Below are 56,599 nucleotides of genomic sequence, written 5' to 3' on the forward strand. Positions count from 1 at the left end.
TCGCGCCGCGACCCGGCCGCCTCCAGGCTCTTCGCCATGGAAATGCTGCGCGGCGCGCCGCTGCTCAAACCCCTGCTCGACGGCGCACTGCGCGATCTGGTGGAGGAGAAGAGCCAGATCATCCGGGGCTGGATCACAGCCGGCCGCCTGGCCCCGGTCGACCCGCGCCACCTGATCTTCGCGATCTGGGCCACCACCCAGCACTACGCCGATTTCGCGGTTCAGGTCGAGGCGGTCGCAGGCCACACCCTCGACGACCCCGCATTCGCCACCACCACCGCCGACGCCCTCACCCGGCTTCTGCTCGACGGGCTGCGGCCGCGGGCGTAAGGCTGCCGCTTCAGACCACCGGGCTGATCACCCCCACCGCGCGCCGGAGCATGGCCAGCACCGGTTCGGGCTTTTCGTGCAGCATCATGTGGCCGACGCCATCCAGGGCGGTGACCTCGGCATGGCGGAAGGCGGCGGCGAGGGCGCGGCCCTGCTTTGCCCGGGTCATCCTGTCGGCCTCGCCCACCACAACATCGACCGGTACCGAGATTGCGGCGGCAAGGTCGAGCGCGCTGCCGAAGGCGTTGCAGGCGGTGAGGTCGGCATGGAGCACGCCCGCCGGCGCATCGGCGGCATTGGCGCGGGCCTCGGCGCAATGCGGGCCGTCGGGGATGCCGTAGGACCATTTGTCCATCATCGCCTGGGCGGCCGCCGGGTCGTTCAGGGTCTGCTGGAGCAGCGCATCGTTCACCGCCATCACGTCGGCCGGCGCCAGAAGAACCAGGCGGTCCACCGTCACCGCGTCATCGCCGCGGTGCAGCAGCGCCGTCTCCATCGCGATCAGCGTGCCCATGCTGTGGCCGACCAGCACGGCGCGGCGCACGCCCGCCGCCTTCAGTGCCGCCGCGATCCAGGCGGCACTGTCGGAGATGCGGGTGAAGGCCGTCCCCTCGCTGCCCTGGCGGCCCGGCAGGTCGAAGGCGATCACCGGCGTGGTGATCGCGGCATCGTCGAAAACCGGGCGCCAGAAGCGGCGGTCGAGACCGGCGCCATGCAGCAGCACCAGCACCGGTGCATCACCAGCGGCCGGATCGCCCTTCACCCTGGCGGTGGCCGGCTGGCCGTGCACCATATAGACGCGCGGATCGGTGGCGGATGGGGTTTCGGTCATCGGGGGGCGTTTCCTCGGCTGGTTCTTGTTGGTGATGATGAAGACGGGATCAGCGGGCGGTCCAGGCACCATCGACCGGCAGCGAAATGCCGGTGATGTTGTCGGCGGCGGCGCTGCACAGGAAGACCGCCACGCCACCCAGCTGTTCCGGGGTGGTGAAGCGCAGGGTCGGCTGCTTCTCGGCCAGCAGGTCGCGGCTGGCTTCCTCGATCGAGATGCCGTGCTCTTTCGACTTCGCCTCGATCTGGCGTTCGACCAGCGGCGTGCGCACCCAGCCCGGGCAGATCGCATTGCAGGTGACGCCGGTCTCGGCGGTCTCAAGCGCGGTGACCTTGGTCAGGCCGACGATGCCGTGCTTGGCCGCCACATAGGCCGATTTTTCGGCCGAGGCGACCAGGCCATGGGCCGAGGCGATGTTCAGGATCCGGCCCCAGCCCTTGGCCTTCATGCCCGGCAGTGCCAGCCGGCTGGTGTGGAAGGCGGAGGACAGGTTGATGGCAATGATCCGGTCCCACTGCTCGACCGGGAAATCCTCGATCTTCGCCACATGCTGGATGCCGGCATTGTTGACCAGAATGTCGATCCCGTTCGGGGCCGCATTGGCGAACAGCGCCTCGATCTCGGCAGGCTTGCTCATATCGGCGCCGTCATAGACGACCTTCACCCCGGCCTCGGCCTGGATCTCGGCCACCAGCGCCTCGATCTGCGCTGCGTCGCCGAAACCGTTCAGGACCAGATCGGCGCCGGCCAAGGCCAGCGCGCGGGCGATGGCCAGCCCGATACCGCTGGTCGACCCGGTGACGAGCGCGGTCTTACCCTTGAGATTCATGACGAAACGGCTCCTCTGAACTCTGACGGCGCCGCCCGCCTCCGGAAGCCCTTCCGGAGGATCCCGCAGCGCCGTGGCAGTCTAGCCCCGCCCGCCCCGCCGCCGCCAGCATCAAGGCCCGCCCCGGCTGCTGCATCGCAACATGGTCACACGCATACTGTCGCAGTCCGATCTTTCTCAAACCATGTTTAAAGTGACCGAAATATCAAGAAAGCATACGTAAGATTTCTTACAACGCATCCAATTTATAATCAGCTTGCGCGACGATAACATTCAGTTAACCATCTAAGCAAAGGGACGGCATCCGGAGCGATCTCCGGGACTGAACGACACGTCCCGACGGCATGCACCCCGCCACGATGACGATGGCGGGGGCTGCAGGTGGACCGGCTGCCACTTCTGCCCAACGGAGCGGCCGGCCACGTCAGGCAGCGGCCCGGCCCGACCTGCCGGACCGCGAAGGGAGGAGAAGACCAGGTATGATCACGAACCGTCAGGGGACGGGCGCGTCCGTCCGCCGGCATGGCCGGCGCCTTGCACGCACCACCGCAGCCACGGCCATGGGATGTCTGATCGCCGGCGCCGCACTGGCTGCCGACGACTGGACCAGGTCCAAATGGGGCCCGGACGACGAGATCGGCGCCGCCAACAATCTGAGCCCCGAGAAGGTTCTCGAGGCGGCCCAGCTGATCAAGACCGGCAAGACCTATCCGCTGGGTATCGAGACCAATTCCAAGACGCCGGCCTATGCGCCGCGCGGCTTCAAGATCTATGTCGTCCAGCCGGGCCAGACCCAGGGCGGCAGCCTGGGGCCGACCAAGACCACCTATAACGACGACATCATCGAGGGCTGGCTGGGCATCGGCAGCCAGATCGACGGCCTTGGCCATATCGGCATCGACGGCACCTATTATAACGGCCATCAGGCCAAGGACTTCGCCGCGATGACCGGGCTCACCAAGCTCGGTATCGAAAAGGTGCCGCCGATCACCACGCGCGGCGTACTGCTCGACATGGCCGCCCATTACGGCACCGATGTCGTCAAGGAGGGCACCGCCTTCAACAAGGCCGAGATCGACGAGGTCGCCAAGAAGCAGGGCGTCGAGATCCGCAAGGGCGACGTGGTGCTGTTCAACACCGGCTGGATCAGCCTGATCGGCAAGGACGACAAGCGCTATTCCAGCGGCGAGCCCGGGCTCGGCCGCGAAGGCGCACGCTATCTGGCCGAAAAGGGCGTGGTCGCGATCGGTGCCGACAGCTGGGCGCTGGAAGCCATTCCCTTCGAGCAAGGCGCCGGCGTGTTCGAGGTGCACCAGATCCTGCTGCCCCAGAACGGCGTCTATATCCTGGAGAACATGAACACCGCCGAACTCGCCAAAGACAAGGCTTACGAGTTCATGTTCGTGCTGGGCCAGCCCCGCTATACCGGCGCGGTGCAGGCGATCATCAACCCGGTCGCCATCCGCTGAGCGAAGGCGGCCGAAGCTTTCGTGGCCGTCATGCGACGAGGCAGCAGGCATGACGGCGACGCGGCATGGGCGGGGGCTCCCTCCTGTCTCCCCGCCTGCCCGTGCCACTCGGGGCGGCGCCGGTGCGGCCCGGCGCAGGGCGCCGTCCCATCTTCTTAACTTCGCAGGGCGCCGTCCCATCTTCCTTCTGAACCACGATACCCCCTGCGGTACGCCGGAGGGGGTGTCGTCGTCAGCGCGGCAGATCGTGGAAACTGTCGGTCAACAGATCGACCACCAGCCCCTCGCGGGCGATGAAAGCGCCGGGCCACATCACCGCGGCCGCCGCCCCCACCCGGTCCATGAAATCATCCTCGTGATCCGGGTCGTGATGGAAGATGGCGAGCCGGCGCGCCCCGGCCATCCGGGCCAGGCGCACCCCTTCCTGCCAGGTGGAATGCCCCCAGCCGGCCTTGGCCGGGTATTCGTCGTCGGTATAGGTGCTGTCATAGATGGCGAGGTCCACCCCGTCCATCAGCGCCAGCACGTTCTGGTCCGGCCCGTCGGGGCGATGTTCGGTATCTGTGATGTAGGCTACAGACCGGCCGGCATGGTCGATGCGATAACCGGTAGCACCGTCGGGGTGGTTGAGCGGCAGGGTCCGGACCCGGATGTCGGGGCCCAGCATCAGCGTATCGCCGGCGGCGAAATCGTCGAAGGTCATCTCGGCATTCATCGCCTCCAGCGGCACCGGAAAGGTCGGGGCCTGCATCTGGCGGTCGATGACCCGCCGGATGCCGCCCGACGCGATCAGATGGCCGGCCAGCACTTCGAACCGGTTGCCGCGGCGGAAGGCGGGCGAGAAGAAGGGGAAGCCCACGATGTGGTCCCAATGGGTGTGCGACAGCAGCAGCGTGGCCGTGCGCACGCCCGCAAGGTTCATGTGGTGCCCCAGCTCGCGGATGCCGGTGCCGGCATCGAAGATCAGCTGGCGGTCCCCACAGGTCACCGCCACGCATGACGTGTTGCCGCCATAGCGCATATGACGGGGTGTGGGGCAGGCGATGCTGCCGCGTACCCCCCAGAAGGCGACTGAAAAGGTCATCATGCGCCTGTTCGTGGTGATCGGCCTGTCGTCTTCAGAACCGTAGTGTGCGGCGGCGTTCCGGGCAAGATGTGCGCGGTTTGCATCACGCCACCGAAGCAGGCGAACTGCCGTTCGGGAGACCTGAGGATCACCGCCGGGAGAGCGGTGGCCGAACGGACAGGGACCGCCGGAGAGCCACCGGTGCGGGCCGGCCATGCCGGAACCGCATGGGGCGTCGTCGCATCCCTGTCATCATATACCTGTAGAGCACGCGGGGTCGGACAGGAGAGGCCGCTCGAAACGGCGGGTAAGGGATTGGCAAAGACACAGGAATTCTGGGTGAAGTTCTGGGGTGTGCGCGGCAGCATCGCCTGCCCCGGCCCGTCGACGGTACGCTATGGCGGCAACACGTCGTGTCTGGAGATGCGATGCGGAGACCGACGCCTGATCTTCGATGCCGGCACGGGGCTGCGCGTCCTGGACGACGAATTGAGAACCCGGGTTCCCGTGGATGCGGACCTGTTCCTGACCCACACCCATTTCGACCATATCTGCGGGTTTCCGTTCTTCTCCACCGCCTTCGATCCGCGCAACACCTATCGGATGTGGGCCGGGCACCTGCATCCGGAGCGCAATCTGCGCGACCTGCTGTGCGCGCTGATGAGCGACCCGGTCTTTCCGGTCCCGGTCGAAATCATGAAGGCGGATATGAGCTTCCGTGATTTCGTCCCCGGCGATGTGCTGGAGCCGCATCCGGGGATCCGGATCCGCACCGCCCTGCTGAACCATCCGCAGCGGGCGGTGGGCTACCGGGTCGAATTCGACGGCCGCGCCATCTGCTACATCACCGATACCGAGCACCCGGCCGAAGGCGTGGATCCGCGCATCGCCGAGCTGGTGGCCGGTGCCGACATCATGGTCTACGACGCCATGTTCACCGACGAGGAATATCCGAGCCGGGTGGGCTGGGGCCATTCCACCTGGTCGGCCGGCATGCGCCTGGCCGAGGAGGCGGGCGTGAAGACCTATGTCGTCTTCCACCACGACCCGGCCCATGACGACGATCAGATGGACCGCATCGCCGCCGAGGTCGCCGAACGGCGACCGGGCACGGTGGTCGCGCGTGAGGGCATGGTGCTGGAGCCCTGAGCCCCACCTCATCGGCTTCCCCTTCCATCCGGCCGGCTTTGGGTCCATGCTCGGCCGCGAACCGGAACGATCATTTCCGACAGCCGTGCCCCGCCCGACCGGGGCCGCGGTGGTGCCCCGCCACCGCAGGACAAGACCGGAGACGCCCTGCATGACCGCCCTGCCCCAGACCGCGCTACCCGACACGATGACCGCGATCGAGATCACCGCCCCCGGTGGTCCCGAGGTGCTGAAGCCCTGCACGCGCCCCGTCCCGCAGCCGGGCCATGGCGAGGTGCTGATCCGGGTTGCCGCCGCCGGCGTCAACAAGCCGGATTCGCTGCAGCGCCAGGGCAACTACCCCCCGCCGCCCGGTGCCTCGGACATTCCGGGCCTGGAGGTTGCGGGCGTGGTGGTGGCGGCCGGCGACGACGTCACGCGGGTGAAGCCGGGCGACCGGGTCTGCGCGCTGGTCACCGGCGGCGGCTATGCGGAATATGTGGCGGCCCCCCAGGAACAGTGCCTGCCGGTGCCGGCTGGGCTGGATCTGGTGAAGGCGGCCGCCCTGCCCGAGACATATTTCACCGTCTGGACCAATGTCTTCGAGCGCGGCGCGCTGAAGGCGGGCGAACGCCTGCTGGTCCATGGCGGATCCAGCGGCATCGGCACCACCGCCATTCAGCTGGCGGCGTCGCTGGGCGCCGAGGTCTATGCCACAGCGGGGTCCGACGACAAGTGCCGGGCCTGCGAAGAGCTGGGGGCGACGCTTGCGATCAATTATCGCACGGCCGATTTCAAGGAAGCGGTCGAGGCCGCGACCACCGGCGATCCCGGCGTCGACGTGATCCTGGACATGGTCGGCGGCCCCTATCTGGGCCGCAACCTGCAGCTGCTGCGCCGCGACGGCCGGCTGGTCTATATCGCCTTCCTGCAGGGGCCGAAGACCGAGGTCGACCTGCGGCCGATCATGATGAAGCGGCTGACGGTCACCGGATCGACCCTCAGGGCCCGGCCGGTGGCCGAGAAGGCGGCGATCGCCGATGCGCTGGCCGAAAAGGTCTGGCCGCTGATCGAGGCCGGCCGGGTCGGCCCGGTGATCGACAGCGTGATGCCCTTCGACCGCGCGGCCGATGCGCATGCCCGGCTGGACGGCAGCACCCATGTCGGCAAGATCGTGCTGAAGGTGGCCGATCTCTGAGCCCTTGGCCGCCGGTCACATAAATGGCCGCGCGACGGTGCTTGCCTGTCGCGCGGCTTTCGTTTAAAGCCGGGGCTTCGCTATAGTCATCGGCACGACCGCCGCCGGGGGCCCATCCCCGAGCCCCCAGCGGGTGCCTGCCAGGCGGTAGCCTGAACAGTTCGAACGAGGAGCGACATGGCTGGTCCCCTGATGCCGAAGGCCACCGCCGTCTGGCTGGTCGAGAACACCGCCCTCACCTTCGACCAGATCGCCGAGTTCTGCAGCCTTCACCCGCTGGAGGTTCAGGGCATCGCCGATGGTGACGTCGCGACCGGCATCGTCGGTCAGGATCCGATCAAGAACGGTCAGCTCACCCCGGAAGAGGTGACGCGCTGCGAGCGCAACCCGGCGGCGCGGCTGAAGCTGCGCGAGCCGACCGTGCCGCTGATGCGCCGGACCAAGGGCCCGCGCTACACCCCCGTGGCCAAGCGCCAGGAGCGGCCCGACGCGATCGCCTTCCTGCTCAAGAACCATCCCGAGCTCGACGATGCCCAGGTCTGCAAGCTGCTGGGCACGACCAAGCAGACGGTGAACGCGGTCCGCAACCGGACCCACTGGAACAGCCCCAACATCAAGCCGCGCGATCCCGTGCTGCTGGGCCTGTGCACCCAGACCGACCTGAACCGCGAGCTGGCCATCCGCCGGCTGAACCGCAACCCCAACGAGCAGATCCCCGAACCGATGCAGTTCGACGAGGATGACGATCACGGCTACAACGACGATTATTGAGCCGTCGACGGCCGGGCTTTTCAGACGGGCGGCACCTTCGCGGGTGCCGCCCGTCTGGTTTATGGCTGATCCGGTTTATGCGCCAGGCTCCCAAAGCCGCACGGCCCGCCAGCCGGTGCGGCCCCTTTTGTCGGTGCGCCGGATCGCAAGACAGCTCCGGCCCGGCCAGCTGCCGATCGCGATCCCGGCCGCAAGATCGGGCGGCACGAAGACATCGCCCCCGGGGCTGCGCAGAAAGGCGAAAGCCTGATCCTCCTGGCGGTCCAGCACGCCGGTAAAGCGCTCGCACAAGCCCGGCAGCGTGTCGGCCGCAGAGGGACGCCAGTCGATCGCCGGGCCGTCGGCCGTGGCATGGCCCACCTCCACCACCGTGCCCGGTGGCAGCGTCCTGATCGCCGGAAACCGGCCATGGGGCAGAACGAAGCCGCTGGTCACACCGGTCGCCACATAGCTCAGCGCCTTGGCCGTGTTGACATGGTCGACCACGCCCGGGCTGTAGCCGAGATTTGCCCGTTCCAGCCCGCGCAGCAGCGCCTCGGCTTCGGCATCGACCGGGGCCGGCGCACGCGGCACCGCGGCTGCGAACCAGTCGGCCGCGCAGAGGGCCGCCAGGTCCGGCGGGATGCGATAGCCGTGCTGCTCGCGATACCGCGTCGCCTGGCGCAGCTGTTCCGCCGCCTCGTCGAAGCGGCTGTCGAGCGCCAGCAGCCGGGCCAGGCGGATGCGCAGCTGGCCCAGCTCCTGTTCCTCGCGGGCAAGACGGGTGGCATGGATCAGGCAGATCAGGGCATCGCCCCGCGCGCCCGCCTCTTCCAGGATCTCGCCGAGCAGACCCCAGACCCAGGCCGCCCGCCCCTGACGGCGCAGCACCGGGATCAGGCGGCAGCTCGCCGGGGCGGTCTCGCCATCGGCCAGGTGCAGCCTGCTGCGGTAATAGTTCAGCCATTGATCATCGGGTGCGCCCTCCAGCGCCCGGTCCAGCACCTCCCGCCCCCAGGCCACGGATGCCGCCTCCGGGCCTTCGGCGCCGGCCTTCGCCACCGTGGCACGACAGACCGCCCGGACGAAGCGGGTGCGCAGATCATCGAGCTTGCGGCCGGTCTCGTCGACGAAGGGCTTGTGGTCGTCCCAGGTGAAATCGTCGATGCCGGCCCAGTGAGCGAAAGCCAGGAAGTCGGGCCAGACGCCCGAAACCTTGCCGGCCAGACGCAGGACCTGCGAAAAGGCGCTGTCGCGCCGGAGCGGATCGGCCATGCGTGAGAATTCACGCAGGGCCGGCGAAATCTCAGCATGAAGCGCCGTGGGGGAGAGACGCCCGGCCTCGTGCGCATCCACCGCCTGTCGGATCCGGTCGTAGAGCACCCAGGCATAGGCGCGCAGCAGCCAGATGTCGGGGGCACCCTCGCCCGCCCCGGCATGGGCATGGGCGCGGCGCGCCAGATCCAGCGCCTCGGCCTGACGGCCCTGCCGGCGCAGGGCGAAAATCTCCCGCGCGCTCATGCGCCGCGTCCGATCCGGTCGGTCATCAGCCGGCGCAGATCATCGCACAGCCCGCCGGTCGCCCCCGGGCCGCCCACTTCCTGAACCGCCGTCCAGTTCTGGCGGGCATCGTGGATGACATCGATCTCGCCTCTGCGGGTGGCATCAGCGAGCGCGATGCGCAGGCGATAGGGCATCGACTTCTGGCCAGTGCGCCGGATGGAGGTTCCCGCCAGCGCCGCATCCAGTTCGACGAGGAAATCCCGGATGAAGGCCGGCTGTCCGCCTTCGGCCGTGCCGTCCGCCGCCGGCCGGAAGGCCGCGAGCGCCTCCTCGGCAAGTGCGGCATCCCCGCCGCCCGGCGCCATGCCGGCCCGGCCGGGCTGGAACTTTCCGTTGTAATGATACTGCACCATGACCCGCCGGCCCTCGCGGGCCAGGGTGTAGCGCTCGCAATACTGAAGATGCTGCAGGCCGTCGATCGTGATGCCCCGGGCCGCCCAGAAGGCGCGCAGCCGGCGGTGGACCGGCATCAGCGGGGCGGCGGCAGCGGGAAAGGACAGGCGATGCCAGTCGGGATCCGCCCGCGGATCCTCGGCTGGGCCATCGGCCGTGGCCGCCGGTGCCGGATCGGGTGCCCAGATATCCGCCGGGCTGAAATCGGGCGGGTTGACCAGGATCAGCCGGCCCACCGCCCGGGTGACGGCGGTATAGGCCCAGCGGAAGAAGGCCGGGTTGCGCTGGCCGCGGCCGGGGGCGAAATGGACCAGCACCGTCTGCCACTCCCCGCCCTGCGCCTTGTGGCAGGTCATCGCATAGCCGTATTTGACCTGGAGCGCATTGACATAGGGGTCTTCGACGATCGCCTGCCGGAAGGCCGCAGATTTCGGAGACAGATCCGGATGGCGGGTGCGGAAATGGACCAGCAGGGCCCGCTGTTCCAGCGGGGTCAGATCGCGCCCCGGCTGATCGAGCAGGTTTTCGAGCAGCAGACAGCGGGTGCGGACGACCGTCCCGTCGCCCTCGCGATGCGCCACCACCGCATGCCGGAAGCGCAGGGTGACCAGATGGCCGCCGGCCAGCGGCACCGGCACGGTCTCGGCCGTCTGGTCGACCGAGAGCACCTTCACCACATCGCCGTTGCTGAGGCCATGGCGGCGCGAATTGCGATTGACCAGCAGCGTGTCGCCCGGCTGCACCGGCAGGGCGGCATCCCCCCACAGCCGTTCGCGGACACTGCGATTATAGTCGAGCGCGGTGGCGTTGGAGGCCACCACGGCCACCACCTGGTCGCGCGCGCGGATGCCGCCCACGATCAGCCCGACGGCACCGGCGGCATCCACCTCCACGATCTCTGTGGCATCGGGCTCTGTGGCATCGGGCTCTGTGGCATCGGGCTCCGTAGCATCGGGCCTGAGCGAGAGGGTGTCGAACCGCCCGGCCGCCAGCGCCTCGCGGATCCGGGTCGCCCGGTTCAGGATGGCGCTGCCCTCGGCCTGGCGCAGCACCACCGCCAGATCGAAGCCGGCGACCTTCAGCCCGAAGGTCGCGGCCAGATAACCGGCATCGAGCGCGGGCGAGGTTTCCTCCCCCACCGGCGGCAGCTGGGCGGGGTCGCCGACGAAGAGCAGTTTCGCCAGCCGGTCCCCCGCGCGCCCCGGTCGCCGCATGCGGCAGAAGGCAATCAGATCGGCCAGCAACCGACCTGAACCGAAGCGCAGCAGATCGCCCTGCATCTCGCGATCGCCGACCATCGAGGCCTCGTCGACCACGATCAGTGGGGCGACTGTCTCCTCCCCCCGCAGCGGAAAGATCATCCTGAGGCCGGGATCGGTCTCGGAGACCGCCTCCTCGTTCACCTCGATCCGGTCGAGGGCATAGATCGCACGGTGGATGGTCACGGCCGCAGCCGCCTCGCCACCGGCTATCCGGCCGACCTTGTGGGTAAGGATCCGTGCCGCCCGCCCCGTGGGGGCGACAAGGGCCGGTGACAGGTTCCGTGCCGCCAGACGGCCGACCAGGGCCGCGATCAGCGCCGTCTTGCCGGTGCCGGCCCCGCCCCGCAGGATGAAGGCATCCAGCCCGTCATCCCGCAGGAAGCCCTCGATCGCATCGAGCGCCGCCGCCTGATCCGGCGTCGGCCTGATGGGTGTCGGCCTGATGGGCGTCAGTCTGATGGGCATCGCATCGCTCGGTCTGGTCATCTCGCCTGTCATCGCATTCCGGTCGGCCCCAGCATAGTCGCCGGACAGGGCGGCGGGGAAGCTGCGTGACACGAAATCGAGGGCAGGTGACCACGCGTCAGGCCGGCAGCGCCGCGCGCCCCGGGCGCAGATCCCGGCCGCGCGGCCGCGCGAGGGTGAGCACGATCAGCACCGCCACCCCCGACAGGGCGGCGGCCCCATACCAGAGCCCGGCATAGTCGCCGGTTGCGGCGAAGATGCGCCCGCCCGCCCAGGCCCCGAGTGCGGCGCCGAGCGAATGGCCGGCCGAAAGCAGCCCCATGGCCAGACCCATCCGGTGCAGCCCCAGACGGTCGGCGACCAGCCCGGCCGTGGGGGCGACGGTCGAATAGTCGAACAGGCCGAACAGAACCGCGAAGATCAGCAGCAGGCCGTAATCGTCGCCGATGAACACCAGCAGCACCAGCGCCGCCGCCCGGCCGGCATAGATCACCGCCAGCAGCCGGCCGCGATCGATCCGGTCCCCTAGATGGCCCGCCAGGATCATGCCGCCCAGATTGACCGCGCAAAGCACACCATAGGCCGTGGCCGAGGGCAGCGGCGGAAAGCCGCAGAGCGCGACATAGGGCATCAGATGCACCTCGATCACACCCGAGGTGGTGATGCCGCAGATGAAAAAGCTCCAGAACAGCGCGTGGAAGACCGGGTTGGTGGCCAGGAAGCCGATCCGCCGGCCCATGGGCTCGACAGCCGGTGCGGCACCCCCTGGGACCGCCGCCGCGGCACGGGCGCGGGGCAGCAGTACGAAGGCAGCCACGGCCGCCACGCCGGCCGCAATGGCGAGGCCGATGAAGCCGGTGCGCCAGTCATCCGCCGTCATCCAGACCGACAGGATCGGCACCAGGGCAAGCTGCCCGGCCGTGGCGCCGGCGGTCGCGATGCCGGTGGCGAAGCCGCGTCGGGCGGCCGGCACCATCAGCGCCACGGCGGTCGCCACCACATGGGTCACCACCGCGCCGAAGCCGATGCCGCCCACCACCGAAAAGGCCATGATCAGCATCACCGGCCCGTCGGCCAGCGAGATCAGCCCGGCCGCGGCCGCCACCATCACCAGCCCGGCACCCAGCAGGCGGCGGGGGCCATGGCTGTCGGTCAGAAGGCCGGCGGTCGGCGCCAGCAGGGCCATCACCACCAGGGCGAGCGCGCCGGCATTGGACACTTCGGTCCGGCTCCAGCCTTCCGCCTGTTCCCAGACCGGCATGGCAAGGCCCAGTGCCGCGCGGGTCGAGAAGGCGAGGCCGAGCGACAGGAAACCGATGATCACGACGGTCCAGGCAGCCAGGCCGAAACCGAGCTGACGCGGCAATGGAGAGGCGGCGGACATGGGGCGGGAGGCTCCGCGAGAGATGAAACTGCGCGGCATTTAGCCGCGGCGGGCAAGCTTCGTCATCATCTCAATGTCGGCCGCGATCCCATACCCCCGTCCATCTTCGGGCAAGGCAAAGCCCAACTTGCCCTCGGCCCCCGCCGCATCACGCAAAAAAGGCCGGCCGATCAACCGCTGATCGGCCGGCTAACTCCCGGAAACGAGCCGCGGCGGGGACGAAGGAGATGGCCGCGACAGAATGATCATGTCGTTCTATGAGTGAACACGCAAGTAGATTTTTTCTTTGGCTTATTCATTATAATTTAATTTCAAGATACGTGATACACGGGCCCGGTGATCCGCCCCCTTCCGCGGACGCATGTCTGCAGGGGCGGCCGGCCCCCCGACCATCGGAGGGGGTCCACACCCTTGACTTGAACCATGTTTTACCCGATCAACTCTTTCAACGGGACCCGGTGGGAAATTACGCGGACGATGGCCCGGGCATCCCGATAATTATTGCATCCAGGCGCAAGCCGTCCGCAGCCAGGGGGAAACGACCATGTCCGATCAGGCCGCCGCCAAGATCGCCGCGCTGCTGACCGTCACCGAACGCTTCGATCCGCCGGCAGGTGTCGTCGAGGCCGCGGCGGTCAAGGATCCCAAGGCCTATGTCGCGGCCGCCAATGCCGACCCGCTGGCCTATTGGGCGGAGCGGGCGCAGAGCCTGACCTGGACGAAGCCCTGGGACGAGGTCTGCCGCTTCGAGATGCCGGACCATCAGTGGTTCATCGGCGGGCGCACCAACATCTCGATCAACTGCCTGGATCGCCATGTGCAGGCGGGGCGCGGCGATGCCAAGGCCATGACCTTCGTCTCGGAAAACGGCGAAGAGCGCGGCTTCACCTATGCCGAGGCGCTGGCCGAGGTCTGCCGCATCGCCAACGGGCTGAAAAGCCTGGGCGTCGCCCGCGGCGACCGGGTGGTCATCTACATGCCGCTGACCCCGGAAGGCGTGTTCTCGATGCATGCCTGCGCGCGCATCGGCGCGGTGCATTCCATGGTGTATGCCGGCATGGGCGAAGGTGCGCTGAAAAAGCGCATCCAGGACAGCGGCGCGAAAGTGGTGCTGGTTTCCGACGCCACCTGGCGGCGGGGCAAGATCGTCGACCTGAAGGGCATCGTCGACCGCGCGCTTGCCGGCGACGACGCGCCGAAGCTGGATCATGTCGTGGTGCTCTCGCGCACGGGTCGCGAGGTCGCGGCCGGCGAGGTCGATTTTGCGTCCCTCATCGCCCATCAGCCCGACTTCATCGAGGCCGAGGAGATGGAGGCGGAAGACCCCCTCTTCATCCTGTACACCTCGGGCACGACCGGCGCGCCCAAGGGCGTGGTCCATGTCCATGGCGGCTATATGGTCGGCTGCGACACGCTGATCCGCACCTTCTTCGGCGTGACGCAGGATTCGGTCTGGTGGTCGCTGTCGGATATCGGCTGGATCGTCGGCCATTCCTACATCGCCTATGGCCCGATGCTGGTCGGCTGCCATCAGATCATCCGCGAGGGCACGCCCGACTATCCGGATGCCGGCGTCACCTGGGACGTGGTCGACCGCTTCGGCGTGACCGAGATGTTCACGGCACCCACGGCGGTGCGGATGTGGATGCGGTTCGGCAGCGATTTCGTGAAGAAATACTCCCGCCGCAGCCTGAAGGTCATGGCCTGTGCGGGTGAGCCGCTGAACCCCGAGGCCTGGTCCTGGGCGCAGCGCGAGATCCTGTCGGATGACGGCGAGGCCTTTGCGCATTGCGTCGACAACTTCTTCCAGACCGAGGTGGCGAGCCCGATGCTCGGCACCTATCCGGCCATGGCCACCCGCCCCGGCCGCGCCGGCATCGCCATGCCGACACTGCTCGCCCGCATCGTCGACCCCGAGACCGGGGCCGACGTCCCCAATGGTCAGGGCGGGCTGTTCGTGGTGGAAAAGCCCCTGCCCTACATGCTGCGCACGGTCTGGGGCGACCCCAGGCGCTATGCCAGCTATTGGTCGGAGCGCCTCGGCGGCTATGTCACCGGCGATCTGGCGGTGCGGGACGATGAAGGCTATATCGCCCTGCTCGGCCGGTCCGACGACGTGATCAACGTCGCCGGCCACCGCATCGGCACCGCCGATGTCGAAAGCTCTCTGGTCGGCCATCCGGCCGTCGCCGAGGCCGCCGTGGTCGGCCTGCCCGACGAGTTGAAGGGCGAGAAGATCAAGGCCTTCGTGGTGGTGCGCGCCGGCGAAACCGGCGATCAGGCCCTGGTGGCGAAGCTGGTCGCCCATGTCCGCGAGGATCTGGGCCCGATCGCCCAGCCCTCGGAACTGGTGATCGTCGACAAGCTGCCCAAGACCCGGTCGGGCAAGATCATGCGGCGCCTGCTCAAGGCCCGCGAGCTGGGCCTGCCCGAGGGCGACACCTCCACGCTCGACGAATGATCCGCTCTGCGGAACTATAACAATCCGGGCGCGGCCGCCTTGCGGGTGGTCGCGCCTTCAGGTTTTCAGGACCATCCGGAGAGACCATCCCATGTCGGCCGAGCGCACCCCGTCGAAATACGACACCCATCTGGATCGCACTCCCGCGAATTATCAGCCGCTGACCCCGCTCTCGCTGCTGGAGCGCACGGCCGACGTCCATCCCGACCGGGTGGCGGTGATCCATGGCGATCAGCGCTGGACCTATCGCGAACTCTATGCCCGCTGCCGGCGCCTGGCCTCGGCGCTGGCGGCGCGCGGCATCGGCTATGGCGACACGGTCTCGATCATGGCGCCCAACACACCCGCCATGCTGGAAGCCCATTACGGCGTGCCGATGACCGGGGCGGTGCTGAACGAGCTGAACATCCGGCTCGATCCGGAAGCGCTGGCCTTCATCCTGAAGCATGCCGAAACCAAGGTGCTGCTCACCGACCGCGAATTCAGCGGCGTGATCAGGGCGACGCTGGAACTGCTGGACGACAGGCCGCTGGTGATCGATATCGACGATCCGGCGGTCACCCATGGCGAGTTCCTGGGCGAGATCGAGTACGAGGCCCTGCTGGCCGAAGGCGACCCCGACTATGCCTGGGAGATGCCGGCCGACGAATGGCAGTCGATTTCGCTGGGCTATACCTCGGGCACCACGGGCGATCCCAAGGGCGTGGTCTACAGCCATCGCGGCGCCTGGATGAACGGGGTCAACAACATCCTGACCTGGGATCTGCCCAAGCGCTCGGTCTATCTCTGGCCCCTGCCGATGTTCCACTGCTCGGGCTGGTGCTTCCCCTACACCATGGTCGCGGCCGCGGGCACCCAGGTCTGCCTGCGCAAGGTCGACGCGAAGGCGATCTTCGATGCGATCGAGACCCATGGCGTGACCCATCTCTGCGGCGCCCCCACCGTGCTCGGGCTGCTGGTCAATGCGCCGGCCGATGTGAAGCGGAATTTCGACCACAAGATCCGGATGATGACCGCGGCGGCCGCCCCGCCCTCCTCGGTGATCGCCGGCATGGAGGCGATGGGCTTCGAAGTCACCCATGTCTATGGCCTGACCGAGGTTTACGGACCGGCGGTGGTCTGCGAGTGGAAGCCCGAATGGGACGAGAAGCCGCTGGAGGAACGCGCCCGGATCAAGGCCCGCCAGGGCGTGCGCTACGTTCTGCAGCAGGGGCTGATGGTCGCCGATCCGGAAACGCTGGAGCCGGTACCGGCAGACGGCCGGACCCTGGGTGAGGTGATGATGCGCGGCAACATCACCATGAAGGGCTATCTGAAGAACAAGTCGGCCACCGAAAAGGCCCTGGCCGGCGGCTGGTTCCACACCGGCGATCTGGGCGTGATGCATCCCGACGGCTATATCGAACTCAAGGACCGGTCGAAGGACATCATCATCTCGGGCGGTGAGAACATTTCCTCGATCGAGGTCGAAGACGCGCTCTACAGCCATCCCGCGGTGATGGAAGCGGCCGTCGTGGCCCGGCCCGACGAGAAATGGGGCGAAACGCCCTGCGCCTTCATCACCCTGAAGCCCGGTTCCACGGTCACCGAGGCCGAGATCCGCGAGCACTGCGCAAAGCATCTGGCCCGCTTCAAGCTGCCCAAGACCTTCGTCTTCACCGACCTGCCCAAGACCTCGACCGGCAAGGTGCAGAAATTCGTGCTGCGCGAACGCGCGCGAGGGCTGTAAGACGCCGACAGCCGGCCCGGACATACGAAAACCCCTGCCGTCCTATCCGGGCGGCAGGGGTTTCGCGGGATCGCGGGGGTCTTCATCGGCCGTATCGGCGCTGGGCGGCCGCGGCCTGATTGCCGCAGCGCAGGCCGGCATCCCGCCGGCGGGCACTACGGCCTCGGATAGGCGGGTCTACCGGTCAGTTGATCTCCAGCCGCGAGATCTCTTCCTTGACTTTCAGCTTGCTGCGCTTCAGCTCGGCGATCGCGTGGTCGTCGGGCTTCGGTCGGATGTACTCGCTGTGCAACGCCTCGTCGAGAGCGGCATGCTTCTGCTTCAAGGCTTCGACACGCGCCTGAACGCTCATGGACACCTCCGTTGCGCAATACCATCTTGGACCGGGACAGGCGGCCACGTCCCGTGGCACGGCCCGATCCCTTACACAGGGCGACCCCTCAGAAAGTTACGTGGATATGACGACGGACGGCTTCAACCCCCCTGATGACGGTTCGATGACGGCAATGAATGGCATGGGCCGGCCCGGGCCCCGCCGTCTGATCGTCGGCATCTCGGGCGCCTCGGGCGTCGTCTACGGTATCCGCCTGTTGCAGCTGCTGAAATCGGCCGGAATCGAGAGCCATCTGGTGATGAGCAAGGCGGCCGAGATGACGGTCGCCTATGAAACCGATCTGCGCATCGCCGAGGTGAAGGCCCTGGCCCACACGGTCCATGATCCGCGCGATGTGGGCGCCGCGATCTCCAGCGGCTCGTTCCGCACGCTGGGCATGGTGGTCGCCCCCTGCTCGATCCGCAGCCTGTCGGAAATCGCCTATGGCAACACCACCGGCCTGCTGACGCGTGCCGCCGATGTGGTGCTGAAGGAACGCCGACGGCTGGTGCTGATGGTCCGCGAAACCCCGCTGCATCTGGGCCATCTGCGCGCCATGACCCAGGCCGCCGAAGCCGGCGCCATCATCGCCCCGCCGGTGCCGGCCTTCTATGCAAAGCCCGACAGCCTGCAGGCGATGATCGACCACACCCTCGGCCGGGTGCTGGACCTCTTCGACATCGACACGCCGGGGCTGAAGCGGTGGAAGGAAACGCCGTCTCAGGGCCAGGAGGATTGATCCGAGGGCAGACGGCCTTCGGGGTCGTACACCACGACCCGATGCGGCAGATCGGTCCCCCACCGCCACAGAACAAGGTTCTGGTCGTCCGCAGCGGCACCCGTCGCGAAACTCGGGACCAGGACGCCTGCAGCTCCGGCCCCGATCAGCCGCCGCGCCAGTCTCCAGGTCGGAGGTTCTTTGCCGGCCAGAGCCAGCATGAGCCACGCGCACGCCATGTCCTGCGAATCAATCCCGGCGTTCTGCCAGTCTTTTGCAGTCCGCAGATCGACGACGGGTTCACAATCGACGTCGTAAACGCACAACGTGCACGGAGACATCCGCTCAGGCAGGCCTGCGGACACTTCCAGGAGAGTGGTTTCGATCCTGAAGGTAGAGCGCGGGCATGCCCGGCGGATTGAACCGGCCGCCCCGGACCGCCGCACCGTCACCCGAAAGTGGCCTGAACGCCCATTTCGGATCGTGAGCCCGATAGCAGACGCCGGCGAACCTCACGCATAACCGCCCAGAGCGACATGATCGAGATAGTCGCGGACGGCGCTCGCCCCGCCTGTCTTGACCAGAGACTCGGCGGTACGATTTCCCAGAGCCGGAATGGGGTAGGCGCAATACCACGAAAGGGCGGCACGTGGGCCTCCGGCCCAGGCTTCGACACGCTGGAGGATCTCCAGCATTTCCTTGAGACGCCTGGTCGCTGCGGTGTGGCGCGGTCCCCGTCGCTGCAACAGGCTGTCCTTATCGACGCCCAGCATGTCCACGACATCCGGCAGCGGAACGCCCAAAACACGCGCAATCTTTTGGGTGGCGATCAAACGTCGCCTCAAATCTCGCTGGAAAGCCGCGTCGGACTTCCCGATGTCATGAAGAAGGCCGGTAATCGATGCCGGACGTTCAGACGGACGGGTCGGAACACGCCCGCGATTATCTCGCACATGCAACTCTGAGGCGTAATTCTTCATCGCATGCCTCCATTACATGGTTGAAATGTAAGGGAGCGCTGAAAAACGGTCAAGGTCTCCGCCGCCACCCCACCAGTTGCCGGATCTTGTCATCCGCCCCCGGCCCCGCCACAGCGGTGATCTCCTGCGGGCGGAGCGGGCGGCCGTCTTCGGAGCGGACCGCCATCGGCGCCACCGGGCGGCCGGTGGCGGTTTCGGTCAGGAACATGCGCTCGCCGCCGGGATCCGGGGTCCAGCGCTCGCCCCAATGGAGCAGCGCCACCATCACCGGATAGAGGCCGAGCCCCTGTTCGGTCAGGCGGTATTCATAGGACCGGCCGTCGGTGGGCGACGGCGTCTTGCGCAGGATGCCCGCCTCGGTCATCTGCTTCAGGCGGGTGGAGAGCACGCTCGACGACAGGCCCAGATGGTCCTGGAAGGCGTCGAAGGTGCGCATGCCGTTGAAGGCGTTGCGCAGGATCAGGAAACCGTCGATCGATCCCACCACGTCGAGCGCATGGGCGATGCTGCAATTCATCCGATCGAGCGGTTCCCGCGCCACCGTGCTCCCCTCCCGCGTGCTCTCCTCCTGGCCCGGATATCAGCCGGCGATCATGCCGGCGAGGCGCTGATTGATCAGGCCTTCGGCCTCGGACATGATCCGGTCGATCAGTTCCTGACAGCTCGGCACGTCGTGGATCAGGCCGGCGACCATGCCGCAGCTCCAGGCTCCGGCATCCATCTCACCCTCGATCATCACCCGCGGATAGACGCCGGCCACCAGATCGTGGATGTCGTCGATCTTGAGGTCGGCCCCCTTTTCGCGCTCGATCTCGACCAGCCGGTCGACGGCGGCATTGGCCAGCACGCGCTCGGTGTTGCGCAGCGGGCGCATCACCAGGCGGGTATCGAGTTCGGTCGCGGCCACGATCGCCTGCTTGACGTTCTCGTGGACCGGCGCCTCTTTGGTCGCGATGAAGCGGGTGCCCATGTTCATGCCATCGGCGCCCAGCGCCAGCGCCGCCACCAGGCTGCGCGCATCGGCCATGCCGCCCGAGGCGACGAAGGGGATGGTCAGCTCTTCCGCCGCCCGCGGCAGCAGGATCATGTTGGGGATGTCGTCTTCACCCGGATGACCGCCGCATTCGAACCCGTCGACGCTGACCGCATCGCAGCCGATCTTCTCGGCCTTCAGCGCATGGCGGACCGAGGTGCATTTATGGATCACCTTGATCCCCGCCGCCTTCAGCGCCGGCATATAGGCCTCGGGGCTGCGGCCGGCGGTCTCGACGATCTTCACCCCGCCTTCGACGATCGCCTGGATGTATTCCGGATAGGGCGGCGCCTGGAAAGTCGGCAGGAAGGTCAGGTTCACGCCGAAGGGCTGGTCGGTCATCTCGCGGGCCCGCGCGATCTCGCGCGCCAGAAGCTCGGGCGTCTTCTGGGTCAGGCCGGTGATGATGCCGAGCGCACCGGCATTCGACACCGCGGCCGCAAGCTCGGCGAAGCCCACATAATGCATGCCGCCCTGGATGATCGGATGCCGGATGCCCAGCAATTCCGTGATGCGCGTCTTCATGAGGCGTTCCTGCCTTCCCGTTCAGGACCGGAGCCTTCGATGGCCCCCGTGTCATTTAGCTTCGATTTTCGAAGCTATCTCCGGGCGCGACGGAAGGCAAGCCCGCGACGGGCGGCACGGCATCACGGGTGGCGCGGATCATCAGGTCGCGCCAGGCCGCCATCGGCCTGACCGGCGCATCGGCGGCAAGCGTCAGACCGGGGGTCAGCCCCTCGGCCTGGAAGGCGCGGATCAGGCCGGCATCGCGGGCGATCACATGGATCGGCACGCTGTGCGGGGCATCGGCCGGGGTGACCAGCGGCGGCTGGTGGTCGCCGACCACGATCAGCAGGGCATTTTCCGGCATGCGCTCCACGGCCCAGCGGCCGACCAGGGCCAGGGTATAGTCCAACGCATTGGCATAGCGTTCCGCCCAGTCGGCCGTGTCGCGGGCAAAGGGCTGGCCCTCGGGCGGGGCGGCGGTCTCGAAGATCCGCCCGCCGGCGGCGCCCGCCATCGACCAGTCGTCGAGCAGCGGCGGCAGCGGCCCCCAGGGATGATGGCTGGTGATCATGGCGAATTCGAGGAAGAGCGGCGGCCGGTCGACGGGTGCCTGTTCCTCGGCGGCGTAGCGGTCCAGCGCATACTGATCCGGCACCGTCGGCCAGCCGAAAGCCGGGCCGCGATAGTCGAGTGCGGCCGCATCCATCACCCGGTCATAGCCGAAGGCGGCCGCCTCGGGCCAGGTTTCGCGGATGGCCGGCATCAGCGCCACCGTCCGCCAGCCGGCGCGGCCGAACAGGTCGACCAGCGTCGTGCGCCCGGCCGAGAGCGCATAGTCATAGGCCCGCTGCCGGTCGAGCGTCAGGCCCGAAAGCAGCGTGCCATGGGCCAGCCAGGACTGGCCGCCGACGACGGGGCTGTCCAGCCAGCCGCTCACCACACGGAAGCCCGCAGCATCGAGCCTGTGCCCCAGATCCGCCAGCCGCCGGCCCACCGCATCGCGGATCCGCGGATCGTGATGGGCCGACCAGCCGTAGCTTTCCATGAAGAACAGGTTCACGTCGCGGCCGCGCAGCCGCGGAAACAGGGCCGGCCCCGGCAGGTGAGCTGCGGGATCATCCGCCACCGCCGCGGCAAGCTCCGCCTCGATCCGGGCCCGTGCCTTCAACGCATCGGCCTGGAAGGCGGCGAGCCGCAGCGCCCCCGCCCCCACCGGCCCGCCGGTCTGGCTGGCGGCCCCGACCACCTGGCCCAGCGCCAGCATGCCGCCCAGCACCGCGACGGTCATCGCCGGCCGGCGGCCGCCGGTCAGATGGCGCCGGGCCAGAATCTGGCCGCGCCGGGCGAGCAGATAGACCGCCACCGCCGGCAGGATCCAGAAGCCGAGCACGGTGGCGAGCCGCGCCGGATCACCCGCCAGCACATCCCAGAGCGCCGGCATCAGATAGAGATCGCGACCGAGATCGAGCGGCCGGCCCGCGGCGGCATGGGCGACCAGATCGGCGCCGCGCAACAGCACCAGTGCCGCCAGACCGGCCGCCGCCAGCCGGAGCAGGAAACCCGGCAGCCAGCGTTCGGCCTGTGCCGGGCTGCGGGCCAGGCTGCTGCCGCGGGTGACGGGAAAGCCCCCCGGCAGGGCCAGGGCGAGCAGGATAACCGCCGCCACCTCGACCGACAGGCGGAAATGGGCCGGCGTGAACCAGGCATCGAAGCGTGCCGGCATGTTGACCAGCAGGCCGGCCAGGATCCAGACCAGCAGCAGGCGGGCAAGGCCGTCAGCGAAGCTTGTGGGGGGCGGTCTCACCTCGGGGCGATCCTCGTCGGCACGGGCGGCGGGCAGAACATCCGGAAGTGGAAGAAGATGGGCCGGTCCCGTGCGCGATCAAGACGACGCAGGATCACGCGCGACCTTCCGTCTCCCCCCGCGGAATGGCCGGGCCCATGCTCGCCACCAGCCCGTCCCGCACCCGGGCCCAGCCGTCGGGCAGGGCCACCAGCAGCACCCCATAAAGATCCAGCATGCGGGCAAAGGCGGTGCGGCCGTCTTCCCCCGCGCCGAGCGGCCGGGCGAGGCCGTCCAGCACCGGTGCCAGGGCATCGAGCATGGCGGTCTCTGCCGCAATCTCGTGGGCGAGCAGGCCGTCGCCGATCGCCCGGGCACGATCCGCCGCCATGCCGGCCATGACCGGGGCATCGCCGCGCAGCCGCCGGCGCAGGGCGCGCAACGGCCGCACCACCTCGGCCCGCCAGCCGGCGGCTGCCGCATCCAGCGCCGCAATGCCATGCGCGTCCAGCCGGCGGCCGGTCGCCGCAGCATGGTGGAAGGCCAGGATAAGCACCACATCGGCGCCATGGCCGTCCTGGGCCTCAAGACAGACCTCGCGCGCCGACGGCCGGCCATAGACCGCATGGGCATGGCGGCCAAGGGGGGTCTGCGGCGTGGAGGGGGCAGGCACGGGGCTGGGCATGATGCGCATCTTCCGGCAATGTCTTGAGAGGGGGCGTGCTGGGCTTATGCGTCGGCGCGAGTATACACGGCCGGGCGGTGTTTGTATGATCCGCGGCCCCCGATCCCTCCTGAAGGTCCGGCAGCCGCGCCGGCCCGATCCGCCAGAGACAGAAGGACAAGGCTTCATGACCGGAACGCCCGCCGGAACGCCCTCCGCCACCGCGCCCCTGGTCGGCATCGTGATGGGCAGCCAATCCGACTGGGCCACCATGCGCCATGCCGCGGTGCTGCTGGAACGTTTCGGCATCCCGCACGAGGTACGCATCGTTTCGGCCCATCGCACGCCGCAGCGCATGGCCGATTACGCCGCCGCCGCGCGCGGCCGGGGCCTGCAGGTCATCATCGCCGGTGCCGGCGGCGCCGCCCATCTGCCGGGCATGATCGCCGCCCAGACCAGCGTGCCGGTCTTCGGCGTGCCGGTGCAGAGCAAGGCGCTGAACGGCATGGACAGCCTGCTGTCGATCGTGCAGATGCCGGCCGGCATCCCCGTCGGCACGCTGGCGATCGGCGAAGCTGGCGCCAAGAATGCCGCCCTGCTCGCCGCCGCCGTGGTCGCCAACCACGATGCCGCCGTGCTGGAGGCGCTGGAAGCCTTCCGCGCCGAGCAGACCGACGGCGTGGCGCTGGAACCGGTCGACGACCAGGCCTGAGCCGCCTTCTCATCTTCCCTCACCCTGTACGGACGACCCCGATGACCGATCGCACCACCACCCCCGCCCCGCTCGCCCCCGGTTCGGTGATCGGCATCATGGGCGGCGGACAGCTTGGCCGGATGGCTGCGATCGCGGCCGCGCGGATGGGCTACAAGGTCCATGTCTACGCGCCCGAGGCCGAAAGCCCGGCCGCCGAGGTGGCCGATGCCTGGACCCGCGCGGCCTGGGACGATGCGGCCGCCCTCGACGCCTTCGCGGCCGCGGTGGATGTGGTGACCTTCGAGTTCGAGAACGTGCCCGCGGCAAGCGTCGCCGGGCTGGCGGCGAAGCGCCCGGTGCGCCCGGCCTGGACGGTGCTGGAGACCACCCAGGACCGCCTGTCCGAGAAGGATTTCGTCAACCGGCTGGGCATCGGCACGGCGCCCTATGCCCGGGTGGACGATGTCGACGGGCTGGTTGCCGCCATCGAGAGGCTGGGCCGGCCGGCGATCCTGAAGACCCGCACGCTCGGCTATGACGGCAAGGGTCAGGCCCGCATTGCGGCCGAGGGCGACATCCGCGCCGCGGCCGAGGCCGCCTTCGCGACGATCGGCGGCCGGCCCGCGATCCTTGAAGGCATGGTCGATTTCGGCTGCGAGATCTCGGTCATCGTCGCCCGCTCTCCCGCAGGCGAGGTGCGCTGCTTCGAGCCGGCCGAGAACGAGCATCGCAACGGCATCCTGCATCTGAGCCGCGTGCCAGCGCGGGTGGCCGAGGCCACCGCCATCGAGGCGCAGCGCATCGCGCTGGCGCTGGCCGAGGCCTTCGGTCTGGAGGGGCTGCTGGCGGTGGAGATGTTCGTCACCCGCGACGGCCGGGTGCTGGTCAACGAAATGGCGCCGCGGCCGCATAATTCGGGACACTGGTCGTTCGACGCCGCCGCGACCAGCCAGTTCGAGCAGTTCATCCGCGCGGTCGCCGACCTGCCGCTGGGCGATCCCGCGCGGCTGGTCGATGCCGAAATGGAAAACCTGCTGGGCGACGATGTCGACCGCTGGCACGAGATCCTGGCCGAGCCGCGCGCCAAGCTGCATCTCTACGGCAAGAGCGAGGCCAAGCCGGGCCGCAAGATGGGGCATGTCACCCGGCTCGGTACCGCGCGCAGCAACAGCTGATACGGCAGGCGGGGGCTCAGCGCCCCCGCATCCGCAGGGAATTGCGGCCGGCGAAGCGGCTGCCGCCAGGCAGGAAGCGGCGCGGATCGGGCAGCATCTTTTCCACCCGGCCGCGGACCTTCTGGATGCGCATCACATCGGCGATCCGCCGGTCCAGGAAGGCGCGGGTGTCGGCAAAGCCCTCGCTTCTGTCGTCCAGCCAGACCGCGAGCGTCGAGCTGTAGACCGCGGCCAGGGTCGCGCGCTTGGTGTAGAAGCTGAAATCGGTGGCCGTGTCGCCCGCCGCCCACCACATCGCATCGACCGTGCGATAGAGCGTCTTCAGGCCGAGGGCGGCGTTCTGCGGCAGGGCGAGCAGGCCGAGCGCAGTGCGGATCGCCTCGCGATGGGGCAGATTCTGCTCCAGCCGCACCAGAACCGCGGTGGTGATGCGGCTGCGGATCGGCAGCGACGGCAGATCGATCCGCTCCAGCTCCGCCGCCATGCGCCGGTCGGCATAGTCGCAGAAATGCACGATCAGATCGATCCGCCCGCGCGGGAACAGCCGGCGGGTGGCGGCGGCGTCGAAGCCGGCGGCCTGGCCGGCGCGGCGGACCAGGTCGTCCGTCCAGCCGTCGAAGGGCACATCGGGCAGCGCCTGTTCCAGCACCGCGTCGCGATCGCGCAGAAGCTGCGGCACGCCGGCTTCAAGCTCCCCCGCCCCGCCGGTTTCGGTATCTGAGGGCGGCAGAACCCCGGCCTCGTCGTCAGCGCCCGTCTGGTCGCGGGTATGTCCGTCGTCTGCGGTCATCTTCCGTCTCCCTCAGGATCGGCATGGTCGTCGCGGCACCATGCCAGATCAGCTAGCGTCGCAAGGCTACGCCGTCAACGGGTCATGCCGCCGCATAGGCCGCGTCGAAGAAGGCGCGCTCCGCCGCCACTGCGCGCCGGAACAGATCTTCGACCCGTGCCCGGGCCGCATCATCCAGCATGGGGCCCACCCGGTCGAGTTCCGAGACCAGCCAGCCCACGAACTCCCGGAAGAACGGATTATCGTGGAGTGTGATCCATTCGGCATGCTCGAAACGTGGCGGCAGGCGGCCCCCGGCCCGCTCGGCCCAGGAGAGATAGCTCCATTCCGCCACCACCAACACCGCCAGGCAGCAGGCATAGTCGGCGGTCAGCCGCGCCTCGGCCATCAGCGCCTTGAAGGTGGCGGTCGCCGGATGGTCGGGCAGGTCCGCCCGCATCGCCTCGTCCACGCCCAATGCCTTGAAGGCCCGGAGGAAATAGTCGTTCTCGTCGCTGGTGACCATGGCGGCGAAGCGGCAGAGCGGGATCCGCGCCTCGAAGCGGTCGGCCGAGGCGATGGCCGCGCCCAGAAGGGCCACGAATGCGTCGATGAAGCGGTGATCCTGAACCAGATAACGGGCGAGCACCGCATCATCCAGCGTGCCGGCGATCAGCTCGTCGGTGAAGCGGTGGCCGGTGACCGCGCTCCAGTCGGGCTCGGCGGCGGCACGCAGGCTGAGGCTGAAACGCGCCTCGGCGGGGCTGGCGGACATCTGGCATCTCCCTGGGTCTTCTGATCCGGCCACACGCCCTTGCCGGCGTGGGCCCCTTCCCCTATACTCGGTTTCGAACAAACACGCACGCCGTCGGGATCTCGGGACGAGAGGCTGGGAGGCCACTCGTGCCGGCTTTCGTTTCGCAACGGTCGAATCGGTTTGACTTTCATCCGTCGCCCCGGTACCAAAGGCGGCCGATGGTCGCCGAGGGTTTCGGTGGTCGTGATCTGTCGCGGTGCGTCGCGACGGGCCCGGACGGAGGACGTCCGGACCGGGTTTCAATCGACTGACAAGACGGGTGTAGACTTGGTGCAGGTCATCGTTCGCGACAACAATGTCGACCAGGCGCTTCGCGCGCTGAAGAAGAAGATGCAGCGTGAAGGCATCTTCCGCGAGATGAAGATGCGTCGGCATTATGAGAAGCCGTCGGAGAAGCGCGCCCGTGAGGATGCGGAGGCCGTTCGTCGCGCCCGCAAGCTCGCGATGAAGCGTGCGCAGCGCGAGGGCCTGCTCTGAGCAGCAGGCGCGTTCCGCGCCCCGACGACCGGATGCATGCCCTGAAGCCGAACCGGCCCACGGTATGACATGCCTGCCGTTACGAAAGACCGCCCTCCTCGCGAGCGGCGGTTTTTTGTTGCCCGGATTCCGGTGACGGGTCTAGCTTCCGCCGGCGCCCTGCCGCGCCGCCCTCCCTCCCCCCGGTCGTGAAGGAAGCCCGATGATCCGGCATATCGTGATGTTCAGCGCAAAGACCCCGGCCGATCTCGCTGCGGTGCGCGACGGCCTCGCGATCCTGGGCGGCATTCCCCATGCCCGCCGCTTCGAGGTCGGCACAAATACCAAACGCGATGCGCTGTCGTCGGATGTCGATCTGATCGTCTATGCCGAGTTCGACGACGAGGCCGCCCTCGCCGCCTATAAGGCCGACCCGCTTTATGCCGAATCGATCGCCCGCGTCCGCCATCTGCGCGATCTGCGCATCGTGGCCGATTATGTCGTCGAGGATGCCGTCATCGCCGACCGGCGCGGCTGAGACCGGGCAAAACGCCCCGGCGTCTCTCCGGTCCAGCGCCGGAAGGCGCGGGTGAAGGCGGCGGCATCTGCATAGCCCAGCTCTGCCGCGACATCCTCGATCGTCGCCTTGCCCGCAGCCATCAGCCGGCGGGCACGCTCGATCAGGGCCGCCTCGCGTTCCCGCCGGAAACTGGTGCCCGCCTCGGCCAGACGGCGGCGCAGAGAGCGCTCCGACAGAGCAAGCCTGGCCGCGGCCGTCGGAAGATCCGGCGGCGGGTGGTCGGCGTCGCGCAACAGCACCCGAAGCGCCAGAACCGGACCGCCCGCTCCGCGGCGGACCGCCGCCGCCAGCAGAGCCTGCTCGGCCGAGAGCGTCGCAGACAGGTTGGCGAAGCGCAATGGCGCCGCACGCAGATCGCCATCATAGACCAGCCGGTTCCCGTCCTGACCAAACGTCAGATCCGGCCCGAAGACGACGCGAAAGGCTTGCTCGTCCTCGGGTCTCGGCGGGCATGGCAGTCTCAGCTCGGCGCGTGCAGGTACAACCGGCGCGCCAATCAGATCCTGCAACACGCGTGTGATCGAGGTATTGCCCCGGCTGATCAGAAAATGATGAACCGGTGGCGGCAGGTCCAGCAGCACGCGATCGTCAAGGCTGAAGATCAGTTCCCCCGCCGGGCCGTCGGCCGCGGTAATGGTGCTGTACGACACCCCAAGGATCGGCAACCGCTCCCACAGGGTGAGCGCATCGGCCAAGGTCGCCCGGGTCATCATCGCCCAGCCGAACAGGCCGAGCCCGGCAACGCCGTAGCGCAGCCCGGTCTCCAGCCCCAACCGCATCGGGTCCTGATCGGGCAGGCCGGAAAGCAGGGCCTCCACCACAGCCAGTTCCTGCCAAGCCAGAACAGGAATGTCCGGCTGATCAAAGAGCCGGGGGTCCAGCCCGCCCGCCACATAGAGCCGGGCCGCGTCCAGCCCGCAGGCGACACCGGTCGCAACCGAATTGATGACGCCCAGCGGATCCCGTCTTTCCCCGGCATGGATGCCCATAATGCCTCTGGCGATAATCGGTAGTTCTGGCCGAAAAGATCAAGAAATCGGCCGGGGACATCATGGCACGAAACGACCTCTGGTTGCACAATTCTGTCATGCAAACCGGAAACATACCGGAGCCCGCCAGGGGGAAACAGGATGAGCGCAAACCCGTTCTTCTTCGCACGACCGCCCGTCGCCACCAGCAATCGCCCGGTGGCCTCGGCCCACTTCAACATCAGGCCGATCACCGGCGCTCTGGGGGCGGAGATCACCGGTATCGACGTCGCCACGGCCGGCGCTCCGGCGATCGCCGATCTGAGGGCCGCCTTGATCCGCCATCAGGTGGTCGTCATCCGGGGACAGGCCCTGGATCCGGCCGCACTGGAGCAGGTGACCCTCCGCCTGGGTTCTTTCGGCCACGACCCGTATATCCGGCCGATGCCGGGCTTTTCCAATGTGCTGCGGTTGCTGAAAGAAGCGGATGAACGCCATCCGGATGTCTTCGCCGAAGCATGGCACAGCGACTGGTCCTTCCTGGATACCCCTCCCGCCTTCACCCTGCTTTACGGCCATGATGTGCCTGACTGGGGTGGCGACACCATGTTTGCCAGCCAGATCCGCGCCTTCGAGGCACTGAGCCCCGCCATGGTCAGGCTGCTGGAACCCCTGAAAGGCATCCACAGCGCACGGCGCGCCTATGCACCGGCCGCCCGGAGCCTGATGGCCGACCGGCTGCCGAACATGGATATCGTGGTCAGTGAAAGCGCAATGGCGACGCGGCTGCATCCAATCATCCGCACCCACCCTGAAAGCGGCGCCCGTGCGCTCTATGTCAGCCCGAGCTACACGATCGGCATCGACGGCTTCATCGATCAGGAGGCCCAGGCTCTGCTCGGCTATCTGTTCCAGATCTCAGTCGATCCCCGCTTCACCTGCCGGGTACGCTGGGAACAGGGCAGCCTGACCATCTGGGACAACCGATCGGTCATGCACCTGCCGATCGGCGACTATCACGGCGCCCGGCGCGAAATGTACCGCACAACGGTGGCCGGTACAGAACCCATGCTGGAGCCGTGCCCTGATTAAACGCTGTCGTGCCTGAACCACTCCCTGCCGCATGGCCCGGTTCAGGCCAGAATCAACAAGACCAAGAAACGCCCAGGCAGCCCGGTTTCACGACGACGACCACGGTTACCCGGTCGCATGCCAGCAGCCGGTTCGGCGTCTGCCGCGCCGCCCCTCCCCGGCCAAGGCCGCCGGCCTGCCCCCCTTTACCACCACCGCGGCCCTTGCCCCCCTGGCAGCCGCGGCGGTGGCATTGGGCGTATCTGAATCCGGAGGCCGCATCTTCGTGGTGCCGCAACTGCCGGACCGTATCGACGGGGCACTTCAATAACGGTAGCGACGTTGGATGACCCCGATCAATGCGTCTGGACCAGTATCCGGAAAGATCTCCCCTTAGCCGCTCGGGCTTCCCAATGCCTTCAAATGGATGCCGCAAAGCATCGCGAACGCGGTCATTGATCCGCCGGAGCATCGCCTTGTCAGCCTGCTGCCAGTGAACATAATCAGCCCACGCATCCTGGATCCAGACCAGTCGGATGCTCATTCCGGGACCGGCTCATCCACAAGATCACGATGGACGTGAAAGACAAGATCACCTCGCACAAAAGAACGCGGCCCCCGTCTCCGGAGGCCGCGTCTTTCGTCGTCTGATGCGTCGTCGTGGTGCGGTCGGGCGGCGCCTGATCAGGCGTGTTCGATCGCCTTCACGATTTCCTCGGTCATCTTCTTGGCGTCGCCGAAGAGCATCATGGTGTTGTCGCGGAAGAACAGCTCGTTCTCGACGCCGGCATAGCCCGAGGCCATGCTGCGCTTGATGAACAGCACCGTGCCCGCGCGCTCGACGTCCAGGATCGGCATGCCGTAGATCGGGCTTGCCGGGTCGGTCTTGGCGGCCGGGTTGGTCACGTCGTTGGCGCCGATGACGAAGGCCACGTCGGTCGAGGCGAAGTCGCGGTTGATGTCTTCCAGCTCGAACACCGCGTCATAGGGCACATTGGCTTCGGCCAGCAGCACGTTCATATGGCCGGGCATGCGGCCCGCGACCGGATGGATGGCGTAGCGAACCTTCACGCCTTCCTTCTCCAGCATGTCGGCCATTTCCTTCAGCGCATGCTGCGCCTGGGCCACCGCCATGCCATAGCCGGGGACGATGATCACCGACGAGGCGTTCTTCATGATGAAGGCGGCATCTTCGGCGCTGCCCTGCTTCACGGTGCGGTCACCCATGTCGGGGCCACCGGCGGCAGCCGAGCTGCCATCGGTGCCGAAGCCGCCCAGGATCACGTTGAAGAACGAGCGGTTCATGCCCTTGCACATGATGTAGGACAGGATCGCGCCGCTCGACCCCACCAGCGCGCCGGTGATGATCAGCAGGTGGTTTTCAAGGGTGAAGCCGATGCCGGCCGCCGCCCAGCCCGAATAGCTGTTCAGCATCGAGACCACGACCGGCATGTCGGCGCCGCCGATCGGGATGATCAGCAGGATGCCCAGCGCCAGCGCGATGAGGGTGAGCAGCCAGAAGGCCGCCGGCGCCTCGGTCAGGCAGAACACCACGATCAGCGCAATCACGGCGATGCCGAGACCCAGATTGATCGGGTGCTGCATCGGGAAGCGCACCGGCGCCGACTTGAAGATGCCCTGCAGCTTGCCGAAGGCGATGATCGAGCCGGTGAAGGTGATCGCACCGATGGCCGAGCCCAGCGACAGCTCGATCAGGCTGTTCACCTTGATGCTGCCGGCGGTGCCGATGCCATAGGCCTCGGGCGCGTAATAGGCGGCGATGGCGACGAAGACCGCGGCGAGGCCGACCAGGCTGTGGAAGGCGGCCACCAGCTGCGGCATCGCGGTCATCTGGATGCGCAGCGCAATGATGGTGCCGGCAGCACCGCCGATGATCACGCCCAGCACCACCAGCCAATAGCTTTCGACACCCGGCTGGAACAGGGTGACCAGCACGGCCAGCACCATGCCGCCAATGCCGATGCGGTTGCCGTTGCGGGCGCTGACCGGCGAGGACAGCCCCTTCAGCGCCATGATGAAGCAGACGGCGGCGACGAGATAAAGGAGTGAGGAAAGGTTTGCGTTCACGGTTCCGCCCTCAGCCCTTCTTCTTGAACATCTGCAGCATGCGGTTGGTCACCACGAAGCCGCCGAAGATGTTGACCGAGGCGAGCGTGACCGCCAGGAAGCCCATCACCGTGGCGAAGCCGAAGGTGGCAGGACCGGCGGCGATGATCGCACCGACGACGATGATGCCCGAGATGGCGTTGGTGACCGCCATCAGCGGCGTGTGCAGCGCCGGCGTCACCCGCCAGACCACGTAATAGCCGACGAAGATCGCCAGCACGAAGACGGTCAGGCCAAGCACCAGCGGATCGACGCCACCATGGGCGGCGGCACCATCAACGGCAAGGCGGGCGATTTCGGCCTGCGCCTGACGCGCGGCGTCGAGGCTGGCATTGGCCGCCTCGAGATTGGCATCGGCGGCAGACTGAAGCTGGTCGAGCGCGCTCATCACTCGGCCTCCTTGAAGTTCGGATGCACCACGGCGCCGCCCTGGGTCAGCAGCGTGCCGGCGATGATCTCGTCGGCCGTGTCGACCTTCAGCGCCTTGGTTTCCTTGTCGACCATCAGCGTCACGAAGGTCAGCAGGTTCTTGGCGTAGAGCTGGGCGGCATTGACCGCCACCCGGGCCGGCACGTTCGGGAAGGCGACGATGCGCACGCCACCCGGGGTCTCGACCACCTCGCCATGGCGGGTGAGCGCGCAATTGCCGCCGGTTTCCGACGCCAGATCGACGATCACCGAGCCGGGCTTCATCGAGGCCACCATCTCCTCGGTGATCAGCACCGGGGCGGGCTTGCCGGGGATCTGGGCGGTGGTGATGACCATGTCGTTCTTCTTGACATGATCGGCCAGCACCTGCGCCTGGCGGGCCTTGTAGGCGTCGCTCATCTCGCGGGCATAGCCGCCCTTGGTCTCGGCAGAGGCGGCCTCGTCATTGGGCACGTCGACGAAGCTCGCCCCCAGGCTTTCGACCTGTTCCTTCACCGCCGGACGCACGTCGAAGGCCGAGACGACACCGCCCAGGCGCCGCGCGGTCGCGATCGCCTGCAGGCCGGCGACGCCGGCGCCCAGCACCAGCACGCGGGCCGGTGGCACGGTGCCGGCTGCGGTCATCATCATCGGCATGGCGCGGCCGAACTCGGCAGCCGCGTCGATCACCGCCCGATAGCCCGCGAGGTTGCTCTGCGACGAGAGCACGTCCATCGACTGGGCGCGGGTGATGCGCGGCACCAGCTCCATGGCGAAGGCGGTCACCCCGGCCTCTGCCAGCCGCTTCACCAGATCACGATTGGTGTAGGGGCTCAGCATGGCGACCAGGGTCGCCCCCTTGGGCAGGGCCGCGGTCTCGGCCTCGTCGGGTGCCTGCACCTTCAGCACAAGGTCGGCCCCGGTCAGCGTCGCCGCGGCATCGGCGGCGATCTCCGCACCTGCTGCCTTGAACGCATCGTCGGTGATGGCGGCCCCCAGCCCGGCGCCCGCCTCCACCACGACCTCAAAGCCCAGGTCGCGATATTTTTTGACCGTTTCGGGGGTCGCCGCGACGCGCTTCTCGTGCGCGCGGGTCTCCCTCGGAACTGCGATCTTCATGGTCTCTCCGGCCCTCGTTCTGTCTCTGCGGCGCCCCGACGCCGCCGACGCTGCGGTGCAGCAATATTATGAGGCAGTTATTCTTGCCTCAGGTAACTTTGTTTGCCAAGTCCGCGATTTCATGGAACGCCGTTCCATACGCCACTGCATCTGGCACCGCACATGCCGCAGTGCACCCACGGTCCGGCAAACCTGTCCAGACATCCACCGGCGGAGATGATCACCCGCCGGCTTCAGGGCCCCCCGGACCGGCGGGATGGTATCCCATGCCGGCCCCCTCCTTCCCTTATCACCCGGACGGCCGCGCGGTTCAACGGTGGATTCATGACGTTCGATGCAATCGCCGCAGCGGGGTTGCGGCCGATCGTCACGGAACCATCCCGCACATCATCAACCATAACGCGCAGAACTGGACAAAAGGAAGGCCGGCCCCGGATACAGCCGGGGCCGGCCTCAGATGGTCAGATCCCCGTCAGACGGAGAAATACTTCGCCTGCGGGTGCAGCAGCACGATGGCCGAGGTCGACTGTTCAGGGTGCAGCTGATCCTCGTCCCCCATCTGAATGCCGATGCGATCGGCGCCCAGCAGTTCCAGCAGCACCCGCTGATCTGCAAGGTTCGGACAGGCCGGATAGCCGAAGCTGTAGCGGGACCCGCGATAGCCCTGCTTGAGCATCCGGTCGATCTCGCGCGCGTCCTCGGCCGCATAGCCGAGCTCGGCGCGGATCCGCTTGTGCACGTATTCCGCCATCGCCTCGGCGATCTCCACCCCCAGCCCGTGAAGGTAGAGATAATCCTGATAACGATCGGCGGCGAACCAGTCGCGGGCGACGTCGGAGGCATGCTGCCCCACGGTCACCACCTGCAGGCCGATCACGTCGCGCACCGGATCCGAGATGTCGCGGACGAAATCGGCAACGCAGAGCCCGCCCTCGCGATCCTGCCGCGGCAGGCGGAAACGGGCCAGTTCGGTGGTGCCGTCGGTCTCGAACAGCACCAGATCATTGCCCTCGCCCGCCGCCTTCCAATATCCATAGGCCGCCTGCGGATCCAGGATCTTCTCTTTGGCGCAGGTCTTGAGCAGGGCTTCGAGCTTGGGCCACAGCTCCTGCTTCACATAGGCCTCGAACTCGGCCGGCTTGCGGCCGGCGCGCTTGTAGCCCCAGTGGAACTGGAACAGCATGGTCTCGTTCAGATAGGGCACCACCGATTTCAGCGGCACATGCTCGATCACCCGGGCGCCCCAGAAGGGCGGCTCGGGCACCTCGATCCCCCCATGCAGTTCCGTGCGGCGCAGCCGGACCTCGTCGAAATCGACCGGCCGGTCGAGCATCGCCTTGATGTCCTCGTCGCTCGATGCCCGCTTCTTCGGGCCCCGGATGCTCGACGGCCGGGCCTCGCGCTTGCGCTTCGCCTCGTCGAGCACCGCATCGAAACGGCCGTCGACCACCGCATTCATCAGGCTGAGCCCGTCGAAGGCATCGCGGGCATAGGCGACGCGGCCGGCGCCATAGGCGGCGACGCAGTCTTCCTCGACATATTTGCGGGTGAGTGCGGCACCGCCCAGCAGCACCGGCACGTCCAGCCCCTCGCGCGTCATCTCTTCCAGGTTCTCGCGCATGATCACGGTCGATTTGACCAGCAGGCCCGACATGCCGACCGCATCGGCCTTGTGCTCGCGCGCCGCCTGGACGATCGAGGCCACCGGCTGCTTGATGCCGAGGTTGACCACCCGATAGCCGTTATTGGTCAGGATGATGTCGACCAGGTTCTTGCCGATGTCGTGGACGTCGCCCTTGACGGTGGCGAGCACGATCGTCGCCTTCTGCTCGCCCTCCACCTTCTCCATATGCGGCTCCAGCCAGGCGACCGCCGCCTTCATGGTCTCGGCCGATTGCAGCACGAAGGGCAGCTGCATCTTGCCGGCGCCGAACAGCTCGCCCACCACCTTCATGCCGTCGAGCAGCACGGTGTTGATGATCTCGAGCGGCGGCATCTTCGCCATCGCCTCGTCCAGATCCGCGCCTAGCCCCTCGCGGTCGCCGTCGATGATGCGGAGCTTCAGACGCTCTTCCACCGTCTCGGGCCGCACCTTCGTGGCCTGGCTTTCCGCCTTGCGGTCGGCGAACAGCGCCATGAACGAGATCAGCGGGTCATAGCCCTCGGCGCGACGGTCGAAGATCAGGTCTTCGGCGACCTTCACCTCGTCCTCGGCGATCTTGTGCAGCGGCATCAGCTTGGAGAGATGCACGATCGCCCCGCTCATGCCCGCCTTCAGCGCATGATCCAGGAAGACCGAATTCAGCACATGACGGGCCGCGGCCTTCAGACCGAAAGAGATGTTCGACAGGCCGAGGATGATCTGACAGCGCGGGAAGCGCTCGCGGATCAGCCGGATGCCCTCCAGCGTCTCGATACCGAGCTTGCGGTCGTCCTCGTTGCCGGTGGCGATGGTGAAGGTCAGCGGGTCGAACAGCAGATCCTCGGGCGCCAGGCCGTATTCGTCGACCGCAAGCGCATAAAGCCGCTCGGCGATCGCGAGCTTGCGATCGGCGGTCTTGGCCATGCCCTCTTCGTCGATGGTCAGCGCCACCATTGCGGCGCCGAACTTCTTCGCCAGCGCCAGCCGGGCGCGCGCCGGCTCTTCACCGTCCTCGAAATTGATCGAGTTGATGATCGGCTTGCCGCCATAGAGCTTCAGCGTGGTCTCGATGACGTTGAGCTCGGTCGAATCGATCACCAGCGGTGCCGAGACCGCACCGCGCATGGCGGTGGTGAGCGCGGTCATGTCCGCGACCTCGTTACGGCCGGTGAAGGCGGCGCAGAGATCGATGGCGTTCGAGCCCTCCTTCACCTGCTCGCGCGCCATGCCGACGCAGCCGTCCCAGTTGCCGGCGTCCTGCATCTCGCGGAACTTCTTCGAGCCGTTGGCATTGCACCGCTCGCCGATCGAGAAATAGGCGTTTTCCTGGAAATAGGGCACGAAGCCGAACAGCGAGGCCGCCCCCGGCATCCAGTTCACCTCGCGCTTCACCGGCGCCGGGCGGTGCCGGGCGCCGCCGCGACGGCGCAGCATGTCGTCGATCGCCCGGATATGGTCGGGGCCGGTGCCGCAGCAGCCGCCGACGATGTCGATACCGTCCTCGACGATGAACCGCTCCAGCCACTGGGCCAGTTCGCGCGCGCCCAGCGGATAATGGGTGCGGCCGTCGACCAGTTCGGGCAGGCCGGCATTGGGCAGCACCGAAATCCGCCTGCGCCAGGTCTGCGACAGGTAGCGGACGTGTTCCTGCATTTCCTGCGGGCCGGTGGCGCAGTTCAGGCCCATCACATCGACGTCGAGCGCATCGACGATCGCGGTCGCCGCCGCGATGTCGGTGCCGACCAGCAGCGTGCCGACGGTTTCCACCGTCACCTGAACCATGATCGGCAGGTCGACGCCCGCTTCCGCCCGGGCAATCTTGACCGCATTCACCGCCGCCTTGATCTGCAGCGGGTCCTGGCAGGTTTCGATCAGGAAGGCATCGGCGCGGCCGGCGATCAGGCCGCGGGCCTGGATGATGAGCGCCGCCTCCATCCGGTCGTAGTCGATATGGCCGAGCGAGGGCAGCCGCGTGCCGGGCCCGATCGAGCCGATCACGAAGCGCTCGCGGCCGTCGCCCCTGAACCGCTCCGCCGCCTCATGCGCCAGCTCGCAGGCCTTCACATTGATCTCGAAGGCCCGATCGGTGAGGTCGAACTCCCCCAGCGTGATCGGAGAGCCGCCGAAGGTGTTGGTCTCCACCGCATCCGCGCCTGCCTCGAAATAGGCGGTGTGGATGTCGCGGATGATGTCGGGGCGGGAGAGGTTGAGGATTTCGGAGCAGTTCTCCTTGCCCCAATAGTCGCCGTCGACGCTGAGATCACGCGCCTGAAGCTGGCTGCCCATGCCGCCGTCGAGCAGCAGGACGTTGGAGCCGAGAAAGTCGAGAAGCCGTGACATCTTGCCTCGATCGCGCTGTTCGGGGGCCAGGATAACGTGGTGAGGGCTGCGGTCAGCCGGCCGCGCGGGCGGCGGCCCCCTCCGCCCGCGGGCGGATGCCGAGCAGGTGGCAGGCGCTGATGGTCAGCTCCGCCTTGTTCAGGGTGTAGAAGTGCAGATCCGCGCAGCCTTCCGCCGCCAGCACCCGCGCCTGTTCGGCGAGCAGCATGGCCGAGACCGCCTGATGGGTGGCTTCGTCGGCATCGGCGCCATCATAGAGCCGTTCCATCCAGTCGGGAATCCCGGCACCGCAGGCAGCCGAGAACCGCTTGATCTGCTGGAATCCCAGAACCGGCATCAACCCGGGCAGGATGGGTCTGGTGATGCCGGCCGCCGCCGCGCGGTCGCGGAAGCGCAGGAACACCGCCGGGTCGAAGAAATACTGGGTGATGGCGCGGGTGGCACCGGCATCCAGCTTGGCCTTCAGATTGTCGAGATCGGCCCCGGCGCTTTGTGCCTGGGGATGAACCTCGGGATAGGCCGCCACGCTGATCTCGAACCGGCCGAGATCGGCCAGGGCGCGCACAAGATCCACCGCGAAGGGGAAGCCGTCCGGATGCGGAACATAGGGCCCGGCCCCCTGGGGCGGGTCGCCGCGCAACGCCACGACATGATCGATGCCATCTGCGATGTAGCCCTCGGCCACCGCCATGACATCCGTGCGCGAGGCGTCGACGCAGGTGAGATGAGCAGCGGCGGCAAGGCCGTAGTCCCGGCGCATGCGCAGCACCGTGTCACGCGTCTTGTCGCGGGTGGAGCCGCCGGCGCCATAGGTCACCGACACGAAGTCGGGCGCATAGGCGGCAAGCCGCGCGACATTCTCCCACAGCCGCGCTTCCGCCTGGGCGCCGCGGGGCGGGAAGAACTCCAGGCTGATCTTCAGCCCGGGCACCGGCGCGGGCGCGTCCCAGAGCGCCCGGGGGGTCAGGACCCGCCCGTCGGTGGTCACCGTCATCACGTCGTCTCCCTGTTCTTATGGCCGGTCCTGCGGCCAGCCGCAGCCCGAAGGGTCTCGTCCTCCCCCGGCCCTGCCGCACCATCCGTCCGGTGCGCGGGCCACAACACCACCGTCAGCGGCTCACCCGGCAGCCGGATCGGCACCCCGGACCTGAGCCCGGCCGCCGAGAGCCAGTCTTCAACCTCGTCGTCGGAAAATCCCAGCCGGCGATGCGCGTGATCACGCCGCAGATCCTCGAGCGTATGGGCGGCGAAATCCACCACCACCATCATCCCGCCCGGGCGCAGCACCCGTGCCGCTTCAGCCAGCGCATGGCCGGGATCGTCCAGATAGTGCAGCACCTGGTGGATCACCACCGCATCGAAGGCCGCATCGGTCACCGGCAGCTGGTTCAGATCGCCCAACCGCACCTGGCAATGATCGAGCCCCGACGAGGCCAGCTGTTCGCGCGCCACCGCCAGCATCTCGCGCGAGCGGTCGATCCCCAGCCCGAAATCGACCAGCGGGCCCAGCAGATCCAGAATCCGGCCGGTGCCGGTGCCGATATCGAGCAGGCTGCGCGGCCCGGCTGCGCGGATCAGGCCCGACAACGCCGCCTCGACCTGCGCCTCAGGCACATGCAGGGCGCGGATGCGGCGCCATTCCGCCGCATTGGCGCGGAAATAGGCTTCGGCCTGACGGGCACGGTCTTCCTTCACCCGCCGCAGCCGGCCCAGATCGACCGCCAGCGCCGGATCGTCCAGCGGCAGCAGTTCCACCAGGCGCCGGGCCAGACCTGCGGCCGCCCCTTCGCGCGCCAGACGGTAGAACACCCAGGCCCCTTCGGGAATCCGGTCGAGCAGCCCGGCCTCGCACATCAGTTTCAGATGGCGGGAAACGCGCGGCTGACTCTGGCCCAGGATCTGGGTCAGCTCGGTGACGGTCAGCTCGCCTGCCGACAACAGGGCGAGCAGGCGCAGCCGGGTCGGTTCCGCCGCGGCCTTCAGCCCGTCGAGCAGCGTGTCCATGGCTGCCACGGTCGCCGTATCATGCGGTCCGTCGACGGCCGGAAGGCTTCCCATCTCCTGATGCTCCCTCATCGGGTCATGACATAAACATATCTTTATATCTTAAATCGACCTGTGGCAAGCCGGCAGCGCATATCCGGCCCAGGCCCCCCGAAGCATGGGGGCTGCGGGCTTTTCCATGGCCTGCGGCAGTGTCCTGTGATAGGTGAACCTGTCGCACGTCGTCTTTCCATGTGATAGTTCGGGGTGCGGGTCGGATCGGGGCCGCGAATACGGAGGACGGACGCATATGGCCGCAGTCGCAAGCCGGGCGGAGTGCCAGACCATGACCATCCAGTCCCCGGAAGCGGACGGCCCCCGGCGCCTGGCGGCACGCCTTGGTGCAGCCGTGGCCGCGCTCGCCATGCTGGGCGCTTGTGCCACCGCCGGAAACGATGTGCCGATGTCGGCCGTGCCCAACCAGCCGGCCGAGCTGTCGGACCCGATCGAGCCCGTGAACCGGGCGATCTTCGCGGCCAACACCTTCGTCGACGGCCTGCTGATCCGTCCGGCGGCGATGTTCTATCGCCAGATGATCCCGCCGGCGATCCAGACTGTGATCGGCAACTTCCTCGTCAACCTGTCGCTGCCGCTGGTCTTCGTCAACGACGTGGCCCAGGGTGAGCCGGAACGCGCGGCGGAAACCGCCGGCCGCTTCATGATCAACAGCATCGCCGGTGTCGGCGGCCTGATCGATGTGGCGACCGATGCCGGCATGCCGCCCGCGCATGACGAGGATTTCGACCAGACCTTCGCGGTCTGGGGCATCGGCCCCGGCCCCTATATCGTGCTGCCGATCCTGGGGCCGGCGACGCTGCGGCACACCTTTGGCCGCGCGGCCGATTCCTTTGGCGACCCGGTCAATTACGCCATCGACGATCAGGGCACCACGATCGGGATCGCCGTCGCCAACGGCATCGTCGCGCGTGAACGTGCAATCGAACCGCTCGACGACCTGCAGCGCAATTCGGTCGATTTCTACGCCGCCGTGCGCAGCGCCTACTGGCAGCGCCGGCTGGCCGAAATCTCCAACGGCAAGGTCGGCACCGGTCAGGGCAATGACGACGTCTTCCGTCTGGACCTCGACGCGGACTGAGTCATGGCCCATATGATGGCGGTACGTCCGTCGGGCGGCGCAGCACCCGGCGTGCAGCCCACCATCACCAGGCACACCACCAGGAGAGTCATCGCGATGACCATCCGTCTTCGCGGAATCGCGGTTGCCGTGGCACTCGGCGCAGCGCTGCCGGTTCTGCCAGTCTTCGGACCCGCCACCTCGTCCGTGGCGATGGCCGCCATCTCGCCCCAGGCTGCGGCCAGCTCGATCGAGGATTTCGGCAACAAGGCGATCTCGGCCCTGTCCGAACCCGGCCTCGATCGCGAGACCCGGACCGAGCGGTTCCGCAAGCTGTTCCATGAAGGCTTCGATTTCGACTGGATCTCGCGCTTCGTGCTGGGCCGCCACTGGCGGACCGCGAGCGGGCCCCAGCGCGACGCCTTCCGCGACGCCTTCGACGCCTATGTCGTCGCCACCTATTCCAGCCGCTTCGCCGACTACATCGCCGATACCTATTCGAAGCAGCTGGCGGCATCGGGCGAAGGCAAGGCCTTCAAGACCACCAATGTCCGCGCCGACAGCAATGATGACCGGATGGTCGTGATTTCCGGCCAGATCTGGCGCCCGGACGGGCCGCCGGTGCCGCTGGATTTCCGTGTCCGCGTGGACGGCAGCAGCCCGCAGATCATCGACATCGCGATCGAAGGCGTGAGCATGGCCATCACCCAGCGCTCCGAATTCTCGTCGGTGATCGAGCGCTCGGGCATGGACGGGCTGATCGGCGAGCTGAAGCGCCGTACCGAACAGGTCACCGCCTCGGCCCGGTAAGCCCGGCTCTGCACACCCGTCACTGAAAGCCGGTGGCCTCTCCAGAGGGGCCGCCGGTTTTTCATGTCAGCTGCCCTCGACCGCCTGCATCACTGCCGGCATAAGGTCGTTATTGTCCTCGATCCGCAGCATGCGGATATCCCTGACGCAGACGGAAAACCAGGAAAAGCGCCTGGACAGCTCCATCACGGCCAGGACGCAGGTCACCGGATCGACGCGCTCATTCCCGAAATAGACACTGCCCTGCTGACGCAGGAAGCCTTTGGTCGTCAGCACTTCACCGATGTCGTTGTAGGCGTTCTGCCACTAGGGATTGTGGCAGGCCGTCTTCAACGCTTCGGTATCCAGGTCGAAAGCGATGGCATGCACGGTGCGCCTCGGCGGTCCGGTGTTGTGGCCGACACCCGCAGTCACAGCTGATGCACTGATGTCGGACGTGGCGCTGATCATGGCATGCCTCGCGTCATACGTCATCTTCTGCCTGCTTTCCATCGCCTGAAACGATATCGCCCCCATCCCTGCAAGAGATGGGGGCGATGATGTCGCAGTGACAGGTCTCCGCAGATGCGAAGATCCATCGCCTCAACCGCGGGTCAGCGGCTTGTACCTGATCTGGTGCGGCTCGACCGCGGCATCGCCCAGGCGGCGGCGCTTGTCGGCCTCGTAGGCTTCGAAATTGCCCTCGAACCATTCGACATGGCTGTCGCCTTCAAAGGCCAGGATGTGGGTGGCGATGCGGTCCAGGAACCAGCGGTCATGGCTGATCACGATCGCCGAGCCGCCGAAATCGAGCAGCGCGTCTTCCAGCGCGCGCAGGGTGTCGACGTCGAGGTCGTTGGTCGGCTCGTCGAGCAGGATCAGGTTGCCGCCCGACTTCAGCGTCTTGGCCAGATGCACGCGGTTGCGCTCACCACCCGAGAGCTGGCCGACCTTCTTCTGCTGGTCCGACCCCTTGAAGTTGAAGGCGCCGCAATAGGCGCGGCTCTTCACGGTGCGCTTGCCGAGCACGATGTCTTCATGCCCGTCGGAAATCTCTTCCCAGACCGTCTTGTTGGCGGCCAGCGCGTCGCGGCTCTGGTCGACATAGGCGAGCTTCACGGTCTCACCCACCCGGAAGCTGCCGGAATCCGGGGTCTCGTGGCCGGTGATCATCTTGAACAGGGTCGACTTGCCGGCGCCGTTCGGGCCGATCACGCCGACGATGGCACCGGGCGGGATGCGGAAGTTCAGGTCGTCGATCAGCAGCCGGTCGCCGAAGCCCTTCGAGACATGCTCCGCCTCGACCACCACATTGCCCAGACGGGGCCCGGCCGGGATCACGATCTGGGCGACCTCGCCCACCCGCTCGCGGTCCTGCTCCAGCAGGCGCTCATAGGCGGCCAGACGCGCCTTGGACTTGGTCCGCCGGGCCGACGGCGAGGAGCGCACCCATTCCAGTTCCTGCTTGAGGGTCTTCTGGCGGGAGCTTTCCTCCTTCTCTTCCTGCTCGAGCCGCTTGGCCTTGTGGTCCAGCCAGGCGGTGTAGTTGCCCTCGAACGGCAGCGCCCGGCCGCGATCCAGTTCCAGGATCCAGCCCGCGACATTGTCCAGGAAGTAGCGGTCATGGGTGACGGCCACGACGGTGCCCGGATAGTCGTGCAGGAAGCGCTCCAGCCAGGCCACCGACTCGGCATCGAGATGGTTGGTCGGCTCGTCGAGCAGCAGCATGTCGGGCTTGGAGAGCAGCAGCTGGCAGAGCGCCACGCGGCGGCGCTCACCACCCGACAGCTTGGTCACGTCGGCATCGGCCGGCGGGCAGCGCAGCGCATCCATGGCGATGTCGACCGTGCGGTCGATTTCCCAGCCATTGACCGCGTCGATCTTCTCCTGCAGCTCGGCCTGCTCGTTGATCAGCGCGTCCATCTCGTCCGGGTCCTCGACCTCGGCGAACTTCGCGCTCACCGCCTCGAAACGGTCGAGCAGATCCTTCACCGGCCGCACGCCGTCCATGACGTTCTCGAGCGCGGTCTTGGACGGATCGAGCTGCGGCTCCTGCGACAGATAGCCGACCTTCAGCCCCTCGGCCGCCCAGGCCTCGCCGGTATAGTCGGTGTCCATGCCGGCCATGATCTTGAGCAGCGTGGACTTACCGGCACCGTTCACGCCCAGCACGCCGATCTTGGCGCCGGGCAGGAAGGCCAGCGTCACATCCTTGACGACCTGACGGCCGCCCGGATAGGTCTTGTTCAGACCACGCATGGTATAGACGTACTGGTAGGAAGCCATATGCCACCCCGTGAGGCCCTGGCGGAGGCGATCTCCGCGGGCGCTTGAAGAGAAATGGTGCCGGGCAGCGCTCGCCCTGTCGGCCCCGCCCGTGTCGGCCCCGGTTGTACCCCATCAGGGCCGGTCGCTTCAATGTTCTGGGGCCGGGGGCGCCCCTGTCAGCTGCGCATGGCCGAGAGCTTCTTCACCTGATAGGCCCTGACCGTCCGCCGGTCGGGCTCCGGCGCCGTCAGCGGCTCCGCCCGCCGCAATTCGCCGGCCAGCGCCCGGCGGCGGAGGTCGTCGTAGCTGAGCGCACCTTCGCGGATCCAGCCGATCTCGGCCTCGCCCACCTCGCGCAGCGGCTTTGCCGGCACGCCCGCCACCATGGTCCGCGGCGGCACCTTCATGCCGGTCTTCACGAAGGACATGGCGGCGACCACCGAGAAATCGCCGATCTCGGCATCATCCATCACCACCGCATTCATGCCGACCAGCGCGAGCTGGCCCAGCCTGCAGCCATGGAGCACCGCGCCATGGCCGGCCGCCGCCATCTCGCCCACCACGACCTCGCCGCCCGGATAGGTATGGGCGACGACATTGTCCTGAAGATTGGCGCCCCGCAGCACGGTGATCCGGCCGCTGTCGCCGCGCAGCGACGCCCCCGGGCCGACATAGGCCTCGGGGCCGATGATCACGTCGCCGATCAGCACCGCGGTCTCGTGCACGAAGGCGGTGGGATCGATCACCGGCACCACGTCGTCATAGGCATAGATGAAAGCCATCGGGAGCGTCTCCTCGTCTCGGTCGGCGCCCGCTCGTTGGGGGAGGTGGCAGCGCCTTTGCTTTCCGGTTTATAGCGCGTTTCGCAGGGCTGCGGGGTCAAATCCGTCCAATACGCCACGGCTTTCCACGGGTTAGGATGACCTCTCCCCCCTCCCCCAACGGTGATGTCCGGACGTGGCCCGATACGACCCCGACAACCATGCCGTCTTCAGCCTGGACCGCCAGATCGCCGGGCTCGGCCTGCTGACCGCCGCCTTCGGCACGCTGGTCTTCGCGCCCCATGTCCACGAGGAAATGGTCATCGCCGTCACCCAGGCCGGGGCGGGGCGCTGCGTCACCCGCGGCACCGCCTCGGTCGGCACGCCGCAGACGGTGATGGTGTTCAATCCCGGGGAACCGCATCAGGGCGGCGTGACGGGCGACGCGCCCTGGTGCTATCGCAGCTTCTATCTGGGCCCCGGTCTGCTGACCACCCTGGGGGACGAGACCTTCGGCCGCCGCATCACCCTGCCCTGGTTCCGCGAGGCGGTGGTGAACGACCCCGATCTGGCCCGGTCGATGCTTGCGGCCCATCGGGCGATCGACGGCGGCGCCGGGCGGCTCATGCGCGAAACCCTGCTGCTGGAGGCCCTGGCCCTGCTGTTCCGGCGCCATGGCGCCCCGGCGCCCCGCCTGCCGGTCCCCGGGCGGGAAGGCAGGCCGGTGCAGCGGGTGGCGGCGGCGCTCCGCGACGACCCCGCCGCCGACTGGTCGGTGGCGACGCTTGCCGCCCTGGCCGGCATGAGCCCGTTCCATTTCTGCCGCGCCTTCCGCAAGGAAACCGGCCTTGCCCCCCATGCCTTCCTGACCCAGGCCCGGCTGGATCTCGCCCGCCGGCATCTTGCGGCGGGCATGGCACCGGCCGAGGTCGCGGCCGCGACCGGGTTCTGCGATCAGAGCCATCTGACCCGCCAGTTCAAGCGCTGCTACGGCATCACGCCGGGGCTTTGGGCGGCGGCGGTCGCGGGCGCAAGATCCGCCAATACAGAGGCCCGCTGACCGGCCAGTCTGGCAGGACATCATGATCAGGGAGCCTGCCGCCATGACCAGACCCGTCGTTCTCGTCTCGGGCGCCACCTCCGGCATCGGCCGGGCCACGGCGCTGGCCTTTGCCCGTCAGGGGGCCCGGCTGATGCTGGGCGGGCGGGATGCGGCACGCGGCGAGGCCGTGGTGGCCGCCTGCCGGGCCGAAGGCGCCGAGGCCAGTTTCCTCGCCGGCGACCTTGCCGAGGCCGGCACCGCCGCCGCCCTGGTCGATGCCGCGATCGCATGCTGGGGGCGGCTCGACATCGCCTTCAACAATGCCGGCTGGCAGGAACCGCAGGGGTCGCTGGTCGATCGCGATCTCGCCGTGCTCGACCGGGTGTTCGCGATCAACCTGCGATCGGTCGCCGAGGCGATGCAGGCCCAGATCCGGGTCATGCGCCAAAGAGACGGCGGCCGGGCGGGCGGGGGGGTGATCGTCAACGACGCCTCGGTCAGCGGGGTGCGCAACCCCTATCCGGGCTTTGCGATCTATGCCGCCTCCAAGGCGGCGCTGCTCTCGCTCACCCGCTCGCTTGCCATCGAGCATGCGCCCCGGGGCATCCGGATCAACGCCGTCTCCCCCGGCCGGATCGAGACGCCGATGATGGCAGGCGCCGGGGTCGCCGATTTCGCGACCATCGCCACCCCCCTGCCCGCCCGGCGCATGGGCCGGCCCGAAGACGTGGCCGCTGCCGTGCTCTGGCTTGCATCGGATGCCGCAGGCTTCGTGATCGGCCAGAACCTCTGCGTCGATGGCGGCTTTCTGGCCGGGTGATCAGATGCCCTCCAAGGCCTGCGTGATCGCCGCCCGGGCGGGGGCCTGGATCTCGTCGGTTTCCATCAGGATCTCGTGCAGCGCCCCCGGCACCACCACCAGCCGGGCGCGGGGCAGCCGCGCCACCAGCCTGGACTGCGCGACCGGGTCGACCACCATATCGGCGCCGCCCTGCAGCAGGGTGACCGGAACATCCAGCCCTGCGCCCGCACGGATCACCGCCCGCTCCAGATCGCGGATCGAATCGAAGGCCGCCGCCAGCCAGCCCCAGCTGCTGCCGCCCAGATGCAGGGCGGGATCGGCCGCCAGCAGCGCCTGTTCCCGCGCCCAGCGCGCCGGATCATGGGTCAGCCGGTTGCCGGCGAACCCGCCGCCGCTGGCCCGCCCCGGCCCCTGGCCGGGGGCATAGGTCATGCCGCGGCCGCGGGCGCGCATCAGCCGCGCCAGCGGCGGCACCAGCCGCCGGGCCGGCAGCGGCATGCGGATGTCGATCATCGGCGCCGACAGGATAATGGCCGCCGGCCGTGCCACGGCCGGCACCCGTTCCAGCACCCAGCGCATGCCCAGATGGCCGCCCATGGAATGGCCCAGCATCACCAGCGGCCGCGGCAGGCCGGCAAGCGGCCCCGCCGCCAGCGCATCCAGATCGTCCAGGCAATCGTCGAACCGGTTCAGATGCCCCATGGCCCGATCAGGAGCAAGCCGGCCGGACCGGCCCTGTCCGCGCCAGTCGGGGGCGAAGACCGCCCAGCCCGCCGCCCGCAGCCATCCGGCCAGCTCGGCATATTTCTCGACGAATTCGCCGCGCCCCTGAAGCAGCAGCACCGTGCCGCGCGGCGGCATCCCGGCGGCCGGATGCCAGATCAGATAGCGGATCACCATGCCGTCCGGCCGGTCGAGCAGATCGGCCTGATCTGCCGCAGGCCCCTGGGGCGCGGGGGGTACGGTCACCGAGGCGAGCGCGGCCCGGGCGGCCGCAACGGCGTCGAAATCCATCGGAACCTTCAGCCTCCCAGCGAGCTGCGCATCACCCAGGTCATCGCATCAATATGCTTGAGGGCTGATTTCAACCGCGACCGGCGGCGGGAGTCCAGCGCCGTGACGTCGACCAGGGTGTCCGGGACCTTGCCTTCGCGCAGGCGCGCGACCTGCGCTTCCAGGAGCAGCGCCATCACCAGGGCGTGGGATCGGTCCAGCTGCTCGGCATCGGTGGGGTTCAGCAGGCCGGCCTGGGCCAGCGCCTTCACCCGGGTCGCGGTGCCGGTGGCGGCGATGCCGTGGCGCAGCGCCAGCGCCCGGGCGGTCAGCGTCAGCGGCAGCAGCCCGTGGCGCTTCAGGTCCAGCCGGCCCTTGCCGTCGGTGCGCAGATCGCCGAACAGGCCGATGGGCGCGTGCATGCGGTCCAGATCGCGGATCATCGCCTGCAGGAAATGCGGTGCATGGGCAGCCTGGGCAAGGGCATAGCCATGCAGCTCTTCGGCCAGCGCCAGATCGCCCGCGACCGGCGCCATGTCGAAAAAGATGTCGGCGTTGAGCATGTTGTCGCCGTCGGGATCGCCGATCCAGGCCCGCACCCGACCACGCCAGCCCTCCAGCCCATGGCGCCAGGCGGGCCTGGAGGCCATCACCCCGCCCTGGCAGAAGGGGATGCCGGCATCGGCGAGCAGCCGGCACATCCGCTGGCCGAAGGCCCCGAACCAGCCGTCATCGGCATCGCGCCCGGCATGGACGATGGCGTTGTCCTGGTCGGGGACCAGCAGGGTCTCGCCCCGGCCGGCCGATCCCAGCACCAGCACGGCATAGGGGGCGGGGGCGGCGCCCTGCCCTTCGGCCACCATGGCCGCTTCGGCGAGGGCGGCGGCGCGCTGGGTCAGATCGCGTGTGACAGCCGAAATCACCGAGGCGATGGCCCGCGCATCGACCGCCTGATCCAGAAGGCTTGCGGCCAGCGGCCCCAGATCGGCGCGGACGAGGGCCAGGCCCCGGGCATCTTCCGCCGCCTCCACCCGATCGCCCATGGCCAGCGCATCACCGGCCCTGAGCCTGAGCAGGGCGCGCCGGGTGATCATGCCGGTGGCCCGGCCGGCCGTGTCGACCACCACCAGATGGCGGATTTCGAAGCGGCGCATGCGGCCGATGGCGACATAGACGAAGGCGTCGTCGTCGACGGTGCGCACCGGCCGGCTCATCAGCGCCGCCGCCGGCAGACCCGCCGCTTCGGCACCCTCGCGGGCCAGGGCGCGGACGACGTCACGCTCCGTCAGAATGCCGGTCGGGCGGCCGTCCTCGTCCCGCTCCACCAGGGCGGAAATGCCGGCCCGCGCCATGGCCCGGGCCGCGTCCTGAACCGTCATGCCCGGCTCTGCCGTCACCAGCGGTCGCGAGGCGACCTCCCCCGCCCGATGGCGATAGGGATAACTGTCCAGCCGGAACAGGGCTTCGGCGTCGGAAGGCTCCATCGGGACGGGCTCCCCTCTGGGATCGTGAGGCTGTGGCGATCATGCGTCCCCCGATCATTCCATGCCACGCCGCCGATCGCCAGCCCGCGCGACCTACCAGCCCGCGCGACGCTGCGCCGCAGCCACGGCCCCCGCACCATCGGCAAAGCGCCGGGCCGCCCCCAGATCATGCACCCCGAATCTCGGCCAGGCGCGGGATCATGGCCGCGAACACCCGCCCGGTGAGCAGGGCATCGCCCAGGGCCGTGTGGCGGCCCGATACGGCGATGCCATAGCGGTGGGCGATGGCCTCCAGATCCAGTTCCGGCCGGTCGGGGTCGAGCCGGGCCGCCAGGCGCAGCGTGTCCAGGGCCGGCCCGCCCGGCTCCAGCCAGTCGGGTACCGCGCGGCCCGCCCTGGCCGCTTCGGCACGCAGCACGGCCAGATCGAAGCCGATATTGTGGCCCACCACCACCCGCCCGGCCGCCAGGGCCGTCAGCCGTTCCACCGCCACCACCGGCGGCGGCGCGCCCTGCAGCATCGCCCGGTCGATGCCGTGAATGCGGGTCGCGGCCGCAGGCACCGGTCCGCCCGGATCGACCAGCATGTCCAGGACATCGGCCAGGAACAGCCGCCCGCCCACCATGCACACCGCGCCCGCCGAGACCATCCGGTCGGTGGTCACCTCAAGGCCCGTGGTCTCGAGATCCAGCGACAGCACCGGCAGCCGGTCGAGCGGCGTGGCATCACAGGCCGGCGGCAGATCGGGGGCAAGATCGTGGAGCGCCAGCGCCATCGGCAGCTCGGCGGCCGGCAGGACCGGCATGCCGCCCGCCGGCGGATCGGCAAAGATCAGCCAGCCCGCCGTCGCCGCCGGGGCGGGCAGCTGTACGGCCGTCAGGTCCAGCAGCCGGCCATCGACATGATGAACGCCGGCCCGCCGCATGCCGCCGCCGGCGGCCGCCAGCAGCGGGGCCAGGCTTTCCCGCGCCAGCGCCGCATAGACCGAGGTTCCGGGCATCACCGCCCCGATCAGCGCCGCCATCGCCGGGTTGACCAGGGTGACCAGCCCGGTCGCCCCCACCCCCATCAGCGGGACCGGCAGGGCCGCGACCAGGGCGGCCAGCCGGGCATCGCCGCGGCCGCCGGCGGCCCGCGCGGTTTCGGCAAGCGCCCGCGCAAGCACCACCAGCCGCCCATCGGCGCCCGGCAGATCCCCGGCCGCAAAGGCCGGGAGCGGCAGATCGGGATCGGTCGCCGCCCGCAGCGCCTGGGCCAGATCGCCCCGCAGCCGCCGGCCGGCCCGGGCGGCCGAGCGGATGATCCAGAGGCCGAGCCCCAGCCCCGAGGCGCCGGCGAACAGGGCAAGCCCCAGCGGCAGGGCCGCGGCCCCCGCCGCAAGCCCCGCCCACCCCGCACCGGCCAGCCCGCCCGCCGCCAGCAGCCCGGCGGCGATCAGCGCCGGCCGGTTCTCGTCACGCGCCAGCCCGTCACGCGGCAGCACGGGCACCGGCGGCCAGATCGGCGGCGAGCGCCGGCCAGTCGAATCGGAGATCGGCCTTGGACAACGCCCCCACGGCGTGGAAGCACACCCCGTTCACGATCATCTCCCGCTCGTGGTCGCGCAGGCTGGGATGGATGGGCAGGCAGTCGAACACCCGGCCGCCCCCCTGAGCGAAGATCCGGGCCGGGGGTTGCGGATCGGCAGCCCGGCCAAGCGCCAGGCGCGCCGCAAGCGCCGTCACCTCGGCAGCGAAGCCGTCTGGCCGGTCGGTGAAATGCGGGGCGGCGGCCAGGGCGGCCGCGAAGTCTTCGACCAGCGCCCTCTCGATGGCGGCCGGATCCCCGGCATGGGGCCGCAGCCGGTCGCGGATCGCCACCGCCATATCGGCCCGCACGGCGGCAAAGGCTTCCCAGCGCGACCGTTCAAGCAGGACCTGAAATCCCGCTTCGCGAAACAGGCTGTGCCGCAGGGGGCCTGCCTTGATCTCGCAGTAACCGATGGTCATGCGCTGCGCAACATAGGCGGACTGCGCCTCGACGAAGCGGTCGAGGGCAGCCCGGTCGCGATCGCGCGGCGTCTCGCGCAGAAGGCGCATCATTCTCCGGAGCATCGGTGGGGACGACCTCCTCCCTCGGGAAACATTCTGTCGCATTTTACAGAAGAATCCGCTGCCACCAGCGGATCTTCATCTTGGTTGTTGACAAGATTACCAGTTTGGCCCGGAAATCTATAGAAGATCGTCACCCGCCCCTGGGTTGATCCGACGGGTGACCGCCGGCCGGGCCGGCCAAGGCTGCATGAAAGCGGCCGCGTGGAGCTTATGGGGGGAGACATGTCTGAAAATCGCAGCCTGACGCCGCAGAAGGCGCAGGAGTACTGGCAGAGAACCAAGGGCCTGATGTGGACGGTGCTCGCGATCTGGTTCCTGTCGGGATTCGTGATCCACGCCTTCGCACCGGAGCTGAACCAGATCCGGATCCTGGGCTTCCCGCTCGGCTTCTACATGGCCGCGCAGGGCTCGCTGATCATCTTCGTCTGGCTGATCTTCTGGTATGTCGCGCGCCAGAACCGGATCGACGACGAATTCGGCGTGTCCGAAGACTGAGGGGGCACGGGCCATGAAGGGCGATTTCACCCAGAATCTGGGCAAGGTCTACGGCATCTACACCGGCAGCTTCGTCGGCTTCACCATCCTGCTCGCCATCCTGGAACAGATGGGCGTGCCCGACCGGATCATCGGCTACGCCTTCGTCGCGGTGACGATCGGCGTCTATGCGATGATCGGCATCCTGAGCCGCACGGTTCAGGTCTCGGAATATTATGTCGCCGGCCGGCGGGTGCCTGCCCTCTATAACGGCATGGCCACCGCCGCCGACTGGATGAGCGCCGCGTCGTTCATCGGCATGGCCGGCACGCTCTATGCCTCGGGCTATAACGGCCTCGCCTTCGTGCTCGGCTGGACGGGCGGCTATGTGCTGGTGGCGGTGCTGCTGGCGCCGTATCTGCGCAAATTCGGCCAGTTCACCGTGCCCGACTTCCTGGGCACCCGCTATGACGGTCACGCGCCCCGGCTGATCGGCATCGCCGTGCTGATGATGTGTTCCTTCACCTATGTCGTGGCCCAGGTGACGGGCGCCGGCATCATCGCCTCGCGCTTTCTGGCGATCCCGTTCGAGATCGGCATCTTCGTCGGGCTCGTCGGCATTCTGGTCTGTTCGATGCTGGGCGGCATGCGTGCCGTCACCTGGACCCAGGTCGCGCAGTACATCATCCTGATCATCGCCTATCTGATCCCGATCATCCTGATGTCGGCGCAGCTGACCGGCGTGCCGGTGCCGCAGATCATGTATGGCTACGCGCTGCAGGAGATCGAACAGATCGAGCCGACGCTCGGCGTCGCGGTCGGCCATGTCACCGCCTTCGCCCGCGACGGCGACATGCTGAACTTCTTCAGCCTGGTGCTGTGCCTGATGGTCGGCACCGCCGCCCTGCCCCATGTGCTGATGCGCTTCTTCACCACGCCCAGCGTGCGCGAGGCGCGGTCTTCCGTGGGCTGGAGCCTGCTGTTCATCTTCCTGCTCTATTTCAGCGCGCCCGCCTATGCCGCCTTCGCCAAGCTGGAGGTCTATACCAACGTCATCGGCCAGCCCATCGCCAGCCTGCCCGACTGGGTGCGGATCTGGTCGGATATCGGTCTGCTCGCCATCCGTGACGCCAATGGCGACGGGCTGCTCCAGCTTGCCGAATTCACCATCAACAATGACGCGATCGTGCTGGCGACCCCGGAAATCGCCGGCCTGCCCTATGTGATCGCCGGTCTGGTCTCGGCCGGCGGCCTGGCCGCGGCGCTCTCGACCGCCGACGGCCTGCTGCTCGCCATCGCCAACGCCCTCAGCCACGACATCTACTACAAGATGATCGACCCCAAGGCGAGCGCCGCCCGCCGGCTGATCGTGGCCCGGGTGCTGCTGATCCTGGTTGCGATGCTTGCAGCCTATGTCGCCTCGTTCCGCCCTGCCGGCATTCTGGCCATGGTCGCCTGGGCCTTCTCCATCGCCGCATCGGGGCTGTTCCCGGCCCTGGTGATGGGGGTGTGGTGGAAACGCACGACCAAGGCCGGCGCCTGCGCCGGCATGCTGGCCGGGCTTGCCGTCTGCCTGATCTATCTGGCCGGCACCCAGTGGTACGGCATGGAGCTGTGGTTCGGGGTGCGGAACATCTCGGCCGGCCTGTTCGGCATTCCGGCCGGCTTCCTGGTCACCTGGGCTGTCAGCCTGATGACCCGTGAACCGTCGAAAGACATGCAGGATTTCATCGAGTTCGTGCGGGTGCCGAGCGCCCGCCTGGCCGAGAACAATCCCTATGCCCAGGGCCTGAAGAACTGACCGATCGCCCGTCAAGCCAGCGCGGCGCCGGAGGGCATGACCTTCCGGCGCCGCCGCCGTTGAGAGACCGCACCACCCCATGCAGTTCGATCCGTTTTTCTGGACCTACTGGGCCTACAACCTGCCCAATTACGTGCTGTCGCTGCTGATCTATACCCTGATCGGGCGCGCCCTGCTCTCGGCCTTCATCCGGCCGGGGGATCCCAACTACATCTGGCGCTTTTTCTGCCGGATCACCGATCCTGTGCTGCGGCTGACGGCGCCGCTGACCCCGCGTTTCGTTCTGCCGGGGCTGCGGCCGCTGGTGGCGGCAGGCTATCTCTGGATCCTGCGGATCATTTTCTGGCTGGTGATGTACAATCTGGGCCTGGCGCCGCGCCTGAACGCCCCCGCATGATATTCAGGCGGTATTCGGATGAATTTCCGCCTGAAGATCGGGCGGACGGGGCCTCTTCGCGCAGAAGGTCATGACATGCCCTCGTATCGGGGGATGACAGGCCGGGGCCCCGCGGGCTAGGATAAAGGCACCAATTTTGCCACTGGCGTCGCCGTGACGGGGGCCCCATCTTCGGTAACAGGTGCAGGTCGTCTGCCGTATCGGCCCCTGCTCCCGTGTTCCCCCGTCGCGTTCTTTTCCGCCGTCACGTGGTCCTGCCCTCCGGCACCCCTGCCCGTCGCCGTTCCACAACGCGCCGTCTCCGCAACGCACCGTCGGCCCGTCCCCCCCAACGAGCCGGCCTCAGCCCGTCGTTCTCAGATGCAGACAGATCTCATCGAACAAGCCGCGGCGGTGTCCGTCCGCCGCGCCTGTGCCTTTTCGCTGTTCGCCATCTGGGTCATCATGATGGCGCTGGTCTATGACCCGATGATGAGTCTCAGATCCGGCGCCATCCTCGTGACCCTGATGGGGGCCATCCTGATGCTGAAGGGCTATCGCGCCCCCCATCGGGACCATCGCCGCACCGAGGTTTGGCAGGCGGTGAAATCGGAGCTGAAGCTGCCGGCCGAACAGGCCCGGGCGCTGATCAACGCCACGCTCCAGGACACCTATTTCCACCACGCCACCCTGGTGGGCGTCGGCGCCCTGGCGCTCTGGACGACGATCGTGGCCCTGGGGCTGGTCATCGCCCTCAGATAAGGGCGATGACCGCCAGCCCCTCAGAAGCGCAAACCCTCAGAAGCGCAGGCTGAGGCCCGCGATCACTGCGGTCTGCGCGCCGTCGTCATGGCCGAAGCGGGTTTCGACCTCGGCATAGGTAGAGACCGTCTCGCCGAAGAAGATCCGCGCACCCAGCGTCGCCCGGCCGAAATCGTCGTCGGCCTCGGCCAGCACCACCTGGCGCGACGACCCGTCCCCCGCCGTCAGACGGATGGTATCGGGCCGGCCATCGGCGAATTCATGCACCCAGCCCGCGCGAGCATAGGGCGCGAGCGTCGTGGTCTCGCCTATGGCGACACTGCCGCGCACCCGCCAGCCAAGCTCACCCTGGGCAGAGTTATAGCTTTGATCGGGATAGGTGAGCGCGGTGCGTGCCGGCCCGGTCTCGGTGAAGCCGTCGAGTTCATAGCGGGTATAGTCCAGCCCGACCACCGGGCCGGTGGCGATGCCACCCAGCGCCAGATCCCAGCCGCCCTCGATCCGCGCCCCGAAGCTGCGGGCATTGGTCTGCCCGTCGAAGCGCTGGTCCAGGATGGTGGCCCCCAGCCCCGAGGCCATGGTGAAGGCACGGGTGCCGTCGACCCGGGCATAGCCGGCCGACACCGACGCCGCCAGCCAGCCGGGTGCACCGTCATTCACCAGCACGCCCAGGCCGAAAGCGACGCCGGTGCGGTCCAGATCCGACCCCCCCGCCAGATCGTCACGCCCGCGCGACAGATGCAGATCGGCGCCCAGCGTCACCAGATCGCTCAGCCGGTGATCGGCCCGGAAGCCGATGCGGCCGGCCGTTTCGTGATCGGCCGTGGCCGCGCCGTCGAACCCGCCCGGCCGCGCCAACCCCTCGACGAAGACATCGACGCTGGTCTCCCCCAGCCCGGGCCTGCGGGTGAACAGCGCCAGCACCGCACGGTCGACGGCCGCCTGGAAGGCCTGATGATCGCGGGCGAGCTGATCGGTCATCGCAAGGCTGAAGCCGGCGCCCGACTGCGCCGAGGCCGCAAGATCGGCATTGGTCAGCTCCACCAGCAGCCGGGTCAGCAGCCGCGACCAGTCTTCCAGCCGGCCGGGGATGTGATCGGGGCCGAAGGCCGCCTCCAGCACGTCCCAATTGTCGATCGCCGGGTCATGCCAGCTGGCGCCGCCCGGAATGCCCGGATTGGTGGTCTGGGTATCCCCGTCCAGATCGCCGATTTCCCAGTTGGTCGCCTCCAGCCACAACACCGGGATGTTCAGATCCTCGTAGTTGCCGGCGTCGCTGCAGCAACCGGTATCGACCGGATAATGCGGGTTCAGCCCGGGATTGCTGCGCAGGTCGATGCCCAGCTCGTCGGCAATGGCGTGGATCCGCGTCCAGTAGGATTTCAGCGCCGGGTCGGTCAGATAATTGGTGCCGGCATGGGCATACATGAAATCGCCGGTGATCAGGCTGTCGATATTGATCATGCCCTTCAGCCGATCGATCTCGCCCGCCGCCTCCAGCTCCTGCCGATAGAAGGCAGAGCCTTCAAGCCCGGTCTCCTCGGCGCCGAAGGCGTTGAAGACCAGCCCGGTTTCGACCGGCAGCCCCGCCAGATGAGCGGCGATCTCGGTCAGCACGGCAGCACCCGAGCCGTTGTCGTCCACGCCCTGCAGGGCGGGGCCGGTATAGCCCGGGCGTTGCGGCGCGCTGTCGAAATGGGCACCGACCAGGATGAAGCCCTGATCGATATTGCCCACCGTGCCGATCACGTTCTGGGAGGCGAGGCCTCGGCGGGTGGTAAAGGGCTGGCGGGTCAGCGTGGTGCCGCCAAGGGTGAAGCGCGACGACATCCAGTCGGCCGCGTCCTCGAAGGCCTCCGTGCCGCTGTGGCGGCCGGCATGATCGATGGTCAGGGTTCTGAGCGTGTCATAAGCGAAGTCGCCATACTCCGCCGCCTGCACCGGCAGGGCCGGGATGGCGACGGATGCGAACAGCGCAAGACAAAGCGGACGCAGAGTGAGGCGGCCGGGCATCTGACCTCCTGAAGGGGGAGCATCGCCCCGGATATCCCCGGGGGCGACGGTGGTGCGGGGATGAGGGTGCCGCAGGGATGACAGGCCGGTATCGGCGCAAGCTTCACACAGCCTTAACTGAACCATACCCTTTCATCATCCGCCCGGTCACCTCCGGATCGGTCCGGATCAACCGCTGTCGTCTGCCCCTCAACCGGGCCGCCCGTCCGGCCCCAACCCCACAACCCGGCCACCGGTCTCCCGAAGCCGGGCCCGCCACGCACCCGCCAGATGGACCACCCGGCGCGGCCTCAGCCGCCAGAGCCGCTCGGCCCCCGGATGGCGGGCAAGCTCGGGCCCCTGCCAGACGATTTCGACATCGCCGGCGATGGTCAGCAGGTCGCCGGTCGCGAAATCCGGCACCAGCAGCCCGGCGGCCGGGCGCAGCACCATGTTGCCCAGCGTGTTGAAATAGCGGTTGCCGGCGTAGTCCGGCACCGTGATCACCCCGGCCTCGTCGACCGCCACGAAGCCGGCCGGCCCGCCGCGATGCGAGGCATCGGCCCCGGCGGCCCGGCCTTCCACGCGGGTATCGGCGGCGCTGGCGACGAAGATCGTATCGGCCTGGGCGATCATCTCCCGCGCCCGCGGATCCGGCGCCGCCTGAGACACCACCGCCGGCGCCAGATCCATCCCACCGCGGCCGGGCACGGCCTGGCGGGGGCGGATGTAACGCGGGCAGTTGCCGAAACACTGGTCCA

52 protein-coding genes and 2 pseudogenes (2 of these 54 running past the window's edge) are annotated in these 56,599 nt (G+C 68.2%); 21 read left to right on the forward strand and 33 right to left on the reverse strand.

The window, feature by feature from the left end:
* Positions 1-330: the 3' portion of an HTH-type transcriptional regulator RutR gene (gene rutR, locus CMO28_RS28650; RefSeq protein WP_296720669.1), read on the forward strand. It extends 324 nt beyond the left edge of the window; the window shows 330 of its 654 coding nt (coding positions 325-654); the start codon falls outside the window, past its left edge; the stop codon is at positions 328-330.
* Between the two features lie 10 nt (positions 331-340).
* Here the strand turns inward: rutR and CMO28_RS28655 are convergent, their stop codons facing one another.
* The gene (locus CMO28_RS28655) at positions 341-1,162 is read right to left on the reverse strand and encodes an alpha/beta fold hydrolase (protein WP_296720672.1); all 822 of its coding nucleotides are present in this window, start codon (positions 1,160-1,162) and stop codon (positions 341-343) included.
* 49 nt (positions 1,163-1,211) lie between these two features.
* Entirely contained in the window at positions 1,212-1,991 is a 780-nt protein-coding gene (locus CMO28_RS28660) for a 3-hydroxybutyrate dehydrogenase (protein WP_062768275.1), read from the reverse strand.
* 560 nt (positions 1,992-2,551) lie between these two features.
* On the opposite strand from CMO28_RS28660, the gene CMO28_RS28665 reads away from it, so the two are divergent.
* A complete protein-coding gene (locus CMO28_RS28665) occupies positions 2,552-3,460 on the forward strand; it encodes a cyclase family protein (RefSeq protein WP_322111432.1) in 909 nt (302 codons plus the stop codon).
* A gap of 232 nt (positions 3,461-3,692) precedes the next feature.
* Here CMO28_RS28665 and CMO28_RS28670 read toward each other — a convergent pair whose 3' ends face one another.
* Positions 3,693-4,544 carry an MBL fold metallo-hydrolase gene (locus tag CMO28_RS28670; protein WP_062768321.1) on the reverse strand — a complete coding sequence of 284 codons (852 nt, stop codon included), beginning with the start codon at positions 4,542-4,544 and terminating at the stop codon, positions 3,693-3,695.
* Between the two features lie 297 nt (positions 4,545-4,841).
* Between CMO28_RS28670 and CMO28_RS28675 the strand changes: the two genes are divergently transcribed.
* The 3 genes from CMO28_RS28675 to CMO28_RS28685 all read left to right on the forward strand — a co-directional run bounded on the left by CMO28_RS28675 (position 4,842) and on the right by CMO28_RS28685 (position 7,623).
* Positions 4,842-5,675 carry an MBL fold metallo-hydrolase gene (locus CMO28_RS28675; RefSeq protein WP_231889516.1) on the forward strand — a complete coding sequence of 278 codons (834 nt, stop codon included), beginning with the start codon at positions 4,842-4,844 and terminating at the stop codon, positions 5,673-5,675.
* Between the two features lie 151 nt (positions 5,676-5,826).
* On the forward strand, positions 5,827-6,852 hold the full coding sequence (locus CMO28_RS28680; RefSeq protein ID WP_296720682.1) for an NAD(P)H-quinone oxidoreductase: 1,026 nt from the start codon (positions 5,827-5,829) through the stop codon (positions 6,850-6,852).
* Between the two features lie 177 nt (positions 6,853-7,029).
* A complete protein-coding gene (locus CMO28_RS28685) occupies positions 7,030-7,623 on the forward strand; it encodes a DUF1013 domain-containing protein (protein ID WP_296720689.1) in 594 nt (197 codons plus the stop codon).
* Positions 7,624-7,698: 75 nt separating this feature from the next.
* Here the strand turns inward: CMO28_RS28685 and CMO28_RS28690 are convergent, their stop codons facing one another.
* The 3 genes from CMO28_RS28690 to CMO28_RS28700 all read right to left on the reverse strand — a co-directional run bounded on the left by CMO28_RS28690 (position 7,699) and on the right by CMO28_RS28700 (position 12,669).
* Complete coding sequence (locus CMO28_RS28690) at positions 7,699-9,123, reverse strand: DUF7017 domain-containing protein (RefSeq protein WP_296720692.1); 1,425 nt, start codon at positions 9,121-9,123, stop codon at positions 7,699-7,701.
* A complete protein-coding gene (locus CMO28_RS28695) occupies positions 9,120-11,285 on the reverse strand; it encodes an ATP-dependent DNA helicase (protein WP_296720694.1) in 2,166 nt (721 codons plus the stop codon). The genes CMO28_RS28690 and CMO28_RS28695 overlap by 4 nt, the downstream gene beginning before the upstream one ends.
* A 118-nt stretch (positions 11,286-11,403) precedes the next feature.
* Positions 11,404-12,669 carry an MFS transporter gene (locus CMO28_RS28700; protein WP_296720697.1) on the reverse strand — a complete coding sequence of 422 codons (1,266 nt, stop codon included), beginning with the start codon at positions 12,667-12,669 and terminating at the stop codon, positions 11,404-11,406.
* Positions 12,670-13,213: 544 nt separating this feature from the next.
* Between CMO28_RS28700 and CMO28_RS28705 the strand changes: the two genes are divergently transcribed.
* Positions 13,214-15,130, forward strand: coding sequence for an acetate--CoA ligase (locus CMO28_RS28705; protein WP_296720700.1), 1,917 nt, complete (start codon positions 13,214-13,216; stop codon positions 15,128-15,130).
* 91 nt (positions 15,131-15,221) lie between these two features.
* Complete coding sequence (locus CMO28_RS28710; protein ID WP_296720703.1) at positions 15,222-16,859, forward strand: acyl-CoA synthetase; 1,638 nt, start codon at positions 15,222-15,224, stop codon at positions 16,857-16,859.
* Positions 16,860-17,043: 184 nt separating this feature from the next.
* Here the strand turns inward: CMO28_RS28710 and CMO28_RS28715 are convergent, their stop codons facing one another.
* Entirely contained in the window at positions 17,044-17,211 is a 168-nt protein-coding gene (locus tag CMO28_RS28715) for a YdcH family protein (RefSeq protein WP_014744362.1), read from the reverse strand.
* A 145-nt stretch (positions 17,212-17,356) separates the two neighbouring features.
* On the opposite strand from CMO28_RS28715, the gene CMO28_RS28720 reads away from it, so the two are divergent.
* Positions 17,357-17,971, forward strand: coding sequence for a UbiX family flavin prenyltransferase (locus CMO28_RS28720; protein WP_296720708.1), 615 nt, complete (start codon positions 17,357-17,359; stop codon positions 17,969-17,971).
* On the opposite strand, the pseudogene CMO28_RS30015 reads toward CMO28_RS28720, so the two are convergent.
* From CMO28_RS30015 to CMO28_RS28755, 6 genes and pseudogenes are all read right to left on the reverse strand, one after another.
* Positions 17,953-18,466: pseudogene (locus CMO28_RS30015) on the reverse strand (RES family NAD+ phosphorylase). The gene CMO28_RS28720 and the pseudogene CMO28_RS30015 sit on opposite strands and share 19 nt — an antisense overlap.
* The gene (locus CMO28_RS28735; RefSeq protein WP_296720714.1) at positions 18,463-18,930 is read right to left on the reverse strand and encodes an antitoxin Xre/MbcA/ParS toxin-binding domain-containing protein; all 468 of its coding nucleotides are present in this window, start codon (positions 18,928-18,930) and stop codon (positions 18,463-18,465) included. Before CMO28_RS28735 ends, CMO28_RS30015 begins: the two are co-directional and overlap by 4 nt.
* Before the next feature lie 49 nt (positions 18,931-18,979).
* Complete coding sequence (locus CMO28_RS28740) at positions 18,980-19,471, reverse strand: winged helix-turn-helix transcriptional regulator (protein WP_296720717.1); 492 nt, start codon at positions 19,469-19,471, stop codon at positions 18,980-18,982.
* 39 nt (positions 19,472-19,510) lie between these two features.
* Positions 19,511-20,488, reverse strand: a complete 978-nt coding sequence (locus tag CMO28_RS28745) for an NAD(P)H-dependent flavin oxidoreductase (RefSeq protein WP_014744358.1) — start codon at positions 20,486-20,488, stop codon at positions 19,511-19,513.
* Between the two features lie 55 nt (positions 20,489-20,543).
* Positions 20,544-22,274, reverse strand: coding sequence for a hypothetical protein (locus CMO28_RS28750; protein ID WP_296720720.1), 1,731 nt, complete (start codon positions 22,272-22,274; stop codon positions 20,544-20,546).
* 94 nt (positions 22,275-22,368) lie between these two features.
* Entirely contained in the window at positions 22,369-22,938 is a 570-nt protein-coding gene (locus CMO28_RS28755) for a TIGR02444 family protein (protein ID WP_296720723.1), read from the reverse strand.
* 166 nt (positions 22,939-23,104) lie between these two features.
* Between CMO28_RS28755 and purE the strand changes: the two genes are divergently transcribed.
* Together purE and CMO28_RS28765 are read left to right on the forward strand one after the other, a co-directional pair.
* Positions 23,105-23,629 (forward strand): 5-(carboxyamino)imidazole ribonucleotide mutase, encoded by a 525-nt coding sequence (gene purE, locus CMO28_RS28760; RefSeq protein ID WP_296720727.1) that lies wholly within the window; start codon positions 23,105-23,107, stop codon positions 23,627-23,629.
* Positions 23,630-23,670: 41 nt separating this feature from the next.
* Positions 23,671-24,786, forward strand: a complete 1,116-nt coding sequence (locus CMO28_RS28765) for a 5-(carboxyamino)imidazole ribonucleotide synthase (protein ID WP_296720730.1) — start codon at positions 23,671-23,673, stop codon at positions 24,784-24,786.
* 16 nt (positions 24,787-24,802) lie between these two features.
* Here the strand turns inward: CMO28_RS28765 and CMO28_RS28770 are convergent, their stop codons facing one another.
* A complete protein-coding gene (locus CMO28_RS28770; protein ID WP_296720733.1) occupies positions 24,803-25,576 on the reverse strand; it encodes a COQ9 family protein in 774 nt (257 codons plus the stop codon).
* Positions 25,577-25,658: 82 nt separating this feature from the next.
* Complete coding sequence (locus CMO28_RS28775) at positions 25,659-26,330, reverse strand: TenA family protein (RefSeq protein WP_296720736.1); 672 nt, start codon at positions 26,328-26,330, stop codon at positions 25,659-25,661.
* A 312-nt stretch (positions 26,331-26,642) separates the two neighbouring features.
* Here CMO28_RS28775 and rpsU point away from each other — a divergent pair, with 312 nt between their 5' ends.
* Together rpsU and CMO28_RS28785 are read left to right on the forward strand one after the other, a co-directional pair.
* Positions 26,643-26,849 carry a 30S ribosomal protein S21 gene (rpsU, locus tag CMO28_RS28780; protein WP_014744351.1) on the forward strand — a complete coding sequence of 69 codons (207 nt, stop codon included), beginning with the start codon at positions 26,643-26,645 and terminating at the stop codon, positions 26,847-26,849.
* Between the two features lie 202 nt (positions 26,850-27,051).
* Entirely contained in the window at positions 27,052-27,366 is a 315-nt protein-coding gene (locus tag CMO28_RS28785) for a Dabb family protein (protein WP_062768238.1), read from the forward strand.
* On the opposite strand, the gene CMO28_RS28790 is transcribed toward CMO28_RS28785, so the two are convergent.
* The gene (locus CMO28_RS28790; protein WP_296720740.1) at positions 27,324-28,397 is read right to left on the reverse strand and encodes an AraC family transcriptional regulator; all 1,074 of its coding nucleotides are present in this window, start codon (positions 28,395-28,397) and stop codon (positions 27,324-27,326) included. The two genes, CMO28_RS28785 and CMO28_RS28790, sit on opposite strands and share 43 nt — an antisense overlap.
* Before the next feature lie 141 nt (positions 28,398-28,538).
* Here CMO28_RS28790 and CMO28_RS28795 point away from each other — a divergent pair, with 141 nt between their 5' ends.
* Positions 28,539-29,468, forward strand: coding sequence for a TauD/TfdA dioxygenase family protein (locus CMO28_RS28795; protein WP_296720745.1), 930 nt, complete (start codon positions 28,539-28,541; stop codon positions 29,466-29,468).
* A gap of 262 nt (positions 29,469-29,730) precedes the next feature.
* On the opposite strand, the pseudogene CMO28_RS30020 reads toward CMO28_RS28795, so the two are convergent.
* The 7 genes and pseudogenes from CMO28_RS30020 to CMO28_RS28830 form a co-directional block, all read right to left on the reverse strand.
* Positions 29,731-29,985 (reverse strand): annotated as a pseudogene (locus tag CMO28_RS30020) (Txe/YoeB family addiction module toxin); the annotation flags it as partial.
* A gap of 146 nt (positions 29,986-30,131) precedes the next feature.
* Entirely contained in the window at positions 30,132-31,481 is a 1,350-nt protein-coding gene (locus CMO28_RS28805) for an NAD(P)(+) transhydrogenase (Re/Si-specific) subunit beta (RefSeq protein ID WP_416370989.1), read from the reverse strand.
* Between the two features lie 64 nt (positions 31,482-31,545).
* A complete protein-coding gene (locus tag CMO28_RS28810) occupies positions 31,546-31,962 on the reverse strand; it encodes an NAD(P) transhydrogenase subunit alpha (protein ID WP_322111427.1) in 417 nt (138 codons plus the stop codon).
* A complete protein-coding gene (locus tag CMO28_RS28815) occupies positions 31,962-33,101 on the reverse strand; it encodes a Re/Si-specific NAD(P)(+) transhydrogenase subunit alpha (RefSeq protein ID WP_296720755.1) in 1,140 nt (379 codons plus the stop codon). The genes CMO28_RS28810 and CMO28_RS28815 overlap by 1 nt, the downstream gene beginning before the upstream one ends.
* Before the next feature lie 472 nt (positions 33,102-33,573).
* Positions 33,574-37,083: a methionine synthase gene (gene metH, locus CMO28_RS28820; RefSeq protein ID WP_296720757.1), complete on the reverse strand. Its 3,510-nt coding sequence runs from the start codon at positions 37,081-37,083 to the stop codon at positions 33,574-33,576.
* A gap of 52 nt (positions 37,084-37,135) precedes the next feature.
* Complete coding sequence (gene metF / locus CMO28_RS28825; RefSeq protein WP_322111428.1) at positions 37,136-38,077, reverse strand: methylenetetrahydrofolate reductase [NAD(P)H]; 942 nt, start codon at positions 38,075-38,077, stop codon at positions 37,136-37,138.
* Positions 38,077-39,141 (reverse strand): ArsR/SmtB family transcription factor, encoded by a 1,065-nt coding sequence (locus tag CMO28_RS28830; protein WP_296720763.1) that lies wholly within the window; start codon positions 39,139-39,141, stop codon positions 38,077-38,079. Before CMO28_RS28830 ends, metF begins: the two co-directional genes overlap by 1 nt.
* A gap of 271 nt (positions 39,142-39,412) precedes the next feature.
* Here CMO28_RS28830 and CMO28_RS28835 point away from each other — a divergent pair, with 271 nt between their 5' ends.
* Positions 39,413-40,222, forward strand: a complete 810-nt coding sequence (locus CMO28_RS28835; RefSeq protein WP_296720765.1) for a VacJ family lipoprotein — start codon at positions 39,413-39,415, stop codon at positions 40,220-40,222.
* A gap of 96 nt (positions 40,223-40,318) precedes the next feature.
* Positions 40,319-41,011, forward strand: coding sequence for an MlaC/ttg2D family ABC transporter substrate-binding protein (locus CMO28_RS28840; RefSeq protein WP_062768213.1), 693 nt, complete (start codon positions 40,319-40,321; stop codon positions 41,009-41,011).
* Positions 41,012-41,077: 66 nt separating this feature from the next.
* Here the strand turns inward: CMO28_RS28840 and CMO28_RS28845 are convergent, their stop codons facing one another.
* The 4 genes from CMO28_RS28845 to CMO28_RS28860 all read right to left on the reverse strand — a co-directional run bounded on the left by CMO28_RS28845 (position 41,078) and on the right by CMO28_RS28860 (position 44,040).
* Positions 41,078-41,287: a hypothetical protein gene (locus CMO28_RS28845; RefSeq protein ID WP_296720770.1), complete on the reverse strand. Its 210-nt coding sequence runs from the start codon at positions 41,285-41,287 to the stop codon at positions 41,078-41,080.
* Between the two features lie 30 nt (positions 41,288-41,317).
* Positions 41,318-41,461, reverse strand: a complete 144-nt coding sequence (locus CMO28_RS28850) for a hypothetical protein (protein ID WP_296720772.1) — start codon at positions 41,459-41,461, stop codon at positions 41,318-41,320.
* A 132-nt stretch (positions 41,462-41,593) separates the two neighbouring features.
* Positions 41,594-43,276: an energy-dependent translational throttle protein EttA gene (ettA, locus tag CMO28_RS28855; protein ID WP_014744338.1), complete on the reverse strand. Its 1,683-nt coding sequence runs from the start codon at positions 43,274-43,276 to the stop codon at positions 41,594-41,596.
* A gap of 158 nt (positions 43,277-43,434) precedes the next feature.
* Complete coding sequence (locus CMO28_RS28860; protein WP_062768210.1) at positions 43,435-44,040, reverse strand: gamma carbonic anhydrase family protein; 606 nt, start codon at positions 44,038-44,040, stop codon at positions 43,435-43,437.
* Positions 44,041-44,215: 175 nt separating this feature from the next.
* Between CMO28_RS28860 and CMO28_RS28865 the strand changes: the two genes are divergently transcribed.
* Entirely contained in the window at positions 44,216-45,079 is an 864-nt protein-coding gene (locus tag CMO28_RS28865; RefSeq protein ID WP_296720777.1) for an AraC family transcriptional regulator, read from the forward strand.
* 43 nt (positions 45,080-45,122) lie between these two features.
* Entirely contained in the window at positions 45,123-45,881 is a 759-nt protein-coding gene (locus CMO28_RS28870; protein WP_296720780.1) for an SDR family NAD(P)-dependent oxidoreductase, read from the forward strand.
* Here the strand turns inward: CMO28_RS28870 and CMO28_RS28875 are convergent, their stop codons facing one another.
* The 4 genes from CMO28_RS28875 to CMO28_RS28890 all read right to left on the reverse strand — a co-directional run bounded on the left by CMO28_RS28875 (position 45,882) and on the right by CMO28_RS28890 (position 50,421).
* Complete coding sequence (locus CMO28_RS28875; protein WP_296720783.1) at positions 45,882-46,877, reverse strand: alpha/beta fold hydrolase; 996 nt, start codon at positions 46,875-46,877, stop codon at positions 45,882-45,884.
* A gap of 8 nt (positions 46,878-46,885) precedes the next feature.
* Complete coding sequence (locus tag CMO28_RS28880; RefSeq protein ID WP_296720786.1) at positions 46,886-48,340, reverse strand: DUF294 nucleotidyltransferase-like domain-containing protein; 1,455 nt, start codon at positions 48,338-48,340, stop codon at positions 46,886-46,888.
* 166 nt (positions 48,341-48,506) lie between these two features.
* A complete protein-coding gene (locus CMO28_RS28885) occupies positions 48,507-49,829 on the reverse strand; it encodes a 3'-5' exonuclease (RefSeq protein WP_296720789.1) in 1,323 nt (440 codons plus the stop codon).
* The gene (locus tag CMO28_RS28890) at positions 49,810-50,421 is read right to left on the reverse strand and encodes a hypothetical protein (RefSeq protein WP_296720791.1); all 612 of its coding nucleotides are present in this window, start codon (positions 50,419-50,421) and stop codon (positions 49,810-49,812) included. The genes CMO28_RS28885 and CMO28_RS28890 overlap by 20 nt, the downstream gene beginning before the upstream one ends.
* 234 nt (positions 50,422-50,655) lie before the next feature.
* On the opposite strand from CMO28_RS28890, the gene CMO28_RS28895 reads away from it, so the two are divergent.
* From CMO28_RS28895 to CMO28_RS28910, 4 genes are all read left to right on the forward strand, one after another.
* Positions 50,656-50,928 (forward strand): DUF4212 domain-containing protein, encoded by a 273-nt coding sequence (locus tag CMO28_RS28895; RefSeq protein ID WP_041604819.1) that lies wholly within the window; start codon positions 50,656-50,658, stop codon positions 50,926-50,928.
* 13 nt (positions 50,929-50,941) lie between these two features.
* Positions 50,942-52,708 (forward strand): sodium:solute symporter family protein, encoded by a 1,767-nt coding sequence (locus tag CMO28_RS28900; RefSeq protein ID WP_296720796.1) that lies wholly within the window; start codon positions 50,942-50,944, stop codon positions 52,706-52,708.
* Between the two features lie 79 nt (positions 52,709-52,787).
* Entirely contained in the window at positions 52,788-53,105 is a 318-nt protein-coding gene (locus CMO28_RS28905) for a YggT family protein (RefSeq protein ID WP_062762152.1), read from the forward strand.
* 360 nt (positions 53,106-53,465) lie between these two features.
* Positions 53,466-53,846: a hypothetical protein gene (locus tag CMO28_RS28910; RefSeq protein WP_062762154.1), complete on the forward strand. Its 381-nt coding sequence runs from the start codon at positions 53,466-53,468 to the stop codon at positions 53,844-53,846.
* A gap of 36 nt (positions 53,847-53,882) precedes the next feature.
* Here CMO28_RS28910 and CMO28_RS28915 read toward each other — a convergent pair whose 3' ends face one another.
* On the reverse strand, positions 53,883-55,859 hold the full coding sequence (locus tag CMO28_RS28915; RefSeq protein WP_296720802.1) for an autotransporter outer membrane beta-barrel domain-containing protein: 1,977 nt from the start codon (positions 55,857-55,859) through the stop codon (positions 53,883-53,885).
* 189 nt (positions 55,860-56,048) lie between these two features.
* A protein-coding gene (locus CMO28_RS28920; protein ID WP_296720805.1) for a pyridoxamine 5'-phosphate oxidase family protein crosses the window boundary here: on the reverse strand, positions 56,049-56,599 show its 3' portion. The gene runs 439 nt beyond the window's last position; 551 of the gene's 990 nt are visible here — the last part of the coding sequence; its start codon lies off the right edge, out of view; the stop codon is at positions 56,049-56,051.

This window comes from Tistrella sp., from assembly GCF_002684955.1.
GTDB classification, from domain to species: Bacteria; Pseudomonadota; Alphaproteobacteria; order Tistrellales; family Tistrellaceae; genus Tistrella; species Tistrella mobilis.

Coding starts and splice junctions, on each gene's coding strand:
- CMO28_RS28705 (WP_296720700.1), top strand. CDS start 13,214: ATGTCCGATCAGGCCGCCGCCAAGATCGCCGCGCTGCTGACCGTCACC.
- CMO28_RS28900 (WP_296720796.1), top strand. CDS start 50,942: ATGAAGGGCGATTTCACCCAGAATCTGGGCAAGGTCTACGGCATCTAC.
- CMO28_RS28840 (WP_062768213.1), top strand. CDS start 40,319: ATGACCATCCGTCTTCGCGGAATCGCGGTTGCCGTGGCACTCGGCGCA.
- CMO28_RS28815 (WP_296720755.1), bottom strand. CDS start 33,101: ATGAAGATCGCAGTTCCGAGGGAGACCCGCGCGCACGAGAAGCGCGTC.
- CMO28_RS28710 (WP_296720703.1), top strand. CDS start 15,222: ATGTCGGCCGAGCGCACCCCGTCGAAATACGACACCCATCTGGATCGC.
- CMO28_RS28745 (WP_014744358.1), bottom strand. CDS start 20,488: ATGAAGACGCGCATCACGGAATTGCTGGGCATCCGGCATCCGATCATC.
- CMO28_RS28875 (WP_296720783.1), bottom strand. CDS start 46,877: ATGGATTTCGACGCCGTTGCGGCCGCCCGGGCCGCGCTCGCCTCGGTG.
- CMO28_RS28870 (WP_296720780.1), top strand. CDS start 45,123: ATGACCAGACCCGTCGTTCTCGTCTCGGGCGCCACCTCCGGCATCGGC.
- CMO28_RS28805 (WP_416370989.1), bottom strand. CDS start 31,481: ATGGCGCTGAAGGGGCTGTCCTCGCCGGTCAGCGCCCGCAACGGCAAC.
- CMO28_RS28670 (WP_062768321.1), bottom strand. CDS start 4,544: ATGACCTTTTCAGTCGCCTTCTGGGGGGTACGCGGCAGCATCGCCTGC.
- CMO28_RS28770 (WP_296720733.1), bottom strand. CDS start 25,576: ATGACCGCAGACGACGGACATACCCGCGACCAGACGGGCGCTGACGAC.
- ettA (WP_014744338.1), bottom strand. CDS start 43,276: ATGGCTTCCTACCAGTACGTCTATACCATGCGTGGTCTGAACAAGACC.
- CMO28_RS28850 (WP_296720772.1), bottom strand. CDS start 41,461: ATGATCAGCGCCACGTCCGACATCAGTGCATCAGCTGTGACTGCGGGT.
- CMO28_RS28785 (WP_062768238.1), top strand. CDS start 27,052: ATGATCCGGCATATCGTGATGTTCAGCGCAAAGACCCCGGCCGATCTC.
- CMO28_RS28880 (WP_296720786.1), bottom strand. CDS start 48,340: ATGGAGCCTTCCGACGCCGAAGCCCTGTTCCGGCTGGACAGTTATCCC.
- CMO28_RS28915 (WP_296720802.1), bottom strand. CDS start 55,859: ATGCCCGGCCGCCTCACTCTGCGTCCGCTTTGTCTTGCGCTGTTCGCA.
- CMO28_RS28690 (WP_296720692.1), bottom strand. CDS start 9,123: ATGAGCGCGCGGGAGATTTTCGCCCTGCGCCGGCAGGGCCGTCAGGCC.
- CMO28_RS28660 (WP_062768275.1), bottom strand. CDS start 1,991: ATGAATCTCAAGGGTAAGACCGCGCTCGTCACCGGGTCGACCAGCGGT.
- CMO28_RS28765 (WP_296720730.1), top strand. CDS start 23,671: ATGACCGATCGCACCACCACCCCCGCCCCGCTCGCCCCCGGTTCGGTG.
- CMO28_RS28735 (WP_296720714.1), bottom strand. CDS start 18,930: ATGAAGAATTACGCCTCAGAGTTGCATGTGCGAGATAATCGCGGGCGT.
- CMO28_RS28665 (WP_322111432.1), top strand. CDS start 2,552: ATGGGATGTCTGATCGCCGGCGCCGCACTGGCTGCCGACGACTGGACC.
- CMO28_RS28775 (WP_296720736.1), bottom strand. CDS start 26,330: ATGTCCGCCAGCCCCGCCGAGGCGCGTTTCAGCCTCAGCCTGCGTGCC.
- metH (WP_296720757.1), bottom strand. CDS start 37,083: ATGTCACGGCTTCTCGACTTTCTCGGCTCCAACGTCCTGCTGCTCGAC.
- CMO28_RS28720 (WP_296720708.1), top strand. CDS start 17,357: ATGACGGCAATGAATGGCATGGGCCGGCCCGGGCCCCGCCGTCTGATC.
- CMO28_RS28715 (WP_014744362.1), bottom strand. CDS start 17,211: ATGAGCGTTCAGGCGCGTGTCGAAGCCTTGAAGCAGAAGCATGCCGCT.
- CMO28_RS28830 (WP_296720763.1), bottom strand. CDS start 39,141: ATGGGAAGCCTTCCGGCCGTCGACGGACCGCATGATACGGCGACCGTG.
- CMO28_RS28680 (WP_296720682.1), top strand. CDS start 5,827: ATGACCGCCCTGCCCCAGACCGCGCTACCCGACACGATGACCGCGATC.
- CMO28_RS28895 (WP_041604819.1), top strand. CDS start 50,656: ATGTCTGAAAATCGCAGCCTGACGCCGCAGAAGGCGCAGGAGTACTGG.
- CMO28_RS28685 (WP_296720689.1), top strand. CDS start 7,030: ATGGCTGGTCCCCTGATGCCGAAGGCCACCGCCGTCTGGCTGGTCGAG.
- CMO28_RS28795 (WP_296720745.1), top strand. CDS start 28,539: ATGAGCGCAAACCCGTTCTTCTTCGCACGACCGCCCGTCGCCACCAGC.
- CMO28_RS28755 (WP_296720723.1), bottom strand. CDS start 22,938: ATGCCCAGCCCCGTGCCTGCCCCCTCCACGCCGCAGACCCCCCTTGGC.
- CMO28_RS28700 (WP_296720697.1), bottom strand. CDS start 12,669: ATGTCCGCCGCCTCTCCATTGCCGCGTCAGCTCGGTTTCGGCCTGGCT.
- purE (WP_296720727.1), top strand. CDS start 23,105: ATGACCGGAACGCCCGCCGGAACGCCCTCCGCCACCGCGCCCCTGGTC.
- CMO28_RS28890 (WP_296720791.1), bottom strand. CDS start 50,421: ATGATGCGCCTTCTGCGCGAGACGCCGCGCGATCGCGACCGGGCTGCC.
- CMO28_RS28695 (WP_296720694.1), bottom strand. CDS start 11,285: ATGCCCATCAGACTGACGCCCATCAGGCCGACACCCATCAGGCCGACG.
- CMO28_RS28860 (WP_062768210.1), bottom strand. CDS start 44,040: ATGGCTTTCATCTATGCCTATGACGACGTGGTGCCGGTGATCGATCCC.
- metF (WP_322111428.1), bottom strand. CDS start 38,077: ATGACGGTGACCACCGACGGGCGGGTCCTGACCCCCCGGGCGCTCTGG.
- CMO28_RS28835 (WP_296720765.1), top strand. CDS start 39,413: ATGACCATCCAGTCCCCGGAAGCGGACGGCCCCCGGCGCCTGGCGGCA.
- CMO28_RS28905 (WP_062762152.1), top strand. CDS start 52,788: ATGCAGTTCGATCCGTTTTTCTGGACCTACTGGGCCTACAACCTGCCC.
- CMO28_RS28790 (WP_296720740.1), bottom strand. CDS start 28,397: ATGGGCATCCATGCCGGGGAAAGACGGGATCCGCTGGGCGTCATCAAT.
- CMO28_RS28910 (WP_062762154.1), top strand. CDS start 53,466: ATGCAGACAGATCTCATCGAACAAGCCGCGGCGGTGTCCGTCCGCCGC.
- CMO28_RS28810 (WP_322111427.1), bottom strand. CDS start 31,962: ATGAGCGCGCTCGACCAGCTTCAGTCTGCCGCCGATGCCAATCTCGAG.
- CMO28_RS28655 (WP_296720672.1), bottom strand. CDS start 1,162: ATGACCGAAACCCCATCCGCCACCGATCCGCGCGTCTATATGGTGCAC.